General features: G+C 68.2%; 49 protein-coding genes and 1 tRNA gene (1 of these 50 running past the window's edge). 8 read left to right on the top strand and 42 right to left on the bottom strand.

What is annotated here, in order from left to right:
- The 7 genes from IEY58_RS30940 to IEY58_RS30910 all read right to left on the bottom strand — a co-directional run.
- Positions 1-12,282 carry the 5' portion of a filamentous haemagglutinin family protein gene (locus tag IEY58_RS30940; protein WP_189052039.1) on the bottom strand. Its footprint begins 81 nt before the window's first position, so the window shows 12,282 of its 12,363 coding nt (coding positions 1-12,282); its start codon is at positions 12,280-12,282; the stop codon falls past the left edge of the window.
- A gap of 255 nt (positions 12,283-12,537) precedes the next feature.
- Positions 12,538-13,533 carry a FecR family protein gene (locus IEY58_RS30935; RefSeq protein ID WP_189052038.1) on the bottom strand — a complete coding sequence of 332 codons (996 nt, stop codon included), beginning with the start codon at positions 13,531-13,533 and terminating at the stop codon, positions 12,538-12,540.
- Positions 13,530-14,279 carry an RNA polymerase sigma factor gene (locus IEY58_RS30930; RefSeq protein WP_229744087.1) on the bottom strand — a complete coding sequence of 250 codons (750 nt, stop codon included), beginning with the start codon at positions 14,277-14,279 and terminating at the stop codon, positions 13,530-13,532. Before IEY58_RS30930 ends, IEY58_RS30935 begins: the two co-directional genes overlap by 4 nt.
- A complete protein-coding gene (locus IEY58_RS30925; protein ID WP_189052037.1) occupies positions 14,257-14,883 on the bottom strand; it encodes an STN domain-containing protein in 627 nt (208 codons plus the stop codon). The genes IEY58_RS30930 and IEY58_RS30925 overlap by 23 nt, the downstream gene beginning before the upstream one ends.
- A gap of 352 nt (positions 14,884-15,235) precedes the next feature.
- Positions 15,236-15,556 carry a hypothetical protein gene (locus tag IEY58_RS30920; RefSeq protein ID WP_189052036.1) on the bottom strand — a complete coding sequence of 107 codons (321 nt, stop codon included), beginning with the start codon at positions 15,554-15,556 and terminating at the stop codon, positions 15,236-15,238.
- Between the two features lie 106 nt (positions 15,557-15,662).
- Positions 15,663-16,943 (bottom strand): cation:proton antiporter, encoded by a 1,281-nt coding sequence (locus tag IEY58_RS30915; protein WP_189052035.1) that lies wholly within the window; start codon positions 16,941-16,943, stop codon positions 15,663-15,665.
- 28 nt (positions 16,944-16,971) lie between these two features.
- A complete protein-coding gene (locus IEY58_RS30910) occupies positions 16,972-17,697 on the bottom strand; it encodes a class I SAM-dependent methyltransferase (protein ID WP_189052034.1) in 726 nt (241 codons plus the stop codon).
- Between the two features lie 191 nt (positions 17,698-17,888).
- On the opposite strand from IEY58_RS30910, the gene IEY58_RS30905 reads away from it, so the two are divergent.
- Positions 17,889-19,190, top strand: coding sequence for an NAD(P)/FAD-dependent oxidoreductase (locus tag IEY58_RS30905; RefSeq protein ID WP_229744086.1), 1,302 nt, complete (start codon positions 17,889-17,891; stop codon positions 19,188-19,190).
- A 9-nt stretch (positions 19,191-19,199) separates the two neighbouring features.
- Positions 19,200-20,030 carry a glycosyltransferase family 2 protein gene (locus tag IEY58_RS30900; RefSeq protein ID WP_229744085.1) on the top strand — a complete coding sequence of 277 codons (831 nt, stop codon included), beginning with the start codon at positions 19,200-19,202 and terminating at the stop codon, positions 20,028-20,030.
- On the opposite strand, the gene fabG is transcribed toward IEY58_RS30900, so the two are convergent.
- The 18 genes from fabG to ftsE form a co-directional block, all read right to left on the bottom strand.
- Positions 20,011-20,724 carry a 3-oxoacyl-ACP reductase FabG gene (gene fabG / locus IEY58_RS30895; RefSeq protein WP_189052033.1) on the bottom strand — a complete coding sequence of 238 codons (714 nt, stop codon included), beginning with the start codon at positions 20,722-20,724 and terminating at the stop codon, positions 20,011-20,013. The two genes, IEY58_RS30900 and fabG, sit on opposite strands and share 20 nt — an antisense overlap.
- Positions 20,721-21,155 carry a 3-hydroxylacyl-ACP dehydratase gene (locus IEY58_RS30890; RefSeq protein WP_189052032.1) on the bottom strand — a complete coding sequence of 145 codons (435 nt, stop codon included), beginning with the start codon at positions 21,153-21,155 and terminating at the stop codon, positions 20,721-20,723. Before IEY58_RS30890 ends, fabG begins: the two co-directional genes overlap by 4 nt.
- A complete protein-coding gene (locus IEY58_RS30885) occupies positions 21,152-21,940 on the bottom strand; it encodes a beta-ketoacyl synthase chain length factor (RefSeq protein ID WP_229744084.1) in 789 nt (262 codons plus the stop codon). The genes IEY58_RS30890 and IEY58_RS30885 overlap by 4 nt, the downstream gene beginning before the upstream one ends.
- Complete coding sequence (locus tag IEY58_RS30880) at positions 21,937-23,121, bottom strand: beta-ketoacyl-[acyl-carrier-protein] synthase family protein (protein WP_189052031.1); 1,185 nt, start codon at positions 23,119-23,121, stop codon at positions 21,937-21,939. The genes IEY58_RS30885 and IEY58_RS30880 overlap by 4 nt, the downstream gene beginning before the upstream one ends.
- Positions 23,118-24,446, bottom strand: a complete 1,329-nt coding sequence (locus IEY58_RS30875; RefSeq protein WP_189052030.1) for a hypothetical protein — start codon at positions 24,444-24,446, stop codon at positions 23,118-23,120. Before IEY58_RS30875 ends, IEY58_RS30880 begins: the two co-directional genes overlap by 4 nt.
- The gene (locus IEY58_RS30870; protein ID WP_189052029.1) at positions 24,443-25,066 is read right to left on the bottom strand and encodes an alpha/beta fold hydrolase; all 624 of its coding nucleotides are present in this window, start codon (positions 25,064-25,066) and stop codon (positions 24,443-24,445) included. Before IEY58_RS30870 ends, IEY58_RS30875 begins: the two co-directional genes overlap by 4 nt.
- Positions 25,066-27,378 carry an MMPL family transporter gene (locus IEY58_RS30865; protein ID WP_189052028.1) on the bottom strand — a complete coding sequence of 771 codons (2,313 nt, stop codon included), beginning with the start codon at positions 27,376-27,378 and terminating at the stop codon, positions 25,066-25,068. The genes IEY58_RS30870 and IEY58_RS30865 overlap by 1 nt, the downstream gene beginning before the upstream one ends.
- A complete protein-coding gene (locus IEY58_RS30860; protein WP_189052027.1) occupies positions 27,375-27,947 on the bottom strand; it encodes an outer membrane lipoprotein carrier protein LolA in 573 nt (190 codons plus the stop codon). Before IEY58_RS30860 ends, IEY58_RS30865 begins: the two co-directional genes overlap by 4 nt.
- A gap of 1 nt (position 27,948) precedes the next feature.
- On the bottom strand, positions 27,949-28,854 hold the full coding sequence (locus tag IEY58_RS30855) for an LpxL/LpxP family acyltransferase (RefSeq protein ID WP_189052026.1): 906 nt from the start codon (positions 28,852-28,854) through the stop codon (positions 27,949-27,951).
- On the bottom strand, positions 28,851-29,153 hold the full coding sequence (locus tag IEY58_RS30850) for a beta-hydroxyacyl-ACP dehydratase (RefSeq protein ID WP_189052025.1): 303 nt from the start codon (positions 29,151-29,153) through the stop codon (positions 28,851-28,853). Before IEY58_RS30850 ends, IEY58_RS30855 begins: the two co-directional genes overlap by 4 nt.
- Complete coding sequence (locus IEY58_RS30845) at positions 29,134-30,468, bottom strand: AMP-binding protein (RefSeq protein ID WP_189052024.1); 1,335 nt, start codon at positions 30,466-30,468, stop codon at positions 29,134-29,136. Before IEY58_RS30845 ends, IEY58_RS30850 begins: the two co-directional genes overlap by 20 nt.
- Positions 30,465-31,145: a COG4648 family protein gene (locus IEY58_RS30840; protein WP_189052023.1), complete on the bottom strand. Its 681-nt coding sequence runs from the start codon at positions 31,143-31,145 to the stop codon at positions 30,465-30,467. The genes IEY58_RS30845 and IEY58_RS30840 overlap by 4 nt, the downstream gene beginning before the upstream one ends.
- Positions 31,146-31,403, bottom strand: a complete 258-nt coding sequence (locus tag IEY58_RS30835; RefSeq protein WP_189052022.1) for a phosphopantetheine-binding protein — start codon at positions 31,401-31,403, stop codon at positions 31,146-31,148. It lies immediately after the preceding gene.
- A gap of 164 nt (positions 31,404-31,567) precedes the next feature.
- Positions 31,568-33,901: an adenosylcobalamin-dependent ribonucleoside-diphosphate reductase gene (locus IEY58_RS30830; RefSeq protein WP_189052021.1), complete on the bottom strand. Its 2,334-nt coding sequence runs from the start codon at positions 33,899-33,901 to the stop codon at positions 31,568-31,570.
- 226 nt (positions 33,902-34,127) lie between these two features.
- Complete coding sequence (locus tag IEY58_RS30825) at positions 34,128-34,889, bottom strand: lysophospholipid acyltransferase family protein (protein ID WP_189052020.1); 762 nt, start codon at positions 34,887-34,889, stop codon at positions 34,128-34,130.
- Positions 34,886-35,518 carry a YdcF family protein gene (locus tag IEY58_RS30820; protein WP_189052019.1) on the bottom strand — a complete coding sequence of 211 codons (633 nt, stop codon included), beginning with the start codon at positions 35,516-35,518 and terminating at the stop codon, positions 34,886-34,888. Before IEY58_RS30820 ends, IEY58_RS30825 begins: the two co-directional genes overlap by 4 nt.
- On the bottom strand, positions 35,515-36,408 hold the full coding sequence (locus IEY58_RS30815) for a cell division protein FtsX (protein ID WP_189052018.1): 894 nt from the start codon (positions 36,406-36,408) through the stop codon (positions 35,515-35,517). Before IEY58_RS30815 ends, IEY58_RS30820 begins: the two co-directional genes overlap by 4 nt.
- A complete protein-coding gene (ftsE, locus tag IEY58_RS30810; protein ID WP_189052017.1) occupies positions 36,408-37,085 on the bottom strand; it encodes a cell division ATP-binding protein FtsE in 678 nt (225 codons plus the stop codon). The genes IEY58_RS30815 and ftsE overlap by 1 nt, the downstream gene beginning before the upstream one ends.
- A gap of 266 nt (positions 37,086-37,351) precedes the next feature.
- Between ftsE and IEY58_RS30805 the strand changes: the two genes are divergently transcribed.
- The gene (locus tag IEY58_RS30805; protein ID WP_189052063.1) at positions 37,352-38,131 is read left to right on the top strand and encodes a DUF3426 domain-containing protein; all 780 of its coding nucleotides are present in this window, start codon (positions 37,352-37,354) and stop codon (positions 38,129-38,131) included.
- A gap of 138 nt (positions 38,132-38,269) precedes the next feature.
- Here the strand turns inward: IEY58_RS30805 and IEY58_RS30800 are convergent, their stop codons facing one another.
- Genes IEY58_RS30800 through argH form a run of 4 tightly spaced genes read right to left on the bottom strand, consistent with a single transcriptional unit; the run spans position 38,270 to position 43,728 of the window.
- Positions 38,270-40,744 (bottom strand): TIGR02302 family protein, encoded by a 2,475-nt coding sequence (locus IEY58_RS30800; RefSeq protein WP_189052016.1) that lies wholly within the window; start codon positions 40,742-40,744, stop codon positions 38,270-38,272.
- Positions 40,744-42,027, bottom strand: coding sequence for a diaminopimelate decarboxylase (gene lysA, locus IEY58_RS30795; protein WP_189052015.1), 1,284 nt, complete (start codon positions 42,025-42,027; stop codon positions 40,744-40,746). The genes IEY58_RS30800 and lysA overlap by 1 nt, the downstream gene beginning before the upstream one ends.
- A 4-nt stretch (positions 42,028-42,031) precedes the next feature.
- Entirely contained in the window at positions 42,032-42,241 is a 210-nt protein-coding gene (locus IEY58_RS30790) for a hypothetical protein (RefSeq protein ID WP_189052014.1), read from the bottom strand.
- A 47-nt stretch (positions 42,242-42,288) separates the two neighbouring features.
- Positions 42,289-43,728 (bottom strand): argininosuccinate lyase, encoded by a 1,440-nt coding sequence (gene argH, locus IEY58_RS30785; RefSeq protein WP_407648469.1) that lies wholly within the window; start codon positions 43,726-43,728, stop codon positions 42,289-42,291.
- 51 nt (positions 43,729-43,779) lie between these two features.
- On the opposite strand from argH, the gene IEY58_RS30780 reads away from it, so the two are divergent.
- Positions 43,780-44,400 carry a TlpA family protein disulfide reductase gene (locus IEY58_RS30780; RefSeq protein WP_189052013.1) on the top strand — a complete coding sequence of 207 codons (621 nt, stop codon included), beginning with the start codon at positions 43,780-43,782 and terminating at the stop codon, positions 44,398-44,400.
- Positions 44,401-44,474: 74 nt separating this feature from the next.
- On the opposite strand, the gene IEY58_RS30775 is transcribed toward IEY58_RS30780, so the two are convergent.
- Genes IEY58_RS30775 through infA form a run of 4 tightly spaced genes read right to left on the bottom strand, consistent with a single transcriptional unit; the run spans position 44,475 to position 46,936 of the window.
- The gene (locus IEY58_RS30775) at positions 44,475-44,654 is read right to left on the bottom strand and encodes a DNA gyrase inhibitor YacG (RefSeq protein WP_189052012.1); all 180 of its coding nucleotides are present in this window, start codon (positions 44,652-44,654) and stop codon (positions 44,475-44,477) included.
- 39 nt (positions 44,655-44,693) lie between these two features.
- Positions 44,694-46,064, bottom strand: coding sequence for a ribonuclease E/G (locus IEY58_RS30770; RefSeq protein WP_189052011.1), 1,371 nt, complete (start codon positions 46,062-46,064; stop codon positions 44,694-44,696).
- 12 nt (positions 46,065-46,076) lie between these two features.
- The gene (locus IEY58_RS30765) at positions 46,077-46,691 is read right to left on the bottom strand and encodes a Maf family protein (protein ID WP_229744083.1); all 615 of its coding nucleotides are present in this window, start codon (positions 46,689-46,691) and stop codon (positions 46,077-46,079) included.
- 26 nt (positions 46,692-46,717) lie between these two features.
- Entirely contained in the window at positions 46,718-46,936 is a 219-nt protein-coding gene (infA, locus tag IEY58_RS30760; RefSeq protein ID WP_189052010.1) for a translation initiation factor IF-1, read from the bottom strand.
- A 218-nt stretch (positions 46,937-47,154) separates the two neighbouring features.
- Here infA and IEY58_RS30755 point away from each other — a divergent pair, with 218 nt between their 5' ends.
- The 3 genes from IEY58_RS30755 to IEY58_RS30745 all read left to right on the top strand — a co-directional run bounded on the left by IEY58_RS30755 (position 47,155) and on the right by IEY58_RS30745 (position 48,510).
- Positions 47,155-47,385: a hypothetical protein gene (locus IEY58_RS30755; protein WP_189052009.1), complete on the top strand. Its 231-nt coding sequence runs from the start codon at positions 47,155-47,157 to the stop codon at positions 47,383-47,385.
- Positions 47,386-47,500: 115 nt separating this feature from the next.
- Entirely contained in the window at positions 47,501-48,208 is a 708-nt protein-coding gene (locus tag IEY58_RS30750) for a GNAT family N-acetyltransferase (RefSeq protein WP_189052008.1), read from the top strand.
- 95 nt (positions 48,209-48,303) lie between these two features.
- On the top strand, positions 48,304-48,510 hold the full coding sequence (locus IEY58_RS30745; protein WP_189052007.1) for an eL24 family ribosomal protein: 207 nt from the start codon (positions 48,304-48,306) through the stop codon (positions 48,508-48,510).
- Here the strand turns inward: IEY58_RS30745 and IEY58_RS30740 are convergent.
- The 8 genes from IEY58_RS30740 to IEY58_RS30705 form a co-directional block, all read right to left on the bottom strand.
- Complete coding sequence (locus IEY58_RS30740; protein ID WP_189052006.1) at positions 48,488-51,046, bottom strand: ATP-binding protein; 2,559 nt, start codon at positions 51,044-51,046, stop codon at positions 48,488-48,490. The genes IEY58_RS30745 and IEY58_RS30740 overlap by 23 nt on opposite strands.
- A gap of 121 nt (positions 51,047-51,167) precedes the next feature.
- Positions 51,168-51,611, bottom strand: a complete 444-nt coding sequence (locus IEY58_RS30735) for an arsenate-mycothiol transferase ArsC (protein WP_189052005.1) — start codon at positions 51,609-51,611, stop codon at positions 51,168-51,170.
- Positions 51,612-51,621: 10 nt separating this feature from the next.
- Entirely contained in the window at positions 51,622-52,125 is a 504-nt protein-coding gene (locus tag IEY58_RS30730) for a UPF0262 family protein (RefSeq protein ID WP_189052004.1), read from the bottom strand.
- A 5-nt stretch (positions 52,126-52,130) separates the two neighbouring features.
- Positions 52,131-53,459 (bottom strand): histidinol dehydrogenase, encoded by a 1,329-nt coding sequence (gene hisD / locus IEY58_RS30725; RefSeq protein WP_189052003.1) that lies wholly within the window; start codon positions 53,457-53,459, stop codon positions 52,131-52,133.
- Complete coding sequence (gene hisG / locus IEY58_RS30720; RefSeq protein ID WP_189052002.1) at positions 53,449-54,114, bottom strand: ATP phosphoribosyltransferase; 666 nt, start codon at positions 54,112-54,114, stop codon at positions 53,449-53,451. Before hisG ends, hisD begins: the two co-directional genes overlap by 11 nt.
- Positions 54,115-54,221: 107 nt before the next feature.
- Positions 54,222-54,632, bottom strand: coding sequence for a DUF2948 family protein (locus IEY58_RS30715; protein WP_189052001.1), 411 nt, complete (start codon positions 54,630-54,632; stop codon positions 54,222-54,224).
- Between the two features lie 17 nt (positions 54,633-54,649).
- Positions 54,650-55,951 carry a UDP-N-acetylglucosamine 1-carboxyvinyltransferase gene (gene murA / locus IEY58_RS30710; RefSeq protein WP_189052000.1) on the bottom strand — a complete coding sequence of 434 codons (1,302 nt, stop codon included), beginning with the start codon at positions 55,949-55,951 and terminating at the stop codon, positions 54,650-54,652.
- Positions 55,952-56,087: 136 nt separating this feature from the next.
- Positions 56,088-56,285 (bottom strand): hypothetical protein, encoded by a 198-nt coding sequence (locus IEY58_RS30705; protein ID WP_189052070.1) that lies wholly within the window; start codon positions 56,283-56,285, stop codon positions 56,088-56,090.
- A gap of 252 nt (positions 56,286-56,537) precedes the next feature.
- Here IEY58_RS30705 and IEY58_RS30700 point away from each other — a divergent pair.
- Positions 56,538-56,612 (top strand) — tRNA-Thr (locus IEY58_RS30700).
- A gap of 247 nt (positions 56,613-56,859) precedes the next feature.
- Here the strand turns inward: IEY58_RS30700 and IEY58_RS30695 are convergent.
- Positions 56,860-57,297, bottom strand: a complete 438-nt coding sequence (locus IEY58_RS30695) for a DUF2501 domain-containing protein (RefSeq protein ID WP_189051999.1) — start codon at positions 57,295-57,297, stop codon at positions 56,860-56,862.
- Between the last annotated feature and the right edge of the window lie 374 nt (positions 57,298-57,671).

Genomic DNA, 57,671 nt, shown 5'->3' with positions numbered 1-57,671 from the left:
CTTGATAGCGCTGTTGGGATTGTAGGTCTGCTGGTCGGGGTTCTTGCGGCGCTGACCTTCCGAAGGGATGCCGTTGTGGGAAGGCGCTCCATCGCCGCCACCGTAGCCGATGACCTCGACGGTGATGATGGAGGGCAGGTCCTGGACGGCCGGCCGGTTGCGCGCCTGGCCGGCCGCCTCGGCGGCGGCGGCCGCCGCACCCGCGGTGTTCGACGCCGTGGTAAGCGCCCCGATGTTCGGCGCCACCGACGCGGGCACGCCATAGGCCGTGCCCTGCACCTGGATATTGAACGCGTTCTCCACGTGCAGCGCCGCGATCGCCAGATCGCCCGAGACCCGGATGCCCGCCGCCCCGGCATCGACCGTGCCGCGCGGCGCAATCAGGTAGACGTTGCCTCGTGGGGCGTCCGGGATTGTCTGCAAGGTCGCGATGCCGGCGCCGGTCACCTCCGACTTGGCGTCGAGCTGGAAGTGGCCGTCCGGGTCCATCTTGTAGTCGGGCGGCGGCACGTCGGACGTGGTCTTGGCGCCCTCGCCCGCGTTGATGTCGCCGTTCGACGACCAGATGGTCATGCTGCCGCCCTGCTCGGTGAAGATGCGGCTCTGCGCGAGCAATAGGCTCTGGTCGCTGAAGATGCCGACGCCGCCGGTCTCGAGCGTCAAGATGCCCTGCTGGTTCGGGCCGACTACCGTCTGGCCCTGGGCGTTGACCACATAGGGCGGCGCGGACGAGCTGCCGACCAGGATGCGCCCGCCGGGCCCGAGGATATGGATGTCGCCACCCTCCTGGGTTTGCACCGTGGCGCCGCGCATGTCGAAAGTGCCGGTCGGCACGGGCGCGTTGGCGCCGTTGGTGCCGCCGTCGAGGGCGTTCCGGGTGTAGCCGTCGCTGGCCGGGAACAGCGTGTTGATCGCCTGGTAGCCGCGCGCATATTGGTGGAAATAGGGGCTCGCGGCATTGTTGTAGTCCGCCCCCACCCGGGTCAGGACATTGAAGAACGCCTGGTCGATGAAAGCCTGCTGCCGGTACGCCGGCAGGGTCCGGAAGATCGTCCAGGCCTCATCGGGCGTGAGGCCCACAGTGCCCGGCGCGATCCGCTCGACATAATCGACAAGTTGGGGCGCTACGCTCGCAACGCCCGGGATCGGCGGGGCCGCCGGATCGATATAGGCCGCGGCGAAGCCTGCATCGTTGATCCCGGGCGCCACGCCGAACAGCATCGTGATGCTGGCGCTCTCCGGCGGCAGCAGGGCGTTGAACTGATCGCCGATGGCCTGGAACCCCGTGACGACGTCCCCCTGACCGAGGCTGACGCTGCTGAGGGCGGAGCCATAGGTCAGATAGGCCTGGTTGGCCGAGGCAATCGGTCCGATGTTCCGGCCGGCCTCAACGTCCAGGTAGCCGGGACCGGCGAGCTCGACCGCCGGCACGATGTGATAGCTCCCCGGATATTGCAGGGCCACTCCCAGCGGCGTGTCGTAGATGTCGTGGCCGGCAACGATGCGCGTCACATCGCTGTCGGAGAAGTTCTGGCCGAGGAAGGTGAGGTTCACGATATCGTGCCCCGCCTGGATGAAGGCGGGCTTGTTCGGCTCCAGGATCAATTCGTCCTGGTAGAACCCGCTGCTGTTGAGCCGCCCCTCGACGATGTCGCCGTTCAAGGCATAGATCCGCACCGGATCCGTCCCGGCGCGCGCCACGACCTGGTTGTAGCGCGAGTTCGGTCCCAGGCCGCCAGCCTGCAGCCACTCGGGCAGGATGGCGTTGGTTGCCAAAGGATCGAGCGGCGTCGGAAATTGCGAGGGATCGAGGTCGACCAGGCCGAAGTAGCGGCCGGCCGGGCCCGAGCCCGAAGCGATCGTCTCTACCAGCGTAACCGACTGGTCGGCCAGCAGGCTGAACTGGCCGGTCGGCGACGGATAAAGCTCGCCGCTGCCGCCGATATAGATGTCGCCGCCGAGCGCTGTCATGGCGAGCGAGGCCGGCAGGACCCGACCATCGGTCGGACTGCCCCACAGCAGCACCGTCGGCAAGGTCATGGTGTCGAGCCGGGCATCGCCGTTGACCGACAGGATCGAGAGCGCGGAATTGCCGGTGGGGTTCTGCGAGTCACGCGACCCGACGAGGGTGACGAGCGGGTTCTGCAGATAGGACGGGTCGTAGATGCCGCCGATGTCGGCATCCTGCCGCGCCGTCACATTCCACCGGGTGTCCTGGTAGCCGAGCAGCGTCGAGACCGGCGTGGTCACCGCGGACGAGAACGGGGAATTCGCCCCCGAAGTGAGGTCGAAGGCGGAAGCGATCGCCCCGCCGGCCGTCAGGCTGCCCGTCCCCTTGGCGACGAAATAGCTGCCGCCCAGGATGTCGCCGCCGGCGATCACCGTCAGGTCGCCCCCGCCGACCGTGGTCACGGCGCCGCCGGTCGCATACCAGGTCGTGGGCAGCGAGACCGACAGCTCCCGGATGTCGCGGCCCGCCGTCACGGCGACATTGCCGCCGATCGACATCACCCCCTGATCGAAGGCGGCGAAGTTGATCGACGAAGCGGTCGCCGTGTTGCCACTCTCCATCCATTGCCACCAGGTCTGCCCGAGAAAAGTGCCCGCGGTGCCGGTGGCATTCCCTGTGGTGTCGTAGACCTGCTCGATACCGAGGACGTCCCGGCCGGCCGAAATCGTGATGTCGCCGCCGTTATAGGGGTTGACCTGGCCGGTCGTGAGCAGCTCCGCCGAATAGTTCCCCGTCGGACGGATCGCGGCGATACCGGTCAGGGCGCTGGTGCCGGGCATCGGCTCGCCCGCCGCGTAGACGGCGGCTGGCGCGGCATTGTCGAGCCACGCCACGTCGCCGGCTGCCGCGATGTCGATCGAGCCGGTGCCGGTCCGTACCGTCGTAGGCAGCAACAGGGTCCGCCCGATCCGATTGCTGAGCGGGTTGCCGTTCACGTCCTTCGTTGCCGTGTCGGCGACCGCGAAATGCCCGCCGAGATCGACGCTGCCGGCGGACCCGGCATCCACCGCGAGCGGATCGGCGCTGCCGGCATCGGCGCCCGCCACCAGCCGGTATGACGAGCTGGAGCCGCCGAGCAGCGTCGCCGAGACAAGCGAGGCCGGGCTGCCCGCGATCGGCATGTTGGAGGGACTGTTGTTCGCGGCACTCGGCGCCACAGGCACCGTGCCGAGGCTGCCTCTATCGGGATTGGGCAGCGGTGCGCCAGGAAGGTAGAACAGCTGCGAGCCGAAGAACTGGTTGCCGACCTTGTTCGCAACATATTGGAAATAGGAGGTGTGGCCGGCAATGTACTGGCCGTAATCGACCGTATATCCGCCATAGTTGGCATAGTCGACCGTCGCCGGTTGCAGGAGCGGTGGCGGCGTCGCCGCCCGATCCGCCACAGGGTTCGTCTTGAAGTTCGCCTGGAGCCAGGCGAGGTAGGCGCTCACATAGCTCTGGTAGGTCGGATAGAGCGACAAGTTTGATGGATTGGGCACCGCTTGCCCGGTGGCGGGGCCGACGGTCACCGGCTTGTAGACCAGGAAGCCCGTCGTGCTGTCGACGAAGAACTGGCGTGACCAGGAGTTGCCGGTCGTCAGCGGCCCGCCAGCCCCGATCTCACTGATATAGGCAATATAGTTCGTGTAATAATCGTTGGACTGGCCAGACAGTGGTGCCTTGAGGGTAAAGTAGTAAGGATCGCCATTAGTGGACAAATTGACGATTCCTCCGGCAGGCCCCACGTAGCCGGCGCTCGTGGCACCTGCCTTTTCCTTGATGGTCCCGTTCCATATGTTTTGGGCGTTGAAATAGGCCAAGGTGGCATTGTAGTCGTTCAAGGCTTGCACGGAGGGCGATGTCACCGGATCGGCCAGATGCGGGCCGTCGTTCTGCTGGTAGAAGCCGTCGGTGATCGAGGCCTCGATGTCGAGATCGTTCCCCGCCAGGATCGAGAGGATCGGCGCCAACCCGTTGTAGCGGTAGGCGAGCGCGGTCGGGCTGGCGCCGGCGGCGAGGTTCCAGTTGGTCAGGACCGAGATGTTCCCGCCGTTCACGCCGCTCGAGACCGGATTGTAGAGCTCGATGCCGGGACGGACTTGCAGGTTGGCGATGCCGCCGTAGTCGTTGGTGAAGGCGAAGCCGGGGGCCTCGACGAACCGCATCAGGGTGCCGGCGCTGCCGTCGGCATTATTGCCGTAGAACCCCGTGTGCTCGGCATTCGCCGTGTGGGGCGTGAAGTAGTCGTTCGCCAGATAGGTCTTGAGCGTGTCCGGATCCGTGGGCGTGGCGAGAATGTTGCCGGACGCATCGGTCCAGGTGCCGGGGACCAGCTTGCCGCTGCTGTCATACCAGCCCGCCGGATCGATGATCCCATCGAAATGCCGGGCGCCGGTCGAGGCGTCCGCGGGGCTCCAGACCGCATAGGGCTCGATGGTGACGACCCGGGCGCCGCGCAGCGAGGCGCCGCGGTCGATGATCCGGACGTCCTGGTTGTCGAGCAGCGGTGCGCGGAAGCTGATCGATCCGCCCGCGAGCGCATCGGCGGAGCCGCCCGAGACATCGATCACGGCGCCGGGGCCGAGATGGATCACGCCGCTGCCGGCGGGATCGACGTTCTCATAGCCATAGGTGCCGTTCACGCTGCCGTTCGCAACACCGCTGGTGCCGATCGCGACGGTGCCGCCCTGCTGGCCACCGACAAAGCTGCGCGCGAGCAGGCTGCCCTCGAGGTCGACACCGCTCTTGCCGTAGAGGTCGATCTCGCCGGCATAGGGACCGGAGACGTCGATCGTGCCGGCGATGACGACATTGCCGGCAGCGGCACCCGGCACGCTGCCGCCGTCGGCCGTGAGGGCGACATCCTGCGCCTTCAGCGTGCGGCCGGCCGAGAGCACGAGGTTGCCGTTGCGCGTATGGACGGAGATCAGCTTGTCGACGCCACTCGACGCCAGCGTCGCGGCGAGCGCGTCGAGATCGGCGGCGGCGCCGGTGTCGAGCGTGAAGGAGCCGCCTTGCACCCCCGCGGCTGCCCCGCCGCGGAGTGTGCCAAGCAGATCGACCCTGCCCTGCGGTGCCGACAGCGTGACCGCACCCGCGGCCCCGCCGCCGGCGGCGCCGGAGAAATCGAGCACGGCACCCGGTGCCACCCGGACGTTTCCGGCATCGGCAGTGAGGATGATCTTCCCGGCCGGCGCATAGGCGGCGGTGTCGAAGAACTGCTTGACGAAGCCCGCCACCTCCACCGCGGCACCGTCATCGACGGCGAGAGCGCCGGACGTCGCCTCGAGCGTGACATTGCCGGCGACGGCCTGGACGAGAGCATTGTCCCGAAGCGCCCCGCCGATGAGGGTGATGGCGCCGCCGAAGGCCGCGTCGGCCGAGGTGGCGCCGCCGGCGGCGGCGGGGTTCAGCACCAGCGCCCCGGCGGTCTTCACGGTGGCACTGCCGCCGGCGCCCGCGACGATCTTCGGCGCCGTCAGCGTCACCGGCAGGGTGCCGAAATCGAATGTGCCGCTGCCCTGCCCGACGATGCCGTCGGCGGCGGTCACGGTCACCGCCCCGAAGCCGGAGAACCCGGCCGTGCTGCGCACGGTGCTGCCCGGCGTGCCGAAGTCGATCTCGTTCCCCTTCAGCGACAGGGTGCCGCTGCCGGTCGTGAGCGCCGCAGGCGGAGCCGCCGCGAGGTCGTTGGCCAGGGTCACGGTGCCGGCATGGATCGCAACGCTGCCGGCCTCGCCTTGCGCCCCGCTGGTGAAGGCGCCGGCGCTCAGGACCAGGTCGTTGGCCACGTCCACCGTGATGTCGCCCTCGAAATCCATCGCGCCGTAGCTGCGCAGCAGGACCTGCCGGGCCGCGGCGAACTGGGCGAGCGTGCCGGCGCCGATCACCAGCCCCCCATTGGGCCGGGCCGCGTTGCCGGCCACGAAGGTGACGAGGCCGCTGTCGGCCGCGATCGCCTGGCCGGCGAGGACCGCGGTCGGATCGACCAGGACGGTCCCTGTGGCGTCGAGGGTCAGCCCCTGCCCGCCCGAGAGCGCGACGCCGCCCTGGACGGTGAGCAGCCCTTGCGGTGCAGCGGGCACGCCGTTGCGGGCGATCTGGAGGATGCCGGCATTGGAGACCGCCAGCAGCGCCCCGTCTCCACTGGTCGTCGAGCTTCCGATGGTGAGCGGCACGGGTGGGCCGGCGATGGCCCCTTGCGCCGCGATCACGCTGCCGCGCTCGACCAGGAGGCCGGTCGCGGCATTGGGATCGGTGCCGGTCGTATCGGTCTTGGTGACCAGGATGACCTCTGGACCGGTCAGCGGATGAGCCGCATCGGTCGAGACGACGATGCTGTTGGCCGCGACGGCGATGGTGTCGCCGTTGTCGCTCTGGGTCCGGGTGCCGCCGACCAGCAGGCTCTCGGCGCCGAGCGCGTCGAGCGCCGCGGCATCGAGCCTCAGGTAGCCGTCGCGCACCGCCTCGCCCGATCCCACAATCTGGATGTCCCGGGACGCGATGTCGACCTGGGCACCGCGGCCGCCCGGGCCTGCCGCGGTGTCGAGCGTGGCCCCCAAGGTGAGCGCCCGCGTGGCGGCGAGCGCCAGCTGGCCGGCGTCGACCGGCAACCGCGGCACGGCGGTGCCGCCGCTCCGGGCGAGCTCCGCGAAATAGCTGTCGGCGTCGGTGACGTTATATTGCGAATACTGGCCCCAGGCTGCACGCGGCTGGACCAGGAACGCCGTGGTCTCAGCCGCGCGGGCGCCGGTCAGCCCGTTGACGAACGTGCCGGCGACGATGCGGCTGCCGTCCGGCAGCACCGCGTTCTCCGCCGCCACCGCATTGACCGTGCCGGTCTGCTGCACGACGCGGAGGGCACCCGGCAGGGTCGCGTATTGCCCCGGCAGGAGCGTGTAGTAGCCGGCAGGCAGGCCCGCGGTGCCGGAGAGATAGACCTGCTGGCCGACGGCGCCCCCGGTCGGCGCGAACTCGGGATCGACCGGCGCCACGGCGCTGCCGTAGCCGGGCAGGATGGCGTAGATCTGGCGGCCGTCGGGATAGAGCGGCACCTGGGTCGGCGTGGCGCCGCTCGCGTAGCTGGTGTTGGTCGCGAGCAGCAGGTTGCGCGAGCCGCCGGTGCCGGCGACCCATTCCGAGGCCTGGATAGTGCCGCCGCCCGAGAGGTCGACCGTGGCGCCCGGCTCGAGCGCCAGGGCCGCCGCCCCCAGGCTGATCGTCTTCGCCGGCGGCGCCGTCATGTCGGGATAGGTCGCGTTGGTGATGCTCGGGGCATAGATCTGGAACTGCCAGTCGATGCCGTCGACCGTGGTGCCGTAGGGCACGGTGGCGCCGCCGAGGGAGACGGAGGTCGTACTGCCGGCGGCGAGCGTCACCGAATTGGTCGCGACCAGCGGCAGGTTGTTGAACGCGGCCGCCTGGCCGGTCACATCGCTGACGCCCAGGATGAGACCGCCGCCGGGCGCGCGCAGGGTCCCGGCTTGCACGATGTCGGTCGCGTCGAGCAGCAGGCTGCCGCCGGCCGAGAGCGGCGTGGCGGCGGTGCCGTTCGGCAGGATCGTGATCGTGGTGGGCAGCTGCGTGCCGCCGACGATCGGCCCCACGGCATCGATGATGAAGGTGTTGGCGGTGGCCGGATAGAGCTGCGCCGCCCGGAAGACGAGGTTGCCGCCGGTGACGAGCTCGCCCACGGCAAGGGTCGTCGACGAAGTCGGGTTGTAGAAGCGGATGTCGCCGGTGCTGGTGAAGTTGGCAGTGCCGAAGTTCTCGAGCGCGATGCGCCCGGTCAGGTCGAGCGTGCCGGCCGAGACCGCGAGCGTACCGTCGGCGACGGAGAGCGCCGGCAGGTTCGCGAAGGCGCCGTTGATGTTGACGTAAGGGGCGTTGATCGCGGCGGTGATGCCGCCGACCGAGGCCCGGCCGGCGGCGATGGCCGGCAGGCTCGTAGCGCCGGCCGGCAGGGCGACGAGGCTGGTCGCCCCCACTACGACCGAGCGCCCGACATCGAGCGAGACGTCGCCGGCGAAGCCGATCGAGAGCGCGCCGGTGGGCAGCAGGCTCGACGTGTTCTGCACAGTGAAGACCAGCCGCGGATCGGCGCCGATGCCGATGCTGTCGATGCCCGAGCCCGTGAGCCGGTCGACCGCGAAATGCTCGATACCCGCGGCACCGGGAATCGCCTGCCCGGGTTCCAGCCCCGGCGGGACGAAATCGCCCGATTGCTGCAGGATGATGCCGCTCGCCTTGAGCACGGTCGGGGTTCCAACGATCAATTTCTGCGCGTTGGACAGGACGAGCGTGCCGCCCTCAGCCTGCGCCGCGCCGGGATGGGCCGCGCCGGGATGGGCCGCGAGCGTGCCGTCGAACAGCAGGCCCTCCGCACCGCCCAGCGTAATCACGCCCGCGTCGCTCCAGACGGCGGTCGGCACGGCGATCGGGCCTGCGGCCCCTGCGATGTCGAAGACCGCAGCAGTCCCCGAAACGTCGATCCGCGCCCCGGCCTCGGCGACCACGGTTCCCGTGCCGTCGAGAACCGTGACCGAGCCGCCGTCGAGCACCTTGCCCGTGACCGGCTGAGCCAGTCCGGATGCCGTCCTGATGGGTGCCGCCAGCGGGTTGACCAGCGCGATGCCGGACGCGTCGAGCAGGCTGTTGCTCCCCAGCCAGATCGAGCCGGTTTGCGGGCTGCCGGGGAGCGCCGAGGCGGTCAGCGCGATTGAGCCGCCATGGGCGGTGATCGTGCCGAGGTCGGTGAGCTGGTCATAGGAGGCGAGCGAGACGGCCGCCCCCGGGTCGGCCAGGATCGCTGCCCCGGTGTCCAGCAGCAGCGTATTCGTGACCCCGGAGAAGGACGGCGGCAGATAGCTCATCGGCGAGGCGCTGCCGTTCCACGACAGATAGCTGTCGGACGTGAGCGAGAAGCCGGCCGCCTGGCGGTGATAGGGATCGAGGGCGCCAATCGTGACATAGGTCCCGTCGGGGGCCCCATCGGGCAGCACGCTCCCTGCCCCGTAGAGGCCGGTCCCGGTCGGGGCGGCGAGCAGGGCCGGCAGGTTCGGGATGAAGTTCCGCTCGCTCACCGTGACCGTCGTGCCGGCCGCGATCGTGGCGTCATAGACCGCCGACAGCGCATAGGCACCGAAGCCGCCGCGGGTGAAGAAATCGCCCGGCAGGACGAGATCGTAGGGATGCGCCGTCGCCGGATCGCCGCCAATCTCGATGCCCAGGGCCTGCAGCGTGAGCGTGCCGCCACCCGAGAAGCCGTAGCCGCGCAGCACGCCGTCGAGGACGATCCTGCCGCCGACCGGCTGGGTGTCCGGCTTGACCATCCCGCCGTAGGTGCCGAAGGCGCCGCCGGTGAAGACATACGTCTGGAGCGAGACGCTGCCGCCCTTGCCGGCCGGGATGCCGTCGCTCTGCTTGAGCTTGCCGTTCGTGTCGACATAGCCGCCGCCGGAGACGTCGAGCACGCTGCCCTTCGCAAGATTGATCGAGCCGGTCAGGTCGACGACGGGAGTGTTGGTGGCTGGCTGGGCCGCATTGGCCTGGGTGGTGATCGAGATGCTGCCGCCGTCGAGATCGGCCGTGCCTGCGATCTGGTCGGGGCCGAGACCGGTATCGTTGACCCAGCGCCCGGCGGCGCTCACCGTCACTCTGGATGCCACCGTCACGTCGCCGGTGAAGAGCCGGGACGGCAGGATGCCGCTCAGGCTCTGGGCTACCAAATAGCCTGTCCCCGTCACGGCGATGGCACCGCCCGGCGCCGTCAGGTCGGCATTGACCTGGACGGCACCGCCGGTCAGCGAGATCGAGCCGCCCGGCTGGACCGTAAGAGGCGCCTCGACCGCGAGGTTGGTGGACGCCCTGAAGCTCATCGAGGAAAAGCCGGCCGCATCGAGCAGCGGCGCCGAGAGCATCGAGGTGAAAAGTGGGTTGCCCGGGTCGAACTGGTCCTTGGCCAGGTTGCCGGCGGTCATGAGCGAGGTGTTCGCATTGAAGGCGGGATCGATCGCGCCGAGATCGGTCCCCTGGTCGGCGATGACGATGCCCTGTGTCGTCGTCGGCGGGCTGCCGTTCTCGGCCGCCGCCGGGAACAGGATCTTCGCGAGCGCCGCATCGCCAACCAGCAGCACGCCGCCCTTGGCGAGCGTACCGCCGGCGACCTGCTTGCGGCCGGACTCGGCCCAGGCCTCGATCGTGCCGTCGAGGATTGTGGCCCCGGTCGATCCGGTCGGGTTATAGGGCGCGTAGATTGCACCAGCCAGGATATCGAGCGTGCCGCCGCTGCCGCCCTGGATGAAGTCGGCCTGATTGATGCCGACGTCGAGCAGCGCACTGCCATAGACCTCTTTCACCCCCCACTTGGCGTGGTCGACCGTGAACTGGCCGGCGATGCCGACATAGGTATCGTTCGGGTCGGCCTTGGCGATGTCGGCCATATGGCCCGAGGCATCCATCAGCCGGGTCGTGCGCACCGTGCCGCCCAGGTAATGGATATAGCCGCCGGTCAGGTTCATGATCGAGCCGGGCGCCGCGATCACCTCGCCGCCGGCAAGCTTGAGCGTGCCGGCATTGACCAGCATCTGGTCGATGGTGCGCGGCATCTGGTCGACGTAGCCTTGGGCGTCGAGCAGCGGCGAGCCGACCCAGGCCTCGCCGTCCGCGCGGGTGCCGGAAACCGTGCTGTCGATCACCACCGTCTTGCCGAGCAGGAAGCCGTTGCGCTGCAGCGGCGAGTCCGCCAGATCGTTGGCGGTCAGCGGCCCGATCGTGACGAGCGTTGCCGAGGCCGGCCGCTCGACGTCGGCCAGGCCCGACACGTCGATCACGGCGCCGTTGTCTATATAGATCCGGCTCGCCACCGTCGGGTCGAGCGGGGACTGGGCGAGCTGCAGCGCGGTCACGCCGACCGAGGCGCCCGGCGCCTCGACGAGCGAGCCGCCCTGGAATATGACCGAACCGCCGGTCAGGTTCATGCTGCCGGGCACGAAGGTCTGGCTTGCCGACTGGGTCGAGGTCGTCGTCTCGCCGTTCTCCTGTGGCAAGACCGTCGTCACCGACTGCGGCCCGAAGACCAGGGGCCCGCCCCGAAAGGCGTAGGCCGCACCGCCGCCGTTTCCCTCGTCATAGGCGGTGAGCGTGATCGCGCCAGGACGGGTGATGCTGGTCGTGACTGCGACGACGCCGAGCTGATTGATCGTGGCGCCCAGCATGGTCACGTTGCCGGTCGCCGCCTCGATGAGCCCCGTGTTCGTCGCCGCGAACAGCGGGGTCGGATCGGGATTCCCGGTGGAGACCCGCCCGGTCAGATAGGGCGAAAGCCAGGAAGAGCCTGGGGCTCCCGATACCGTGAGGCCGACGCCGACACCGGCGGCCAGGATGGCCTGCCCGCCCGGCGCCAGGATCGTGCCCGCATTGCTGACGCTGGGCGCCGCCAGGAATGCCCAGCCCAGGCTTCCAACTTGAAGCTGGGCACCGGCCTCGACGCTGACGGCGCCGATGGATTGGAGATCGCTCGCCGTGTACGTGCCCATGCCCAGCGAGAGCTGATTCTGGTTCGCCGGGCCGGTGATGCCCGGCCCGAGGAACATCGCGTTGCTCGCCGCCACCGCGTTGTCATAGGCGGCACTGCCCGGCGTCATGGCGGCGAGATTGAGCGGTTCGCTGAGGAAAGGCAGCGAGGTGACCAGCAGCGAGTTCGTGTTGACCTGGCTGGACCCGCCGAAGATCACGCCGTTGCGGTTCAGGAGATAGACCGAGCCCTCGGCCTTGATTTGGCCCAGGATCTGGCTCGGCACGCCCGAGGGATCGACGATCCGGTTGAGCGCGATCCAGTTGTTGCCGGCCGAGCTGTTGCCGGCCGTCTGGTCGAAATGGACCGTCGTGTCCTTGCCGACGTTGAACTGAGCCCAGGTCAGGATCGCCTTCTGCGCGGTCTGCTTGACGGTGACGGTGGTCTGCCCGCCGCTCGTCGCCTGGGTCGGCAGGTTCGCATTCTGCCAGAGGCTCGGATCCGTCCCGACATTGGGCGCCACCTGCAGCCCGCCGGCGCCGAGCCCGTTCGGCACCGTGCTCGGCGCGCTCAAGGCCAGGTTGCGGGCAGCGCCCTGGGCCGCTTGCATGGCCTGGATCGCCTGGGTCGCGCGGGCGAGCGAGTTCATCGACTGCTGCGTCGCGGCCGCCGCCTGCTGCGCCGACATGACGGCGCCCGCCGCCGCGTTGGCCGCCGCCGAGGCCGCGCCATCCGCCGCGAGAATGTTCCGCGCCTCCGCCGGGGCACCGGTCATCAGTAATGTCAGCGCGCTGACACTGGCGAGAAGTGCGGCGTGGAAGGAGCGTGAAGCACGGGCGGCAGAACGAACGGGCATAGGGCTCTCTCGGCTATTACGAGGCCGGGCGACCGCCCTTGAGGCTGCCGCCTGGTCGTCGGATGCTCCGACGGCCTATAGACGTCCGGGCGTCAGCCGATAGGAAATGGACCGTGCAAAAATAATTTCTGAAAACCGGGAAATTGTCGGTCCGCTGTTCGTCCCGGCACGGCATCAGCCCAGCAGAACGAAGCCACCGGGCAACGATGTGACCTTGGCGCCGAACACCGCTTGGAATTGCGTCAGGACGGCGTCCAGCCGGGCAATCTTGAAGCGTCCGGAGATTCGCCGCCCGCCCAGCGCCGCATTCACCAGGATGATGTGGCCCGGACGGTAGCGATTGACCTCCTCGATCACCTGCGACAGCGTCTCGTTGTCGAAGACGAGGAGGCCGTCGCGCCATCCGGCGACAATCTCCGGATCGACCGGCGTCACTGAACCGAGACCGGACGCAGCGGCATAGGCCACCTGCTGCTTCGGCAGGATTCTCGCCGTGTCCCCGCGATAGGTGACCGCGACGCTGCCGGCGAGGCACGTCACCCGCACGACCGGGCCGTCGCACCTCACCGTGAACTGCGCCTCGATCGCAGAAGTTCGACCCTCCAGAGCGTGGACGGCGAGCGGCTTCGCTCCCGCAGCCAGGGCGGCTTCGCCCGCGATCAGCTCGATGCTGTCCGCTTCGACCGATTGCCGGATATCGAGACTGGTCCTGGTATTGAGCTCGACCGAGGAGCGGTCCCCGAGTGCGATCTGCCGCTGCTCGCCCGTCCCGGTGCGATACTGTGCCGTCAGTTCACCGAGCGAGGGCCAAAGGCCAAAGGGCGGATAGGCGACCGCGAGACCGGCCGCCGCCGAGGCGGCGAGCGCGCCGCCGACAAAGGCGCGGCGCCCAAGCGGCCGCCTGGCGTTTGCGGAACGGCCGACCGGATCTTGCCGCGGCACCCGTTCGGCGGCTTCGAGGGGCTCTCCCAACGCCTGCCACAGGCCGGCGGCCCGGGCATAGGCTTCGGCATGCTTCGGGCTCTGCGCCCGCCAGCGCGCCAGGGCCTTGAGATCGCCCTTGGTCACGGGCCCTGTCGCGACATGCACGACCCAGTCCTTGGCCTCGCGCCGCAGGGCGTCGTCCTCACTGTTGAGCTCGTCTGTTGTCGTCTCGTCCATGGCGGTCATCGTCGGGTCGCGGCTCCTGTCCGATCACCCCCAGCCGCGGGTGCCGGACGATCCGCCTTCTCTATAGACGACGGGGCCGGTCCGGATAGGAAATCCTCTCCGAGCTGCGCTTCGCAATGATCGAGGGCCCGCCGCAATTCGATGCGCACCATGCGGGTCGAAATACCGAACCGATCCGCGATCTCCTGCTGCGATTGTCCCTGGAGCCGCGCCGCCGTCAGGATCTCCCGGGCGCGGTCCGGCAGCGTGTCGATGGCGCGACGGAGGGCTTCGAGCTGAAGCCGCCCTTCGGCCTCGCGCTCCGGGCCGGGCGCCGGATCGGCGACATCGAGAGCGGCATCGACTTCCCGCCGGCGCGCCAGACGGTCCTCGGCCCGCCTGCGATCAGCCGCTATGTTGAGCGCAACGCGCATGACATAAGCCGCCGGGCTTTGCACCGGGCCGACCTCGTCATACCGATTGAGACGCAGCCAGGTTTCCTGGAGGCTTTCGCCGGCCAATTCCTCGGAACCGAGCCGGCGGGTCAGGCGGAACTTGAACTCTTCATATCGGCCGGCCAACAGGTCGCGCAGCACCGCCCATGTCGTTTTCCCCATTGGCCGGACCACTTCTCGCCGAGCTACCCGCACGTAACCGGAATGACAAGGCGCCTTGTAGTGCCCCTCGGTTACAATTCGGCGACGCCCTGTCGTCTCGCCATTGAGGACTGACCCGCTCGCCCCTTCATCGCCCTCCGCACTCGTCACCCTCTGCGGGCGAGCGGGGCGTGATGATCAGGGTGACAGGTTGCCCCATCCCCGGCGGCGGCAGGGCGCGGATCGCGATCGTCCCCAACGCGCCGGCGAGGGCTGCATCGCGGCGCGGCTCTCCGGTGGAGCCAAGCAACGCCGAGCGCTGGACGACGCCGTCGGGCGCGATCCAAAACTGCACGCCCACGTGATAAGCGCCCGGCCGCGTCTCGTCGCTGCGGCAGAGCGTATCAAGAAGACCGGCCTGCAAGGCACCGAGGAAGCGGGCGTCCGGCGGGACCTGGGGCATCGCGGCGGCGGTCTCCGCCCGCGGCGCCGGCAGAATAGCTACGGCGTCGACATCGGTATGGCGGCTGATCAGGCCGGAGCCGGCCAACAGCATCTGCAATGCGATATCGGGCGCCAGTTTTCCTTTCACCGCCGCCGACCGCTGGCCGTCCGTCAGCGCCGTCTCGTAGAGCACCTGCACGCCGCTGGCCTCGGCATAAGCCTTGAGTGCAGCGGCAAGGCTCTCAGCCGGGATGTCGTAGACGATCTGCTGCGTTTGCGAAGGGACGGTCGATTGTCCCCCCGCTACAGCCGGCAATGCCGCCGAAACCATCCCCCCATAGAAGAGAGCCCCGAAGAGACGGGGCGGGACAGCTTTCATCGGGAGCGCGGGCACGACCGAAGACCCGCCGTTATTCTTCGATCACCCGCATTTCTTCTAAATCGAGAAATAGCGTCAGATTCCGTAATGCATTGAAAAGCATGATGGTTTCTTTCCAGATCGCCATGACTGTCAGGGTATCACAGCGTCGGGTCGTGTCGGGATTCTCGCAGCGGTGCTGCTGTTGCCGATCGCCGGCTATGTGCTGGCGCTCATGGCCGGCCTGGTGCTGGTCGCAGCCGTGCCCTGGGTCTCGACCGGCTTCCTCTCCTGGCGGGCCGCCGGGCGAGCCTGTCAGGCCCGGCTACTTCGCCTTGTCGTCCTTGCCGACCAGAGAATTCCAGGCCGATTCGAAGCCGGCACCGACGGCGTGAGCCGCGTTCTCGACGCCGTGGCCGACCTCGATCGCGGTGTCACGGACGCCGTGACCGACTTTGTTGGCCGTGCTCTCGACGCCGTTGCCGACCTCGATCGCGGTGTCTCGCGTGCCTTGACCGACTGCCCGGCCGTCGCGCCGCGCCTGCTCGACGGCCGTACTGTCGTTGTCGTCGGCACGGGCTGCCGTGAAAGGTGTCGCGCCGGCCATCAAGACCGAAAGGGACAGGATCAGGATGCTTGCGCGCATGGCTTCGACTCCCGCAGCCAGGATACCGGGGCGGCCCGGCCGCCCACATCTCATATAGTATTTCGCCGGCGTCGGCGGAATGGTTCCGTCCCGCGTGGGGTGGAGATCAGGCCTCGATGCCGACCGGGACTGGGTGGCCGGCGCGCGGCAGCTGCAGCTTGAGCAGCGGCCCCGTCATCACCGTGGTCGTCACCGCCATGATCACCAGCATGGTGAAGACGTTCTGCGGAATGAAGCCCAAATCGAAGCCGATGTTCAGCGCGATCAGCTCCATGAGCGCGCGCGTGTTCATGAGCGAGCCGAGAATGGCCGATTCGTGATGGCTGTACCCGGCGAGCCGCCCACCAATATAGACCGGAACGATCTTGCCCAGGATGGCGGCGGCCAGCACGATCGCGAGCCATAGCATGTCGGTCGCCCCGGTCAGGCCCAGGATGTTGGTGCGGAGCCCGGTGAAGGTGAAGAAGATCGGCAGGAAAAACACCAGCACGAACTGGCCGACCTGTCGGCGCCAGGCATCGACGAAGCCCAGGTGGCGATGGAACAGCAACCCGGCCGCGAAACCGCCGAATATCGCGAAAATGCCGAGCTGGAACGTCCAGATCGCCATCGCGAAGACCAGGCACAGCACGATCGCCATCAGGTTGGGCGGCACCTCGCCGTCGCGGACCGGCAGGCGCTTCAACAGCCGGTCGCAAAGCGGGCGCAATACGACCCCAAGCACGACGATGAACACCGCCAAGCCGCCCAACTGCAGACTCATCTGGACGGCGGAGAACCTGGCGGTCGCATAAGCCGACACGCCGGCCAGCAGGACCCAGCCGACCACATCGTTGATCGCAGCGGCGGAAATCGCCACCACGCCGATTTCAGTCTGGTTGAGGCCGTATTCGCGCAGAATCCGTCCCAACACCGGCACGGCGGTGATCGCGACGGCGACGCCCAGGAACAGGCTATAGGTCAGCGCATCGGTGCCGGGTGCGAGCGTCGGGGCCGAGGCCTCGCCGATGGCGAAGCCGAGGGCGAACGGGACGCAGATGGAGGCGATCGCGACCGAGACGGTGGCAAGCCGGTTGCGCGCCGCCTTCAGATGGCCGAACTCGAAGTCCGTGCCGATCTGGAACATCAGCAGGATGAGGCCGATCTGGCTCAGAATGACGATCGGCGGCGATGCGGTCTTGCCGAACAGATCGGTCGAAGTTCCGGGAAAGAAATGACCGAACAGCGACGGTCCGAGCATCAGGCCCGCGACGATCTCGCCGACGACGCCCGGCTGACCCAACCGGCGGAATACCGTGTTCATCAGCCGTGCGGCGCCGATCATGATGATCAGCTGCAGCAGCACGAGAAACAGCAGATGCTCCGTCTGATGTACCGCGCTCGTCATCGAGGCTTTCCTCTCTCGAAGTTCGCGGTCAGCGCCGCTGGCCGGCATAGCTGCGGAACAGGTCGAACCAGCCCTCGCACACCACGTCGGAAAATCCGGCACGCACCATCGTCTGCTCGATCACCGCTGGCAGCACGCAATTCTCCATGGTTTCCCAGTGATACGCCATGAGCGCCCGGATCTTCGGCTGTCGCGTGATCCATCGGCTCAATACCGGCACGGCACGGCCAAGGTACTGGGCAAGCGTCGTGCGGTAAATCGGCTTGGTCGGGCTGCTGACCTCGAGCAGCAGCAGGATGCCGCCCGGCTTCAGCACCCGGCGGAACTCGCGGAAGCAGGCGTCCAGGTCGTCGATATGCCGGATGGCATAGCCCATGACGACAAGATCGACCGTCGCTGCGGCGAGCGGCAGTTGGTCGGCCAGGCCCTGTATCAGGGGAATATCGAGCTTGCGCCGAGCCTCTGCGAGCATCGCCTCGCTGAGGTCGAGGCCAATGATGTCGCCGTCCGGCCCGACGATGTCATGTGCCGCCGCAGCGATGAGGCCGGTGCCGATTGCGACGTCGAGCACCCTGTGCCCAGGCTTGAGCCCGGCACGGCGCAGGCAGCGCCGCCGGTACCAGCCGCCGGAACCGAGCGAGAAGATCGCGTTGATCGTATCGTAGTGCGGCGCCGTGTCGTTGAACAATGCACGCACGAATTGCGGCGTTGCCCGCGCGGCGAAAGCATCATTCTCGTCGCGGCTGGCATCCATAGGTTTTTCCACGATCCCCGTCGGACAAGTGCCGCGCGGCCGCGACCCGTTTCCCCATACCAGATGCTTCTGGTTGAGGGCAAATCCCTATGCTAAACGCTCGAACGAAGCCGATGCGGGAGACGTTGACCATGATCGCCGATCATGGCATCCGACAAGTGCGGGAGACAGGCGCAGGTCGGAGCATCGGAGTGGGACAGGTGACCGTCGGCATGGGTGACGAGATTTGCGACGTCCTGGTTATTGGCGGCGGTCCTGCCGGCTCGACCATTGCCGCCCTGCTCGCGGAAAGGGGTAAGAGCGTCATGCTGGTCGACAAGGACCAGCATCCCCGGTTCCACATCGGCGAATCGCTGCTGCCGTTCAATCTTCCCCTGTTCGACAAGCTCGGCGTCCGCGAGGCGGTCGAGCGGGTCGGCATGCCGAAGTTCGGCATCGAGTTCGTGTCGCCGCACCACCCGAAGCCGAGCCTTCTGGAATTCGCCGACGGCTGGCGCAAGGACATGGATTATTCCTTCCAGGTACGCCGTTCGGATTTTGACCATATCCTGCTGAAGAACGCGGCTGCCAAGGGCGCCACGGTGATCGAGGGCTGCCGGGTGACCGAGCTCGAATTCATCCGGGGCAGCGGCGCCCAGGTCGCCGGCACGATGGCGGACGGCAGCACCCGGCAATGGCGCGCGCGCTTCGTCGTCGATGCGACCGGCCGCGACACGTTCCTCGCCAACCGCTTGAAGCTGAAACAGCGCAACCGGCGGCACGAAAGCGCTGCCGTCTACGGCCATTTCGCCGGTGCCGAACGGCTCCCGGGCAAGGCCGAGGGCAACATCAGCATCTTCTGGTTCGCCAAGGGCTGGTTCTGGTTCATTCCGCTGTCGGACGGCACGACCAGCGTCGGCGCGGTCTGCCCGCCGGCCGTGTTCAAGGACCGCCAGGGCGACACCACGGCATTGTTCCGCGGCCTGATCGACCAGTGTCCCGCCCTTGCGGAGCGCCTTGCGGGGGCGACCCTGACCGGCCCCGCCACCGCGACCGGCAATTATTCCTACGGCACCGACCGCATGAGCGGCGACGGCTTCATCCTGATCGGCGACGCCTCGACCTTCATCGATCCGGTATTCTCGACGGGCGTCTATCTCGCCATGCGCAGCGCCTTCATCGGTGCCGACGCCGTCGTCCGGTGCCTCGACCGGCCGGCGGAGGCCAGAACCGCGCTCCGGCAGTTCGAGCGCGAAGTGATTACCGGCCGCGACCGCTTCACCTGGTTCATCTACCGCATCACCAGCCCGGTGATCCGCAATCTGTTCATGGCCCCGCGCAATCTGTTCCGCATGGAGGAAGCGGTGCTGTCGCTCCTGGCCGGCGACGTCGCCGAGGATTCGCCGATCCGCTCCCGACTGCTGCTGTTCAAAGGGCTCTATTACGTGAACACCGGCCTCATGAAGCTTGGTCGTCTGTTCGTCCGCCAAGCCGCAACGGCGCCGAGGACCTGATCCTCGGCCATGGGTCTCGATTTCGAAACGGCAATGCGCCCGGCCCCGCCGGCAGCACCGCGCGTTGCCGCCACTCCCTCGATCGCACGCACGCACCTGGTGCTGATCCCCAGCTACAATTCCGGTCCGAAGCTGGTCGAGACCGTGCGCGAGGCGCGGCGCTTCTGGGCACCGGTCTGGGTCGTGATCGACGGCAGCACCGACGGCAGCGACAAGAGCCTGGCGCGTCTCGCCGCGGAAGACCCCGCGATCCGCCTGCTGACGCTCGCCCGAAACGAAGGCAAGGGTGCGGCGATCCTGCACGGTATCCGCCTGGCCGAGGCGGCGGGCTTTACCCACGCGCTGACCATGGACGCCGACGGCCAGCATCCGGCGGCCCTCATTCCCGATTTCATCGCCGCCTCGCGCAACAATCCTCGAAGCCTGATCCTGGGGCGTCCGATCTTCGACGACACCGCGCCCCGCATTCGGGTACTGGGCCGCAAGCTCTCGAACTGGTGCACCGATGTCGAGACGCTCTGGAGCGGCGGTTTCGATTCGCTGTTCGGCTTCCGGGTCTATCCGGTCGCCGCTCTGCGCCGGGTGATGGAGGCGCATCGCTGGATGCGACGCTTCGATTTCGACGCGGAGGCTGCCGTGCGCCTGTGCTGGAGCGGCTTCAACCCGATCAGCCTGCCCGCCCCCGTGCGCTACTTCACGCCGGACGAGGGCGGTGTCTCGCACTTCCGCTATGGACGGGACAATGCCCTGCTGACCTGCATGCACCTGCGGCTGCTGGCGAGCCTTCTCGTCCGCCTGCCATTGCTGCTGGCCCACCGGCTCAAATCATCCCGCCGTTGATCGAGATGATCTGGCCGCTGATGTAGCTGGCCCGGTCCGACGCCAGGAAGGCCACCAGGTCCGCGACCTCGTCGGCCGTACCGGCCCGCTTCATCGGCACCAGCCGGCCGATCGCCTCCTTGTCGAAGCTGCCTTCGGTCATCTTGGACTGGATGATGCCGGGCGCCACCGCATTCACGGTGATGCCGCGGCTGGCCAGTTCCAGCGACAGCGACTTGGTGGCGCCGTGCAGGCCGCTCTTGGCGGCCGCATAGTTGGTCTGGCCGCGATTGCCGACCAGGGCCGAGACCGAGGACAGGTTGACGATGCGCCCCCAGCGCGTCGCCATCATCGCCATCAACAGCGGCTGCGTCACGTTGAAGAAGCCGTTGAGCGTGACGTCGATCACGCTCGACCATTGGTCGCGCCGCATGCCCGGCATCACCACGTCCTCGTGGATGCCGGCATTGTTGACCAGGATCTGGATCGGACCCGCCAAGCGCTCGAGCGCCGCAGCCGTCCTGTCGGCATCGGTCACGTCGAACTGCACGGCTTCGGCTGCCCCTCCGGCGGCCCGGATGGCTTCGGCGACCGCCTCGGCCTGGTCCAGGTTCCGGTTGGCATGGACGACGACATGCGCGCCGTCCGCGGCGAGCTTGCGGCAGATGGCGGACCCGATATCGCCGCTGCCGCCGGTGACGAGCGCCCGCTTCATGTCGCTTTTCCCTCCAGGATGACCGCGGCACGCCCGCTCAGCAGCACGATGCCGTCATGACTGACGCTGAAGCCGTAGGACACGCTCGCCCCTTCGCCCGCCAGCCGTTCGGCCTCGACGATGAGGTCGCCCGCGAGACCGTCGAGCCGCTCGACCTTGAGCGACAGCGCGCGCAGGCTGGCGAGATAGCCCGCGCGGGGACGGCCGCCCACCGCCCCGGTCAAGCCGCCGTGCAGCGCCATTGCCTGCGCGGCATATTCGACGCCGCACGCCGCTCCGAGCCGTCCGTTGACCGCCAGCGGATTGGCGGAATCGCGATGGCTCGTTGCCCGGCAGCGAATCGTGCGCGCGTCCCAAGCTTCGATCCGATCCAGCAGGCACATGCGGCCGGCATGGGGGATGAGCGCCTCGATCTGCGCCCGGCCGATCACGGTGCCACCTCGAGCGTCAAGCGGTTGCCGGCCATCAGCGCCAGGGTGACCCGGCGCGGAGCCCCGCCGGCCAGCGCCGCCAGCACCGGCAGCGCGCGGGCCGCGGGATTGCCGATGCGCAAGGCTTCGAGCGCCGGATCCGGCATGGTCGTCTCGGCGGCCTCGCGATCGAGCGACAGGGTGAGCGTCGCCAAGCTCCGGCTCTCTCGCGCCGGCGACAGCAGCAGGGCCGTGCCGAAGATCGACTGAATGGGCCGCGCCGCGTGCAGCGCCGCCGGATAAGGGAGGTCATAGGCGACCAGCAGGACCGGCTTGGTCTCGCTCGTCGCCAGGCTCGCCGCCTCGAGGAGGCCGGCGGCGAAGCTGAAATCATGGGCGCACAGGCTGGTCGAGGATTCGCGCGAATGGGTCGCGATGCTCCAATAGCCGGACGGCGCGTTATGGACCGAGTTGTGGAAGCGGGTCGGCGAGACCCCGCGCTCCTCCGACGCCAGAATCTCCAGGATGTCGGTGATGGTCGCTCCGTCGCCACCGGACGAGGTGAAGACCGAGGGCAGCGCCTCCGCCTGGCGTTCCGACCGGGCGACTGCCTCGCTGCCGACCGCCAGCGCCAGTTTCACCGTCTCGGTCATGCGCCGCCGCTCGGCCGGCGGCAGCAGCTCGCTCGGCACCAATGTCACGGGAGCGGGATGGTACATCGCGCTGCCGGCCAGGATCGGAGCCCCCTGGACCCAATCGGCGAGGCCAGGCCCGCACAGGCCGATGCCGTCGACGAACAGCTTCACGGTGCGGCCCCCAGGATCACGCTGCAATTGCTGCCGCCGAAGCCGAAGGAATTGCTCATGACCCGGCGAAGCGGCCGGTCGGTGCCTTGAATCAGATAACGGCAGCGTAAAGTCGGGTCGAGCCGCTCGGTCGTCGGGCTCGATGGAATGAAGCCCTCGTCGAGGCAGAGCGCCGCGATGATCGTCTCCAGGATGCCCGAGGCGCCCAGTGTATGGCCGGTCTGGCCCTTGGTCGAATTGCACGGCGTCCGGTCGCCGAAGAGGCCCCAGATCGCCTGGTCCTCGGCCGCGTCGCCGACGCGGGTCGCGGTGCCGTGCAGATTGATATAGTCGATGTCCTCCGGCGCCAGGCCCGCTGCGGCCAGCGCCCTTTCCATCGCCATCCGCGCGCCCAAGCCTTCCGGATGCGGACTCGACATGTGGTGGGCATCGCTGCTCTCGCCGATGCCCAGCAGGGAAATCGCCCCCGGAGCACGTTCGGCCCGCTCGAGGAGCGCGAAGCCGGCGGCCTCGCCGATCGAGATGCCGCTCCGCGACGCATCGAACGGCCGGCACGGCCCCTCGGCGGTCAGTTGCAAGGAATGGAAGCCATAGAGCGTGGTCAGGCACAGGCTGTCGGCGCCGCCAACGACCGCAGCATCGCACAGGCCGAGCGCGATCATGCGCGCGGCATTGCCGAACGCCTTCGCCGTCGAGGCGCAGGCGGCCGACACGACGAAGGCCGGTCCGGCGAGGCCCAGCACCCGCTGCGCGAAATCGGCGACCGAGTAGGTATTGTGGGTCTGGGCGTAATGGAAATCCGCCGGCAAGGCGCCGGTCACCGGGTCGCGGCGGCGGAACAGCAGTTCGGTTTCGAGGATGCCGGCTGTGCTGGTACCGGCGAACAGGCCGATCCGATGCGCGCCATAGCGCTTGCGGGCACCGGCCACGGCATCGATGAAGCCGTCTTGCTCCAGCGCCATCAGCGCCAGTCGGTTGTTGCGGCAATCATAATCCGCGAGCCCGCCGGCGACCGGCCGATCGAGCCCGTCGACCTCACCGATGTGAGTCGGGATCCGTACGGTCTCGAACGCGCAGGGGCTGAGACCGCCGCGTCCGTCGTGGAGTGCGGCGACGGTTTCGGCACGGCCGGCGCCCAAGGGCGAGGCGAGAGCAAAGTGGCTGAGAACAAAAGACGTCACGACTGTCCCGGCATTGGAGATTTGGCGTCGAGCGCCGCGAGATCCCGGGCGACGGTCTTCGACTCCCGATCGACATAGGTGAAATACGCCGCATAGAACTGGCGGAAGTCGGCCTGCCTGTCGGCGTCCCAATCGGGATGATCGGCAAGATAGGCCTCGACCGGCCGTCGTCCGGTCTCGATCTTGGCATAAAGCCCGGCGAAATAGGCGAGGTTGTCGCGCAGCCGGAAATAGCGAGGCTGGCTCAGGATCTCGCGAAAATGCTGTTCGTACCTGCCGGTGATCGGCTCGTCATAGAAGATGATGCGCGAATCCGGATCATAGACCTCGTTTTGCCGTGGGATGGTGCCCAGATCCAAGAGCGCGCCCGGCTCAGTCGGCAATCGCCCACGCTTCAGCAGCAGGCGGCGGGCGGCCTCATCGCGATAGAGCGCCACCAGGTCGTCGATCGGCAGGTCGTTGGTTCGCCGCATCAGATTGACGAACTCGTTCTTCGGCACCGGGAAATCGAACAGCGAGACCAGGATGAAGCGATCGGTCTCCCACTCGTCCCAGATGTCGGCGGCGGCAAGGGCATTGTGATTGAGATGGGCGCAGTTGTGCTCGAAGAGGTTCCAATCGAACACCTCGCCGGCGCGATAGGGCGCGTTCTGCTCGTTCAGATAGCCGACGATGATCTGCATCTGCGCCCGGTCTAGCGGAACGCGGGCGCAATAGCGGTTGCGGCCGAAGGTGATGGCATAGTCGGTCGCAACCGACATCTCGTATTGATACGTCGCCGGCGTGAAGCCCGGCGCCATGTCCTCATAGACTTCGTCGTGGAAGGTCACGCCCTTGAAGACGCCCTTGGCCAAGGCTTCGGACTGGGTCCGGCGATAGGCCGCCTTCGTCAGCGGCTCGCCCGGCCCGAGATCGCCGTCGAAGAAGAACTTCCGCCCCTCGACGGCGACCCATTCGGCATTCTGGTAATGGGCGTTGACGCTGAGGCCGACGCCGTCGGCCGGGTCGTTGGTCTCGTCGCACATGGCGAGGACCGGATAATCGACGTCCCGCTTGCGGCAGACACCGTTCAGATAGAGTACCGCATGGCCGCCGATGCCACTGCTGATCTCGGCGCCGAAACCGGATTTCTTGCCGAGCTGCGATACGGCGCAGATTTCCGCATAGGTAGGGTAGAGCCGGGTGTAGATCTGTTCCTCGCTCGCGGTCGCAGGCGGCGGTGCGAAGAGCGGCGCCGTGGCGCAGCCGGCCGTCGCCAACGCCAGGCCGGCGACGCCGGCACGCCGGATCGCACGGCGCACAAGAGGGCTGATCGTCTCGTTCACGCGAGCGCTCCGAACGCTGAAGTTGCGAGTATGTCCTGCCACAAGCGGGACCAGGTCGGCCAGTCGTGACCGCCGGGCGCCGTCAGCACGCGTTCCGGCGGCAGGATCTCGGCCAGCAGGCGATGGGCGGCGGCGAAGCGGTCCTCGGTGCCGTAGCCGAGATGGATGTCCGGCAAGGCTCCGGCGCCAAGCCACGCAAGCAGCCGGCGTTCGTCGGTCATGGCCTCGTCCGGCGGCGAACGCCAATGCCGCAGGCCCCCCGCCCGCTCGACCTGGGCGACGAGACCGCGCGTACCAATGAAGGGCGCCAGCACGACGACGCCGGCGACCCGCTCCGGATGGGCCCGGGCATAGAGCAGCGCGCCCATGCCACCCAGCGAAATCCCGATCAGCCAGACCGGCCGCGGCGGGACGAGCGCATGCAGCTGCGGGACGGTAACGCCGTCGAGATAGCATTCCATGCCGGTCTCGACCGCGATCATGTCGACCGGCCGGCCGGCCGCGCGCACGGCGTCGAAAAAGCCGTGGGTCCGGAAGTCCTCCGCACGCATGTCGGCACCGGGCAGCATGATCAGCAGCGGCCGCTGCCCGGTCGGAGGCCTGTCCGCGACCACCCGCATCACGACGCCGCCGGCCGGGTAAGGATCGCGGCGGCGACCAGGCTCAGCGCCGTGCCGATGGCAACGGTGCCGCCGATGCCGGTCAGCACCGGGATCCGCGACAGCGACAGGGCGCCGAAGCCCACGACGGTGCAGATATTGGCCAGCAGCAGCGATGCGACGGTCCGCCGGCCGGCAGCTCCGGTCAAATGGCCGCGCTGGAAGAACAGGCAATAGTTCGACCCGACCGCCACGACCAGCAGCAGACCGAACAGGTTGAAGATCGAGAGCCGGTGGCCGCCGAGCGTCAGGAGCGCCAGGGTCAGCACGACCGAGATGCCCAGCGGCGCCAGCACGGCCAAGGCGGGGCCGACGGCGCGGAAGCTCACCAGCAGCAAGGCCGCGATCACGCCGCAGCCGAACATCCCCAGCAGCAGCGCCTCCTGCCGGTAGCGGTGCAGCAACCGGTCCGATTCCGCCTTGAGGTCGAGCAGCTTCGCGCCGGGCACGCCCTCGAGCGCCGCCGCGATGCGACCAGGATCTGAGACGTCGCGCAGCGGCATGACGCCGACCCAATGTCCCGCGTGGTCGATCAGCAGCGCGTCGAGCTTCAGCGAAAGGAGGGTGCCGTCGAGCGCCGCGCGCGTGAGCGGCGGCGCCTCGCGCGCAGCGGCGGCATCCTCGAGGAACGGCGTGAACGTCTCCGGCCGGAACGGCACGCCGTCGAGCGCCGCCGCCAGGTTGGCGGACAACGTCGCCCGGTCGGGCACCGCCGCCTTGCGCCGGACTTGCGTCGCCGCGCTGGGCAGGTAGCGGTCGGGCGAATCATAGCCCGACAGGACGCCGGCCGGGATGAGCCGCTTCAGCCCCGCCGCCGCCCGTTCGCACGCCTCGAGCAGGCTTTCCTGATCATCGGCCTCGGCCACGACCATGTATCGCACGTCGGGCGCGCCGACGTCGCGGCGCAGGTCGCGGTCGATCGCCTGGTCGGCGGCGGAGACCGGACTCATGCTCGACAGCTCGTCCTGCCACAGGCCATTGCTGCGGAGGGCTACCAACCCCAGGGCGACCAGCGCCAAGGCTGCGAGCGGGAGCCGCAGTTTCGGTGCGCGCCCGACGAGCCGCAGCAGCGCCGGCGCAAACGCCGCCTCGCGCAGCCCCGTGTAACGGCGGGAGGCCAAGCTTGGCAGCACGAAGCGCGTGACCGCGAGGGCCACCGCCAGGCCGACGATGGTGAACACGCCCAGTTGAACGAAGCCGACGAAGCTCGAGAACAGCATGGCCGCAAAGCCGCAGATCGACACCAGCACGCCCAGGCGCAAGGTCGGCCAGATCCGGCGCAGCGTCCCTGACGGCCCCTCGGCCGGATCGGTCTGGGCGAACAGATAAATCGCGTAATCGACCGCCTCGCCGATCAGGGTCACGCCGAAGCCGACGGTGACGCCATGGACGAAGCCGAACCAGGCCCCGACCGCCGCAACGCCGGCAAGTGCGCCGGACACGACCGGCACCAGGGTCAGCAGCAGCATGCGCGGCGAGCGGTAGACCGCCAGCAGCAGCCCAACGATGGTCAATGTCGCAAGGGTCGAATAGAGCGACACGTCGTGCTTCATCTGGGCGCGCGTCTTGACGCCGAACACGCCCGGGCCCGTCGCAACCAGCCGCACCGCGGCACCGCCGTCGACTGACCGCTGGGCCGCGGCGAAAGCGTGCTGGATGGCGCCGAGCGCCTGCTCCTGGGCATCGATATCGAAACCGGGCGCCCTGGTCTGGGCTAACAGCAGCGCACGGGTGCCGTCCCGCGCCGTCCAGACGCCCTCGCGGATCTGCCGCTGCGCCTCGCCGGCCATCCGGCGCACCAGAGCCAGGGTCTCGCCGGTCGGATCGTGGCCGATGCTGCCTTTGAGAAGCGGCGCCATGCCGGACGACAGCAATTGCAGATCTTGCTGCAGCGCCTGATGCAGCCCCGCCGCGGTGAAGCGCTCGGGCGTGACGTCGTCGCTGAGCACATAGCGGTTGCGCCAGATATAGTCCTGGTCGGGGCGGCCAATGCCGCCCTCGCCATTGTCGATCAGACTGAAATCCGGCGCACGACGCAGCGTAGCCGCCACGGCCTTGCTGATGGCGGCGAGCGTCGCCGTCGGCGCCCCCTCGAAATCGACGAGGATCAGGCGCGAGGCAACGCCATCGCGCAGCTGGTCGACCAGGATCTGCTGGGTCGGTTCCGGCGAGCGCGGCAAGAAGGCCGACATGTCGGTGGTGAAGGGCGTGTGCAGGATGATGCCGACCGAGAGCGCCAACCCGGCCAGCCAGACGATCAAGGCGCGGTTCACGGTCCGTCCGGCATCACGGTCATTTCGGATTGGTCGCCGTCCGCCTCGTGGACCGAGATGGTCCTGAGCACGGCCCCCGCGCCATCGATGCGGATGGCGTCGACCTTGTCGCGCACGGACCGGTCGAGCGGCGTCAGCGTCAGATGCCATTCGGACGGGTGACCGACCAGATCGATCGCGTAATAGCGGCCGAGGGTTCGGAGATCGCCCGCCATGGTCGAGCGCACCCCCTCGACCAGCGCCGCGACCTCCTGGTGATCGCCGAGCGAGATCGAGAATTTGTCGCCGTTCGGCTGGACACCGGTCAGCGTGTCGCCCGCGAGCACGATGCTTTCCGGAGCCGGCGTCAGGGTGATCTTTTCGAGCCGGTCGGGGGCGACATAGCTCAAGGTCCCGGTGCTTTCGACTGGCGCGGTCAACATTGCCGCAGTCTTGCGCTCGACGAAGTGGGCCCGGGCCTGCTTCACCGCCTGAAGCTGCGCCATCAGCCGCACGAGGCCCCACGGCGCCTCCTCGGCCCAGGCACCATGGGCGAGCAGCAGCAGGGCAAGGCCGGCGAGCGCTCTCATGTCACTTCCAAATATCGAAGAAATTGAACCAGTTGTAGGGTGCCAGCCGGCAATAGTGCTCGAGCCGCGCCACATAGCGGCCGACGAGACCGTCAAGCGCTGATGCATCCGGCCGACGGGGGATTTCACCGGCTTCGGCGAACCGTTCGAAATGGATGTCGTAGCGCCGGCCTCCTCGATAGACCGCAATCATCAGCACGACCGGCTTCTGCAGGATCGCGATCATCCGGAACGGGCTGATCGGGAAGCGCGCCGGATCGCCCAAAAACGGCCGGGTGACCTGGTGCTCGTCGGTCAGGCTTCGGTCGGCCAGTACGCCGATGAAATGCCCCTCATCGAGGCAGCGCTGGACCGTGATGAAGGAATCCGGTCGGCCAAGGCTGATCACATCCCCGGTCAGCGCCGGATTGATCGCGTTCAGCACGGCGGTGACCTTCTGTGCGTTCTCCTCGTACATCACCATGTTGACGCGCAAGTTCGGCTGCCGGCGCCCGAGCGCGCGCAGCACCTCGAAGCTGCCGATATGGGCGCCCAAGAGGACGCAGCCGCTGCCGCTTGCCAGAATGCCGCTCACGATCTCTTCGCCCTCGATCCGGAGCTCGAGATCGTCCGTTCGGTTCTTCAAAAGGAACACGCGGTCGAGCACGCAGGATGCGAACGCGTGATAATGGCGGAAGATATCGAGCCAGCGCGGGCGGCGCCCGAGCGCGCGATTGAGATACAGCACCGAGGCACGCCGGGCCGCGACCGAGAAGATCATGAAATAGAGGCAGATCGCCGGCAGGAACAGGCGCGCCGCCGGCCGGCCGAGCCCGAGGGACAGCCAGACGAGCGCCTGGATGACCGGGATCGAGCCTCGTTCCTTCCGCCGCAGCCATTCCGGACGTCGGGCATCGACGAGGCTCATGGCGAGCGCACCACGCCGGTCAGCGCTCTTTCGTCCTCGACCCAGCATTCGACTTGCGTGAGCGCGCCGTCCCGGCGCCACCGGATCGACACGGCGTCACCCGGCCGGACCGGCCGCAAGAATTTCGCGACCTGGACCTCGGCGGCACCGCCGATGCCGATCGCGCGGAGCGCATGATCGAGCAGCAGGGCGCCGGGGATGATTGGATTGCCCGGGAAATGGCCCGCGGCCGTCGGGTGCGCGTCATCGAAGCGATGCAGGGTCGACGACCAGCCCGCCTCAGCGCTCGACGGCTTCAAGAACCAGATGCTCCAGGGCGCGGCGTGTGAGCTTGCCGAGCGCGTTGCGCGGCAGGACGTCGACGAAGACGAGCGGCCGCGGCAGGAACGCCGGGTCGATCTCGCGGCGGAGGGCCGCCAGCAGTTGCCGTGCGGTGAGGCGCGGCGCCACGACATAGGCGCTGAGCCGTTTGCCGTTCCCTTCCGGCAGCAAGAACACGCCGTCCTCGACCCCATCGATCGCATTCAGGCGATAATTGAGGTAGGCGAGCGAGCTGCGCTTGCCGGCGATGTTGACCATGTCGGACTTGCGGCCACGCAGCACGAAGCGCTTGGGGCCGTTGAGCTCGATGATGTCGTTGAGCGGGGCCGCGACCGCCGCAGCGGGTCCCGCGGCCCAGACGTCGTCATCCCGTTGCGTCAGCGCGATATCGTCGATGCAGGACCATTCCTCCGTCTCGACCGTGCGCCGAGCGGCGATCTGGCCCACTTCGGAACAGCCGTAGATCTCGTAGAGCGGCGCCGCGAACCGCGCTTCCGCCTGCTGCGCCAGGTCGAGCGCCAGGGGCGCCGTCGCGCTGACGATGCAATGGACCGGCGGCAATGCGCCCTCGTGCGCGGCCAGGCTGCGCAGGTGGACCGGCGTGGTGATCAGGATGCGCGGCGCCGGCATGGCCGCCAGCTGCGCCATGATGTCGGCCGGCAGCAGCGGCCGCGCGCCATGGAACGCCAGCCCATGCTGCAGCGCCAGCATCACGATCGATTCGATGCCATAGCTGTGCTGGTGCGGCACGGTCCCGAGCAGAGACGCGCCGGCGAGCTCGGCCACGTCCAACGCACGCGCGGCCGCCCGGGTGCTGCGCACGAGAGCGCCCCAGCTGCGCGGATTCGGCACCGGATCGCCGGTCGAACCGGAGGTGAACAGGATCGCCGCCGTTCGATCCGCCGGAAACGACGGCACGGGCGAGCCCGGAACGCTCCCCAGATTGCGTGGGAACGAGAGTGTCGGCACCCGCCCGATCAGGACGAAATCCGTATCGTGCAGGAAATAGACGCTCTCGTAGTTCCGGGCGAGCTGCTCGAGCGGCGCCTCGGCATCGCTCGACGGCAGCAAGGTGATCTGCTCGCGGACGAGGGCTGCCGCGAAGCCGACGGTGAAGCGGTAGCGATCGACGCAGAGATTGACCACATGGCGCGCGTCCGGCATGCGGGCCGCCAGTGCGGCGACGTCGCCGAGGAAGCGCTCGACCGAAATCGGGCCTTCGGCGTCATGGACCAGGATGTCCGACCGGTTGGCGTGTCTCAGGAACGGATAGGAAAGGGGTTGCATCGTCATGTTTCCCGAGGCCGCGGGCATCCGCGATCGCGCCTTGCCATTTGAGCTTTCACCATCACGATCATCCGCACGATATCCCGCAAATGCTCGCGTGGGGGATTTGTGACCCAGAAGGATCGCGTCATTTTTTCGCCCAGGAACATAGCGGTAAGCAAGGGTGCATTGAGGATGTTCACGAAAGCCGACCACCAGGCGATCGGCGCCAGCCAAAGCAGCAGGGCCGAGCCCAGCAGCTGCCCCAGGAAGAACAGGCACCAGGCCCAGGTCACGCGCCGGGTATAGCGATCGATCGCCGGCGGCAGCGTGCCGTGAATCTGATGGGACAGCCGCGTCACCAGCGGCACTTGGCCCGGGCGGAGCGACATGCCGAAGAACATCAGCAGGCCGAGATAGATCAGCGCGTGCGGCAGGCCGGTCAGCAGAACAAAGCCGCCCCGCGGGTGCAGCACACCCAGGGCGAGGCCGCCGGCCAGGATCAACGCGCCGGCGAGGCGGGCCCAGGCGCGCCGCGTCGCCATCCCAATCGCCCAAAGCGCCAGCAGCGCCTGACCCGCGATCAGCAGATAAGTGGCCATGCCCCAATCACCCGTCGCCAAGATGAAATGCGTGACGAATGGCGCGGCAATGGCGAAGAGGATCAGCAGCGCCTTGAACAGGAGCCAGGCGCGAGCGGGCATCTATTTCTGTTTGTTTTCTTGGATGTAATTGCTCAAGGCACGCAAAGACTTGAAAATCTCGACGTTGTTTTCGTCATCGGAGCGCAGCTTGACGCCGTAGCGCTGCGACACCGCGAGCGCGACCTCCAAGATATCGATCGAATCGAGACCAAAGCCCTCGCCATATAACGGCGTATTGGCATCGGCTGTCTCGATGTCGAAGTCCAGATTCAAGGTCTCCACGATCAACCGTGCCAGGTCGATTTCATTCTCATTCATCAGATTCGAGCCAAACATCCGAAGAACTCAACTCACGCTTGAATACCGACCTGAGGTGCCGGCGATAGCACCGTCCCTTCCGGCCGGCATAGCAGATTCCATTTCGACCTGCATTCTTTTGCTGAGGGGTCGGAGCCGATCAAAGACCCGACGTTATTCTTGGACTAGCCACATTTCGAATAGCCACAGTTGGTGCATTGCGCGCAGCCCTCCTGCCGGACGAGGGCCGCGACGCCGCATTTCGGGCATTGCCCGAGCCGAGGGGCGGCACCCTCGCCCGGGATTGCGACCTGACGCTGGGCGGCTGGGCGCTGCGCCGCCGGCACCAGGTCGGCCTCGCCCGAGATGAAGCCGATCTCGACCAGGTGGCGCGCGATCACGTCGCCGATGGCGGCCAGAAGCGAGGGCACGTAGCGCCCGTCCATCCAGGCGCCGCCGCGCGGGTCGAACACGGCCTTCAACTCCTCGACCACGAAGCTCACGTCGCCGCCGCGGCGGAACACGGCCGAGATCATGCGCGTCAGACCGACCGACCAGGCGTAATGGTCCATGTTCTTGGAGTTGATGAACACCTCGAACGGCCGCCGGCGGCCATCCTGGATCACGTCGTTGATCGTGATGTAGATCGCATGGTCGCTCTCGGGCCAGCGCAGCTTGTAGGTCCTGCCTTGGAGCGCGTCCGGCCGCGACAGCGGCTGCATCAGATGGATGACGTCGCCGCCCTCGGCCCGGCGTGCCGCGAGCTCGGCGCCGCCGGCACCGGGCTGAACCGCCTCGATCGGCTGGGCCGCGGGCACGCCCGGCCCGCCGACCGACAGGACGGCACCCGTCACCTCGTTCGGCCGATAGGTCGTGCAGCCCTTGCAGCCGAGATCGTAGGCCTTGAGATAGACGTCCTTGAACGCGGTGAACGGGATGTCGGCGGGCACGTTGATCGTCTTGGAGATCGAGCTGTCGATGTATTTCTGCACCGCCGCCTGCATGACGACGTGATCGTCGGGCGCGAGGCCCTGCGCGTCGACGAACGCCGGCGGCAGCGGCGCGTCCGGCCCCTTGATCGCGCGGAACAGCCGGTAGGCGTGGTCGCTCACCTCCTCGTCGCGGCGCGTGCCGTCCGGCATCAGCACCGTGCGCGTGTAGCGGAAGCTGAACACCGGCTCGAGGCCCGAGGAGATGTTGTCGGCCAGGAGCGAGATCGTCCCGGTCGGCGCGATCGAGGTCAGCAGTGCGTTGCGGATGCCGTGCTGGGCGATGCCTTGGCGCAGGTCCTCGTCGAGCTCGCGGATCGATTCGCCGGCGAGATAGGCATCCCGGTTGAACAGCGGGAAGGCACCCTTCTCCCTCGCAAGCTCGATCGAGGCACCATAGGCGGCGCGCCGGAGGGCGGCCATCCAGCGCTCGGTCAGCTGGATCGCCTCGCCCGAGCCGTAGCGCACGCCGCACATGATGAGCGCGTCGGCGAGGCCCGTGACACCGAGCCCGATCCGCCGCTTGGCCTGGGCCTCGCCCGCCTGCGCCGGCAGCGGGAAGCGCGAGACGTCGACGACATTGTCCATCATCCTGACGGCGACCGGCACGAGCTCGCCGAGGCGATCGAGGTCGAGTGCCGCCGACGCCTCGAATGGGTTGCGCACGAGGGCGGCGAGATTGATCGAGCCCAGGAGGCAGGCGCCATAGGGCGGCAGCGGCTGCTCGCCGCACGGGTTGGTTGCCGAGATCGTCTCGCAATAGGCGAGATTGTTCCGGCGGTTGATGCGGTCGATGAAGATCACGCCTGGCTCGGCGTAGTCGTAGGTCGCCTGCATGATGCGGTCCCACAGCGCACGCGCCCGGACCGTGCGATAGACCATGCCGCCGAACACGAGATCCCACGGCTCGTCCGCCTTGACCGCCGCCATGAAGGCGTCTGTCGCCAACACCGATAGGTTGAACATCCGGAGCCGTCCCGGCTCGCGCTTCGCGTCGATGAAAGCCTCGACGTCGGGATGATCGCAGCGGAGCGTCGCCATCATGGCGCCGCGCCGATAGCCGGCGCTCATGATGGTCCGGCACATGGCGTCCCACACGTCCATGAACGACAGCGGCCCCGAGGCGTCGGCGCCGACGCCCGTGACCCGCGCGCCCTTGGGGCGAATGGTCGAGAAATCGTAACCGATGCCGCCGCCCTGCTGCATGGTGAGGGCGGCCTCGCGCAGCTGGTCGAAGATGCCGCCCATGTCGTCGGGGATCGTACCCATGACGAAGCAGTTGAACAGCGTCACCGTCCGCTCGGTACCGGCGCCGGCGACGATCCGGCCGGCCGGCAGGAACTGGAAGTCCTCGAGCGCCCGATAGAAGACCGGCTCCCACTTTTCCGAGTCTTTTTCAACCACCGCGACAGCGCGGGCGATGCGCCGCCACGTGTCTTCGATGGTTTTATCCACAGGCTCGCCTTCCGGCGACTTGAACCGGTACTTCATGTCCCAGATCTGCTGGGAGATGGCGGCGATGCTGGTCATTCCTCGAACCCTCCGGCGGCGCGCGGCAAGCAGCCGCCAAATCAGCAGTCTTACACAAACCCGACCAATCCTGCGCCATTGCCGTCGGATCAACCCTGCCGGGTGAGCCGTTCGCGCAATTTCCCGATGCGGCGCCGCCGATTCGTCGTCAATCCTTTAGTAGGATGAAACCACGAACCGAAATTGGCAAATTGGCCAGACCGATTCCATAATCTTCCCAGGCCGCTCAGGGGCTCGGCGCGAAGAGATCCACAGAGTTTTCCACAGGCTTCTCCCACCCGCCCTCCTTGAGCAAGGCCGCAGTCGCCGTCTCGAGCCGCTCTTCGAGCAGCGCCATCACGCGGCGCCGGTCGAGGCCGGCCTCGATCGGCGGCAGGATCTCCACCAGCACCGTGCCCTTACGCTTCAAGAACGCTCGCCGGCTCCAATAGAGCCCGGAATTGAGCGCGATCGGCACCATCGGGATCTTGAGCTGGGTATAAAGCGCGGCCACCCCCGGCTGATAGGGCAGCTTGCCGCCGACCGGCCCGCGCGTCCCTTCGGGGAAGATCGCGATCTGCCGGCCCTGGGCCGCCACCGCCCCCGCATCGGCCAGCATGCGCTTCAAGGCCGCGGCCTTGCCGCTGCGGTCGATCGCGATCGTGCCTTGCTTGCGCAGGTACCAGCCGAACAGGGGGATCGACCAGAGCTCGCGCTTCAGCACGACGGCCGGGTCGTCGAACAGCACGAAGAGCGCCAGCGTCTCCCAGGCGGACTGGTGCTTGACCGCAAGGATGGCCGGTCCGGCCGGCAGGTTCTCGCGTCCCCGCAGCTCGTAGCCGAGACCGATCGTCAGCTTGAGCCAGGCAAAGGTGAGGCGCGCCCAGAAGCGGGCGAGCGCGCTCGTCCAGTGCCGTGGCCCCGCCAGGAGCGGCAGCGCCAGGATCAAGAGCACGGCCGTCCCGCCGAAGAAACCGATGTTGTAGACGAGAGCCCGAAACATTTTCATGGGGAGGACGAGCCTGCCGAATGAGGAAACAGGTGGGGCCGCGCGAGCGCTCCCAGATACTTTATATATTCAATGACAATCACGCCGGCACCGGCCCGTGAAAACCACCAGGTGCCCGGACGCACCGCCTCGGGGAAGACCGGATGGGCGATGATCGTGACCTCCGGCGGCAGCAGGCGGCGGAACTCGAGCAGGCTGCGGCGCATGTGATAGCCGGCGGTGACCAGGCGGATGGAGTGGAAATGCTCCGCCTCGAGCCAGGCGCGCGTCTCGAGCGCGTTGCCGACCGTATTGTCGGCCGAATGGCCCAGCACGACGCAGCACTCGACCCAATGGGGCGTCTGCGGCGAGGTCTTCAGCACCTCGGACATGTCGACGCCCTCGTGCACGCCCGAGACGAACAGCTTCTTCGCCTTGCCCTCGACCAGCAGGCGGAAGCCCACGTCGATGCGCTGGCTGCCGCCGGTCAGCACGACGATGGCGTCGGTCGGGCTCGTGGGATCGTCGGTCGGCGTATCAATGCCGGCGGCGAACCAGATGAGCCCGCCCAGAAAGGCGAGCGCCAGCAGGAACAGGACCGCGAAGGTCGGACCGAAGGCGCCGAGGAGGTGCCGGCCGAGCCGGTTCACGGCATCCGCCCAAGCGTGCGGAGCACGGTGCGGCGCGCGGTCACCAAGGCCACCAGCCCCATGAGCGGCGGCAGCGCCAGAACCGCGACCCAACCGAGGAGCGGCAGGCGGAACGTCGGCAGCAACGCCGCCTCGCCCGGCAGCAGGCCCTGGTCCGCGGTCCAGCGCAGCGCGCCGTAGCTGACGAGCGCCATGACGAGGCCGATGCCGCCGCCGCCGAGGCCAAGCCGGAACGCATGCCACTGGAACTGGCGGGCGACATAGGTGTCGCTGGCGCCGATCAGATGGACGAGCTCAACCACCGGCGCGTGGATCGCAAGCCCGGTGCGTGTGGTGAAGATGACCGTCAGCACCGCGACCGCGCCGATCAGCACGACGATGAGCGCCGCACCGAACTCGATCAGCCCGGCGATGCGGAACAGGCGCGCAAGCCAGGAGCCGTGGCTCTCGACCCGCGTGCCCGGCGCCGTGATCGCCAGGCGCTGGGCCAGCGTGTCCGGGTCGATGAGCGCGCCCGGCTTGGTCTGCACGTCGATCAGGACCGGCAGCGGCAGGACCGAGACGTCGACGTCCTGGCCCAGCCACGGCGCCAGGAGGCGCGTCTCCGCCGCGGCGTCGAGCGGCACCGCCCGGGCGATGCCCGGGTCCTGGGCCAGCTGCTTCAAGGTCGCCTCCAGCCGCGCCGGCGGCACCGGCGTCCCGTCGGCCCCGCGCGGCAGCTCGATCGTAAGCGTGCCGGCAAGACCGGCGTTCCAGCTGTCGACGGCACTGTGCAGTGCCGCGCCGGCGGCGATGGTGAGCGCCGCCAGATAGACCATGAGCGCCACCAGCCACGGCAGGAACCGGGTCGAACCGTCGGTCGAGAGCGGCAGTGCCGGCGCCCGGGCCATCAGGCGAGCTCCCGGCTGCCCGGCCGCCGCTCGAGCCTGCCATCCTCGATATGGAGGACCGGATGGCCGAAGCGTTCGATCAGGGCCTGGTTGTGCGTCGCGATCACCACGGTCGTGCCGCGGCGATTCAGCTCCTCGAACAGATAGAGCAGGCGGAGCGCGATCGCGTCGTCGACATTGCCGGTCGGCTCGTCGGCGATAAGCAGGCTCGGCTGGCTGATGACCGCGCGGGCGATGGCGAGGCGCTGCTGCTGTCCGCCCGAGAGCTCCCGCGGCAGCGCGTGGACATGGTCGGCGAGCCCGACCCAGTGGAGCAGATCGACCACATGGTCCTTGACGCGCGCCTCGTCCCGCCCGGCGATCCGGAGCGGCAGCGCCACGTTGTCGAGCGCCGACAGATGCTCGATCAGCCGGAACTCCTGGAACACGACGCCGATGCGCCGGCGCAGCGCCGGCAGCTGCGCTCGCGTGAGCCCGGCGATGTCGCGGTCGAACAGCGAGATCCGGCCGCGAGTCGGCCGCTCCGCCAGATACATGAGCTTGAGCAGGGTCGACTTGCCGGCGCCGCTCGGACCGGTCAGGAAGAAGAAGCCGCCCGGCTCGAGGTCGAGGTCGATGTCGTGGAGCACCTCGGGGCCTGCCGCATAGCGCATGCCGACATTTTCGAAACGGACCAAGGCTGAAGGAACTCCGTGGGGGTCGCGGACTCGGCTGGCGCACCGGTCATCGGCCGCCCCTTTCCGAGGATGTAGCCGTCCCCGGCGCCGCCCGCAACCCGGCCCATGGAGCCGTGCGCGACGCGCGGCGTTTTGCGCTGGACGCGGTCGCACGGCGCGTGGACAATCGCGCTCGCTTCAGCCCCCCCGCCGTCGCATCCCGCGTCCCGACCCGCACAAACTGCCCCGGCACAAACCGCCACCGCTCTGATCGATCCAGCGACCGCATGATCCTTACCTGCCCGGCCTGCTCCACCCGTTACCTCGTCGATCCGGCCGCCATCGGGGCGAGTGGCCGCACCGTGCGTTGCGCGCGCTGCCAGCACAGCTGGCATCAGGATCTGCCGGCCGACCAGGCCATACCGAAGGTGACCCGGCCGGCCGAGATGTCGACCCCGCCGGTCATGCCGACCGTGTCGTCGGCCTTCGAGGACCGGCCTGCGGCCGAGGCCCCGGCCAAGCCTGCCGAGCCGGTATCCACACCGGAATCGATGCCGAGCTTCATGGGCCGGCCGGAGCCGATTGGCACCGAGCGCAACCTGCCGGCGCTGCCGCGGCGCCAGCGCCGGATCAGCCCCTTCCTCGTCGGCTGGGCGGCGCTCGTGCTGATTGTCGTCCTGCTGGTGGCCGGCCTGTGGTTCGCGCGCGAGCCGCTGGTCGCCGCCTGGCCGCCGCTTGGGCGGCTCTATGCGCTGGCTGGGATTCCGGTCGACGCCCAGACCTTCGGGCTCGAGGTGCGCAACCTGACGCCCGCCTTCGCGAAGACGGACAATACGCCGACGCTGGTCGTGACCGGCGAGGTGGTCAACACGGCGGGTGGGGTGCGCAAGGTCCCGCCGCTCCGCGTCTCGCTGCGCAACAGCCAGAACCAGACGCTCAAGACCTGGGACTTCACCCTCGGCCGCGACCAGCTGCTCGCCGGTGAGAGCGCGCCGTTCCAGACCTCGATCGCCAACCCGCCGCCCGACGCCTCCTCGGCGGTCGTTATCTTCGCTGAATCGCCCTAAACGAACGCTGCCGCTTAGAGCGATATGAAATCAGGCTGAGCCGGGGTGGCAGGAGAAGTCCTTCCCCGCCCAATTGGGGCAGAGAAGGAGATAAAGGAGCGGCGGCGTCACTGCGGGCAACCCTGATCCGATCACGCTCTAAAACCGCTGCAGCAGCCGGTCGATGTAGTCGCGTTCCTCGGTCGGCCGGCTGCGCTCGCCGGCGCGGCGGCGCAGTTCGTCCAGGATCTCGCGGCTCTTCTGCATCTCCGACTGCTCGGGGATCTGCACGTCGCCCCGATCGATGCCGCCCTGGCCCGGCGACATGCGCCCGAACGGGTCCGCGCCGGTCCGCATCGGCGGGCCTTCGCCGCCCTCCTCGCCTTGCTGCCGCATCTGCTCGGCCAGCGACCGCGCCGCCTCATGCAGCTGGTCGAGCGCGTCGCTCTGCCGGCCGACCGCATCGTCGCCGCGGCCTTGGCCGAGCGCGTCGACAGCGTCCTTCATCGCCCGCTCGGCACGCTCGAGCGATTGCCCGGTGTCGCCGCCCTGCCCCATCTGCTGGCGCAACCGGTCAAGCTGCTGGCGCAGCGCCTCCTGCGCCGCGGACAGATCGCCCGACGACTCGCCGTTGGCGCCCGGCTGCCGGCCCTGGCCGCGCTGCCCCGAAGCGCCCGGCTGGCCCTGCGCCCCGCGCTGGTTCTGCCGGTAGGATCGATCGAGCAGCTGCTGTTGCTTGCGCGCCAGATCCTGCATCTGCCGCATCGCCTGCTCGCCCGGGTTCGCCCCGCTCTGGCCGAGCCGCCCCGCCTTCAGCGCCTCCAGCATGTCCTGCAGCTGGGCCAGCGCCTGGCGCGCCGCGTCCTTGGCGCCGGAGCGTGCCATCTGCTCGGCCTGGTTCAGCATCCGGTCGATGTCCTGCGGCGTCAGCGTGCGCGACGGATCCATCGGCTGCTGGTTCTGCGCCTCGCCGTTCTTCAGCGCATTTTCCAGCATGGCCTGGAGATATTGCTGGATCGCCTGACGCAGGTCGCGCATCAGCTTCTGGATCTCGGCATCGGACGCGTCTCGGGCGAGCGCGTCCTGCAGTGCTTGCTGGGCCTGGCGCAGGGCCTTCTGCGCGTCGGGCACGTTGCCGTCCTCGATCTTGAGCGCGATCTCCCACAGCAATTGCTCGATGTTGGCGAGGTCCTCGCCCGCCGGCTGCCGCGCCAGGGCTTGCACCGCGGCGCGCAGACCCATGAAGACCGCGAAATCGTTGCGGAAGAAGCTCGGCTGCATCGACAGGTCCGACAGCGTCTCGGCCGCGACGTCGGCCTGGTCCGGGTGGGTCACCAGCAGCTTGCGCTGCTCGATGATCGCCTTGGCGACCGGATGGTGGAACTGCCGCTCGGGCAGCGTCATGCGCAACGGCTTCGAACTGCCGGTCTGCCCGGTCGCGTCGGTCGCGACCAGGCGCAGCTCGACCGGCAGGCCGGCCCAGGGATGCGCCGTCAGGTCCTGGAAGCTGGTGCCGCGCAACTCCTTGCGGTTGCTGCCGCCGGCCGGCAGCTCGACCACGAGCGGCGCTTCGCCGGGTGCGTCGACGCGATGCGCCTCGAGCCGGAGGCCGGTCACGCCGTAATCGTCGGTCGCATGATATTCAAGCCGCAGCGCGCCCGACGGCATCACGACCGGCGGGGCGGCGAATTCCGCGCTCGGCGGCAGGTCGGGCACGACGGTGATGTCGAGCCGGGCGAGCGCCGTACCGGACTGGGTCACGGTCAGGCGATGGCCGCCGGCGATTGTCGCCGTAGCGCTATAGTCGCCGCCGGCGATCTTGCCGAGCGGTGTCGCAATCCGGTCGACCATGAGCTCGGGCGTGCGCCGGCCGCCATGAACCTGCACCAGCAGGGTCGAGCCCGTCGGCACCGCCACCGGCTTCTCGGGCGCCACGGACGCGTGCGTTGCATCGGTGCCGAAATAGATCGGCGGCAGGCCCGTGTATTCCGGCGGCGTGATCCAGAGGTCGAGCCCGGTCAGCGCGGTCGGAGCGCCGCGGTCGAAGATCGGCACGAAGGCACGGCCGAGCCGGGCCATGGTATCGGGACCGGCACCGATCACGCCGACCAGGATGAGAAGCCCGAGCGCCGCGCGCAGGCCGCGCGGATCGCGCGCCAGGAGCCCGGCCCGCGGCAGCTTGAGCTTGAGCCCGCGGATCGAAGCGGCGACGCGGGCGCGGTGGATGTCCCAGACCGCCTGTGTGATCGCATCGCCGTCGACCGGACGGTCGCCGAGCGTTGCGAGCGGCCGATGAGCGAGGCCGCTGTCCCGCTCGAGCCGCCGGCTCGCAGCACCCGGCGCCGGCAGATCGACGCCACGCGCCGCCTCAAGCAGACCCCAGCCGATGACGCCGGCAAAGGCCAGGAGCACCAGCGCATGGAGCCAACCCGGCAAATAGGCCGGCAGGTCGAACAGCGCGAAAACCGCAAAGGCGAGTGCTGCGGCCGTCGCCGGCCAGAGCGCCGGCCAGAGCCGCTCCCACACGAGCGCTCCCCAGGCGAGCAGATGAAGGCCACGGCCCGACCGTTCGTCCGGGCGCCGCCCGGCCGCCCCAGACGCCGCCGACGACGGCGATGCCGGGACCGTCGCCATCAGCGCGTTCCGCTGTCGCCGGCGAGCCAGTCCGGCATCCGGTCGAGCCCGATGAGCTCGTCATAGGTAGGCCGCGGGCGCACGACCGCCCAGCGGGCGCCGGTCACCAGCACCTCGGGCACCGTCGGTCGGGTGTTGTAGGTCGAGCTCATGACCGCTCCATAGGCACCGGCATGGGTCACCGCCAACAAGTCCCCCGGCGCCACGGGCGGCAGAGCCCGATCCCGCGCCAGGAAGTCCCCAGTCTCGCAGATCGGGCCGACCACATCCACCACGGAGGTTGTCGCACCCAATAAAGGCTCGATGACGGGCAGGATCGGGTGGTAGGCCTCGTAGAGCGTAGGCCGGATCAGGTCGTTCATGGCGAAGTCGGCGACCACGAAGCGGCGCGTGGCGCCCTGCTTCACGTCGATGACCGTGCCGACCAGCACGCCCGCCTCGGCAACGAGATAGCGGCCGGGCTCGAACAGGAGCGCACAGTCGAGGTCGCCGACCGTGCGCTGCACGATCTCCGCATAGGCCGCGACGTCGGGCGCGGGGCCGCCGTGATAGGACACGCCGATGCCGCCGCCCAGGTCGAGGTGGCGGATCGGGATGCCATCGGCCCTGAGCGCCCGGACCAGTTCGGCGACGCGGCTGAACGCTTGCTCATAGGGCGTGAAGTCGGTGAGCTGCGAGCCGATATGGAGCGCGACCGCAACCGGCTCGACGCCCGGCAGCGCCGCCGCGCGGGCAAAGACACGCGGCGCCGCATCGATATCGATGCCGAACTTGTTCTCGGCCTTGCCGGTCGCGATCTTGGCGTGCGTCAGCGCGTCGACGTCGGGATTGACCCGGATTGCGATCGGCATGTGCCGGCCGTGCGCCACGGCGAGCCGGCTCAGGAGCTCGAGATCGCGCTCGCTCTCGATATTGACCTGGCCGATGCCGGTCTCGAGCGCATAGACGAGCTCCGCCTCGGTCTTGCCGACCCCGGAGAACACGATACGCTCGGGCGGCACGCCGGCCGCAACCGCACGGCGGGCCTCGCCCTCGGACACCACGTCGGCGCCGGCGCCGAGCCCGGCCAGGGTCGCCAGCACCGCCTGATTGGAGTTGGCTTTGACCGCGTAGCAGATCCGGCCGCCGAGCGGCGCCACCGCCGCCTCGAACCGGCGATAGCGCTGGGCGATCGCCGCCGTCGAATAGCAATAGAACGGTGTGCCGACCGTCTCGGCGATCCGGGCCAGATCGACTTCCTCGGCATGAAGCCTGCCGTTCACATAGGCGAAAGTTTCGGACATGACGTTATTCGGTGCTCCGGGGCCTGGTCGGGTCGATATTCGTGTTCGGCCGGTCGAGCGACGGGAAGACATCCTGGTCGGCCGGCTTGGCCGGCGTGCCCGTGCTGTCCGGACTGGTGTCGGTTGGATAAGCGCGCGGGTAGGTGTTTGGTTCATCCTTGGGCGCCATGGGCGCGCCCTTCTTGCCGCAGGCGGCGAGTGAGAGGACAACCATCAACACACCGGCGAGGCGAAGGATCCGCCCGTTCACGGGAAATGCTTTCACAGGAAACGCTCCCGCGCCGCGGCGACCTGGGCGCGGACCTGGGCGGGCGACGTGCCGCCAAAGCTCGTGCGGCTTTCGACGGCGCGGTCGACCGACAGGACCTCGAACACTTCGCCCGTGACAGCAGGCTCGACCGTCTGCATGTCGGCGAGCGAGAGATCCTCGAGCCCGCAGCCGCGGTCCTCGGCCAGCTTCACGATCGAGCCGGTAATGTGGTGGGCCTGACGGAACGGCAAGCCCAGGCGCCGCACCAGCCAATCGGCGAGGTCGGTCGCAGTGATGAAGCCGCGGGCCGTGCCGGCGCGCATCGCCGCCTCGTTGACCTTGAGATCCGCGATCATGCCGGTCATGGCGGCGAGGCTGAGGTCGAGCGTGTCCGAAACCTCGAAGGTCGGCTCCTTGTCCTCCTGCATGTCCTTGCCGTAGGCGAGCGGCAGGCCCTTCATCATGACGAGCAGGCCCACGAGCGCACCGATCACCCGGCCCGACTTGGCCCGCACCAGTTCGGCCGCGTCCGGATTGCGCTTCTGCGGCATGATCGAGCTGCCGGTGGTAAACGCGTCGCTCAGGGATACGAACTTGAACGCGTCGGTCGTCCAGATGACCAGCTCCTCGGCCAGACGCGAGAGATGCATGGAGAGCACCGAGGCGGCCGCCATGAATTCGATCGCGAAGTCACGGTCGGACACGGCATCGAGCGAGTTCGCGGTCGGCCGGTCGAAGCCGAGCGTCGCCGCGGTCGCGTGCCGGTCGATCGGGAAGGACGTGCCGGCGAGTGCCGCCGAGCCCAGCGAATTCTCGTTCAGGCGCTTGCGGCAATCGGCGAGGCGCCCGCGGTCGCGGCCCAACATCTCGACATAGGCCAAGAGATGATGGCCGAAGGTCACCGGCTGGGCGACCTGCAGATGGGTGAAGCCCGGCATCACGGTCGCGGCATGGCGCTCGGCCTGGTCGATCAGGGCCGCCTGCAGCGCCTGGACTTGGGCAGAGTGCCGGTCGATCGCGTCGCGCACCCACAGGCGGAAGTCGGTCGCGACCTGGTCGTTGCGCGAGCGGGCGGTATGGAGGCGGCCGGCGGACGGGCCGATCAGCTGGGCGAGCCGCGCCTCGACGTTCATGTGGATGTCTTCGAGCGCCTCGTCGAACCGGAACTCGCCGGCTTCGATCTCGGCCAGCACCTGGTCGAGCCCGCGACGAATTGCAGCACCATCCTCCGCACCGATGATCCCTTGAGCGACCAGCATGGCCGCATGCGCCTGAGACGCGCGGATATCCTGGGCGTAGAGCCGTTTATCGAAGCTGATCGACTGGTTGATCTTGGCCATGACCGCGGCCGGACCGGCGGCAAATCGGCCGCCCCACATCTCGTTGGCGGTGTTTGTCGTCGCCACCCGCCCTGCAGCTGGGGCTTGATCCGCCGCCGCATCGCGGGCCATATCCGCCTTTGTCAAAATCCTCTCTCCCGGAAAGTCGCTAGGCACGAAGTCATGGGGCTCAAGGTCAAGCTGTTCGTTCTGACGCTGCTCGTCGTCACCGGCGGAGCCATCGCGACCGCGCTCGCCGACAAGGGCGACACGCCGCCGCTCGCCGGTGCCATGCACGAGTTTATCCTCCAGACTCCGCCCGCACCAGCGCCCGAGGTCGCCTTTTCCGATGGCGAGAACGCGACCCTGAGCTTCAAGGATTTCAAGGGCAAGGTGGCGCTGGTCAACCTTTGGGCGACCTGGTGTGCGCCGTGCGTCAAGGAGATGCCGTCGCTGGATGCGCTGATGAAGGCGCGCGGCGGCAAGGATTTCGCCGTCGTCACCATCTCGGAGGACCGCACCGGCCGCAAGGTCGTTGACCCGTTCTTCGAGAAGAACGGCATTTCCGCTCTGCCCCGCTACACCGACACGGACAGCGCCGTCGGCCGGGCGTTCCACGTGCGCGGCCTGCCGACGACCGTGCTGCTCGACCGCGACGGCAACGAGATCGGTCGGTTCGAGGGCGGCGCCGACTGGGCCGGCTCGAACGCACTGGCGCTCATCGACTGGGCGATCAAGAACGACGGCACCAAGACCGACGGTGCCAGCCCGGACAATCTGGCGCCGGCCCAAAAGACGCCGTAGGGCCAAACCCGCAGCCGGTTCACCGCTTTCAGGGCAGACCCGCCCCGGGCGCCCCGCGCCTGGGGCGGGTCTGCCTATTCCTCGTCCCGGTTCGGTGGCGCCGGGTCGTCGGGCGCCTCCCCCGTCTCGATCCGGTAGTTCTCGCCGAACCAGCGGTGCAGGTCGATCTGGGTGCAGCGCTTCGAGCAGAACGGCTTGAACAGCACGTCGGCGGGCTCGCCACAGATGGGACAAGGCTTGGCTGCGCCATTCATGGGTCAACTCCTCGTCGTGCGCTGATTCGGGTCGCGCGCTCAGGCAGACGCGATATCGAAACTCTCAAGGGCGCGGGATGCGTCGAGCTTGAGCGAGATCGGCCGCCCCGCACCGAGCGCCGCCGTCTCGAGCGCCTTGGCAAGCGGCCCCTTGAGCTCGGCAGCGACTGTCGGATGCAAGGTAAGCTCGATGCGGCCCGCGGCATAGGGCGTGACCGCAAGCGCCGCCAGCAGTTCGAGCGCCACGGTGCGCGCCGTCTTCGGCTGGCGCCCACCGGCCGGCGCCAGCAGCACGTCGGCGAGCGAGGCCGCGGCACGCCGCCGCGTCGTCTCCAGATGACCGAGCCGCGTCCAGCCGTGGATTTCGAGCCGGATCGGATCACCAGCCGCCGCGCCCGCCAGCGCCTGCTCGACCTCGCGGCGATGATCCCGGCTCTGCATGGTCACGAAGTCGATGACGATCGTGCCCGCGATGTTGCGCAGGCGGAGCGCACGGACAATCGCCGTCGCCGCCTCGAGATTGAGCCGGCGCACCGCGTCGGCGGCCTTGCCGCGCCCGCTGCCTGCCCGGCCCATGTTGACATCGACGAAGGTGCCGGCAAGGCCGGTCTCGATCACCACCTCGCCGCCGCCCGGCAGCGCGATGCTGGGTGCCAGCGCATCGTCGAACACATCGGCCAGGCCATGGCGGGCGAAGGCGCCCGGCGCCTCGAGCAGCAGCCGGTCGCCGAACTCCGCCCGGGCCGCGGCGAAGGCGGCACGGTCGTCGACCACGATTTCGTCCAGGCGAGCCGCATCGATGCTCGCCAGAATGCGCTCGACCGGCCCTGGCGCCGGATCGAGCCGCTGCGGCGGCTTCGCCGTCTCGGCTGCCGCCCGCAACGCGGCATAGCCGGCACGGAGCCGTTCGATGTCGGCCGAGAGCTCCTCGCGCCGGGCGCCGACGGCATGGCTGCGCAGCACGATGCCCTCGTCGAGGGCCATCAGTTCCGCGAGCAGTCCTGAAAGGCGCGCCCGCTCCGCCGGCGCGATCTGGCGCGAGACCGACAGGCCGGGCCGCATCGGGGTCCAGACCGCAAGCCGGCCGGGGAGCGAGGGGGCGGCCGTCACCTCGGGCGCCTTGTCCTCGCGCGCGTCCTTGGCGACCTGGACCAGGAGTGCCGCACCCTCGACAAGCGCGCCGCCGCCGGGCAGCCGCTCGCCCGGCAGGAATGCCGGCCGGTCGAGCCCGAGTTCGACGAAGGCGCCGGGCAGGCTCGGCACGACGCGGACGATGCGCGCCCAGAACAGCGCGCCGACCAGGCTGCCGTCGACATCGCGCTCGACGCGCAGTTCGACCGGAAACTCGTCCTCGAGCAGGATGGCGCGCGCCTCGCCCGGGCGGCGCTCGATGATCAGCCGGCGCTCCATGGACGCCTCCGCTCAGGCCCCGAGGCGGACGCCGCGGCCGACCAGGAGCTGCGTCGTCTCGAACAGCGGCAGTCCGACGATGTTGGAATAAGAACCGATGATCTCGCGCACGAAGCGCGCGGCCAGCCCCTGGATGGCGTAGCCGCCGGCCTTGCCGTGCCATTCGCCGCTGGCCAGGTACCAGTCGATCTCACGGGCGTCGAGGCGCTTGAAGACGACTACACTCTGCACGCGCCGGAGCGCCGGCTTGCCGTCCGGCCCGACGAGCGCCACGCCGCCGAACACCCGGTGCCGGCGGCCGGACAGGAGCTTCAGGCACTTCTCGGCCGTGGCCGGATCCTCAGCCTTGGGCAGGATGCGGTTGCCGCAGGCGACGACCGTGTCGGCGCCGAGCACAAAACATCCAGGATGTTGGATTGCGACCTTGCGCGCCTTTTCCACCGCGAGCCGCTCCGCATGGCGGGCCGGCGTCTCGTCCTTGAGCGGCGTTTCGTCGATATCGGCGGGGGCAACGAGGTCGGGTGCAAAGCCGATCTGGTTCAGGAGATCGACCCGGCGCGGCGACGCGGAGGCCAGCACCAGCATCGGGATCGGCGTGCCGCCGGTCGGCATGGAGGTTTCGCCCATGCGTGCGCTCCGCACGCCCGACCGGCCTACTTGAACCGGAACGTGATGCGACCCTTGGTGAGGTCGTACGGAGTCATCTCGACATTGACGCGGTCGCCGGCCAGGACGCGGATGCGGTTCTTGCGCATCTTGCCCGAGGTGTGGGCCAGAACCTCGTGATTGTTGTCCAGCTTGACGCGGAACATGGCATTGGGCAGCAGCTCGCTGACCGTACCCGAGAACTCGATCAGATCTTCCTTCGCCATACCGACCTTGGGATAGATTGCATGAGAGTGAGCGGCGCCAGTCGCGCCTATACAAGCCGCGCTGGGGCAGCCCGCTTCGCGCGGCGTTTTATCACAGAACGGATTGAAAACGGAGATCGGAACGCGCGCGTTCCACGCATGGGCTGGGTTGCAGTCGCCGCCCGGCTCGTGGGACGCTTGGCTTCCCGCGGGATCGACGGCCTAGACGGAGCCGTAGCATGAGCAGCCATTCGCCGGAAACCGAGGAGCTACGCCAGACGATCGATCACCTGGAGCAGCGACTCGGCCTGTGCAACAGCAACCGCACGAACGAACTCATGGGACATTACTGGGCCCTGGTCGCGCGGCTCGAGGTCGACTTCCGGAACGAACGGGACCGGCTGCTCGCCCGCAGCGGCGCGCTCGCCCTGATCCAGATGGCCGATCCGGGCGAGGCACCCGACGATTGATCCCACGAGCCGTTGCGCCAGCTGAGTGGTCGGGCCGGCAGACGCAGACTGGTGCTGGGCTGGATTGACACGATGGCGGTAGCTGTCATCGTCCCTGTTTCCTGCGAGCGGCCAGATGACCGAGCTTCTGAACGACCACGACCAACCCATCGGCCGGCCCGTCCCCGGCTGGACGCCCAGGCTGCAGCCGCCCCGAAGCCCCATGACCGGGCGCTTCTGCCGGGTCGAGCCGCTCGATCCGGCGCACCATGCCGCCGACCTGTTCGAGGCGAACCGCGCGGATGCCGCCGGGCGCAACTGGACTTATCTCGGCGCCGACGGTTTCGAGGAACTGGCCCCGTACCGCGCCTGGCTCGACCGGATGGCGGCCGGCACCGATCCGATGTTCCACGCCATCATCGATCTTACGACCGGCCGGGCCGTCGGCGTCGCGAGCTATCTGCGGATCGACCCGGCGAACGGCGTGATCGAGGTCGGGCACATCAATTATTCGCCGCGGCTGCAGCGGCGGCCGGCCGCGACCGAGGCCATGTATCTGATGATGGCCCGGGTGTTCGACGAGCTGGGATACCGCCGCTACGAATGGAAATGCGACGATCTGAACCAGCCGTCGCGCGCCGCGGCCGCGCGTTTGGGCTTCACCTATGAGGGCACGTTCCGCCAAGCGATCGTCTACAAGGGCCGCAACCGCGACACGGCCTGGTTCTCGATCCTCGACGGCGAATGGCCGGCCCTCAAGGCGGCGTTCGAGCGCTGGCTGGCACCCGAGAACTTCGACGCAGCGGGGCGGCAGAAGCAAAGCCTGGCGGCGATTCGCGGCTGAGCTCCCATGCTTTGGCGCAAAACGAGGCTTGCCTGACCTTCAAGACGACGACACGGGCGGCGACAATCGGCCGTCATCCGCGACGGAGGCTGCCCATGCTGGATATCGCCGACTGCATCAACGAGACCTGCCCCTGGTCCGGCAAGCCGGTCAGCGCGGATGCGCTGACGCTCTACCAGGGCCGGGTCGTTGGCTTCTGCAATCCTGGCTGCCGCGACAAGTTCGAGCTGGCGGTCGGCCATTTCGAGGCCGCCGCGGCGCGGGTCACGACGGCGCAGGTTACGACGGGCGCCCGGACCTGAAGGCGGCGGCCCAGCGGTCGACCGCCGCCAGCAGTGCTTCCTGGTCGACCGGCTTCGTCAGATGGTCGTTCATGCCCGCGGCCCGGCAGCGCGCGACTTCGACCGGCATGGCGTTTGCGGTCAGAGCGACGACCGGGATGCTCGAAAGCGGCGCCGGCAGGCGGCGGATCGCCTTGGTCGCGGTGATCCCGTCCATGATCGGCATTTCCATGTCCATCAGCACGAGGTCGAACGGCTGAGCCTGCACCGCCTCGACCGCGGCGGCACCATTGTCCACGGTGACCGCGTCGTGCCCGGCCATGGTCAGGAGGCCTTCGACGACGAGCTGGTTCATGAGGAGATCGTCGACGACGAGGACGCGGGCATGCGAGCCCGCCGGTGCCGGCGTCTGCGAGATGAAGGCCGGCGCGTCGGCAACGACGAGCGGGATCGTGAACCAGAAGGTGCTGCCCCTGCCCTCCTCGCTCTCGACGCCGATCGACCCGCCCATCGCCTCGACCAGGCGCTTGCAGATGGCAAGCCCGAGCCCGGTGCCCCCGAACCGCCGGGTGACCGAGCGGTCGATCTGGGAGAAGTTCTGGAACAGCACATGCTGCCGGTCCGCCGGAATGCCGATGCCGGTGTCGGTGACCGCGAAGCGGAGCCCCGTGCGCGGGGCCGTGTCATCGAGCATCACCGACACGGTAATGCCGCCGCTCGGCGTGAACTTCACGGCATTGCTCAGCAAATTGAGCAGGATCTGCCTGAGCCGCGTCGGATCGCCCATGATCCAGTCCGGCAGATCCCCCTCGATTTCGGTGTGCAGATCGAGGCCGTTTGCCGTCGCCTCGGTCCGCACGATCGACGCGGCGCCATCGACCACGCCCGGCAGGCTGACCGCGATGGTTTCGAGTTCGAGCCGGCCGGCCTCGATCTTCGAGAGATCGAGGATGTCGTTGAGGATGGCGAGCAGCGACTTCGCGGAATCCTTGATGAGCGTCGCGCGGCGCTGCTGCTCGCCCTCGAGCCCGCCGGCAAGCAGCAGGTCGGCGAAACCGATGATGCCGTTCATCGGCGTGCGGATTTCATGGCTCATGCTGGCGAGGAAATCCGACTTGGCGCGGTTCGCCTCCTCGGCGGCCTCCTTCGCCGCCCGCAGCGCTTCCGCCGCGTGATGGCGCTCCGAGATGTCGATATTCACCGTGCCGAGGCCGATGATCGTCCCATCGGGATCCCGAACCGGGAATTTGGTGACCAGGAACCAGCGCGGCGGCTGGCCCGGGTTCTCTTCGTAGATTTCGGAGGTCCGCGGGAGCCCGGTCGTCAGCACCTGCTCGTCGATCTCTTCGATCAAACGCACGAACGCCGGGTCCGAATGGGATTCGGCAAGCGTCCGGCCGACCTGCTGGGCCCGCGTGATCGCGAACCACGCCTCGTACTGCCGGTTCACCAGGAGATAGCGATGCTGCCGGTCCTTGAGGCTGATCGCGACCGGCGCATTGTCGAGGATCGCCTGCAGCCGCGCCTGGGTCTCCGACAGCGCGGTGGTTGCGACTGCCGCCGCCGCGGTCGCCTGCTGGGCCGCCTGCTGCATCGTCATGCGCAGCGCGATCTGGCGCGACAGGCGGAATCCCAGTGCCGCCAGCGCCGTCACCAGCATCCCGACGCCGATCGCGTGGCTCGCCGTGTCCTCGCGCCAGACCGCGAGCACGTCTTCCTTGGCGAGCGCCACCGACGCGACCAGCGGATACGCGTCGAGCCGGCGATAGCTGGCGAGCCGCTTGGTCCCGTCGGTCGACGAGCGTATCTCGGCAGAGGCCGCGGCACCCGAGGGCAAGAGGTCATGGAAGAGCACGCCGTGCCTCATGTCCTTACCGACGTTCGCCGGATCGAACGGCCGGCGGACCAGTTGGAAGCCGTCGGCCGAGGCCAGCAGGATCACGCCGTGCTCACCGATCTGGAACCTGTCGTAGAAGCGCTGGAAATACGCCATGTCGACGGTAGCCAGCACGACGCCGGCGAAGCTGCCGTCGGCATGGTCGAACCGGCGTGTGACCGGTATGACCCATTCCCCCTTGGTCTTGCTTTGGACCGGCTTGCCGATGCGCAGCGCGCGATCGGGATGGGTGCGATGGAAAATGAAATAGTCCCGGTCGGCATAGTTGGCCGCGACGGGCTCGGGCAGCGAGGTCACGACCGCCTTGCCGTCCGCATCGAGCACGCCCAGTGCCTTCAGCTGCGGCATCATCGCGACCCGGACGCCGATGATGCGCCCCAGACCGAGGAGGGCCTCGGGCCCCGTTCCGGTCGACTCGATGCGATCGATCAGGCCGACCATCGCGCCGTCGGTATTGCGGAATGTGTCCTCGGCATGCTGGGCGATGGCGCCCGCGAGATTGCGCGTGTTCTCGAGCCCGTGGTCGAGCGTTACCCGCCGCGCGCTCCAGATGTCAGCCCCCTCTATGCCGATGAGGCACAGGCAGACGACGATGACAAGGATCGCCACGCCCAATTGCAGCGAAAGCCGTTCGGCAAGATTTCGCAGGCGTGGCTTCACGGGAAGAGTCCCATCGATGGCGGCAGCGCCCGAGAAGTCCGGGGCTTCCGTCGAACCTGGGCCGAACCGCTTAACGAAGCGGTAAGAATGATTCAGTCGAAGAGGTCAAATCCGACGCCGCTCAGACGTCGGCAACCGGTGGGCGGCTGAACCGTTCCGAAATGCGCCTGAGAAGTGTATCGCGCACCGCGCGATAGGCATCGAGCCGGGCATCCCGGCTGCCGTCGACCGCCGTCGCGTCGAGCGTCGGCCAGAATTCGACGTCGCACGCCATGGTGCGGGTCATCTCCAGCGCCTTGTGGTGCGCCTCCGGCGAGAGCGTCACGATGATGTCGAAATAGTCATCGTCGAGCTGGTCGAACGTCTTCACCCGGTGCTTGCTCATGTCGATGCCGATCTCGTCCATGACGATATCGACGAACGGGTCATGGTCGCCGGGACGCGCGCCGACCGAATCGACATAGACCCGATGGCCGTGCAGATGCTTCATGATCGCCTCCGCCATGGGTGAGCGGACCGAGTTCATCGAGCAGGCGAAGAGAACGGCAGAGGGCAGCGCGGCCATGGTGCGCGGCCTACCCGCGGATATGCAGGACGCAGATGAGCGTGAAGAGCCGTCGGGCGGTCGGCAGATCGATCTCGACCTTGTCGGCAAGCCGCTCGCGCAGCACCTCCGACCCCTCGTTGTGCAGGCCGCGGCGCCCCATGTCGATCGCCTCGATCTGCGACGGCGTCGAGTGCTTGATCGCGGCGTAGTAGCTCTCGCAGACCAGGAAATAATCCTTCACGATCCGGCGGAGGCTCGCGAGCGGCAGGGTCACGCGATCAATGGGCTCGCGGCCCGCCGTCTCGATATCGAACAGCAGGCGGTTTTCCTCGAGCGAAAGGCGGAGGTGAAACGGCCCGACATCCGGCTGATTGACCAGGCAGAAATGGTTCTCCTCGAGCAGGTCGAAGATTGCGACCGCGCGCTCATGCTCGATGTCGGCATTGCGGCGGATGACCGTGCGCTCGTCGAGCGTGAGATCGACGATGGTCGCCGTGGACGGCGAAGCGGAGGATGATGCTTCGCCGTTCATCGCCGTCAATCCTTGCCTTTGAGTCGAATCGCGACCGACAGGGCGTGGGCGCCCAGGCCCTCCGCCTCGGCCAGCACGCAGGCCGCCGGCCCGATCGCAGCAAGGCTCGCCGGATCGCAGCCGACATAGGTCGTCCGCTTCACGAAGTCGTTGACGCCGAGACCCGAGGCGAAGCGCGCCGCACGCGAGGTCGGCAGGACATGGTTCGGCCCGGCGACATAATCGCCGATCGCCTCGGGCGTATGGCGGCCGAGGAACACGGCGCCCGCATTGCGCACATGGGCCATCAGGCTGTCGGGATCGGCGACGGCCAGCTCCAGATGCTCGGGTGCGATCCGGTCGACCAGCGGCACGGCATCGCCCAGCGACGGCACGATGATGATGGCGCCGTGGTGCTCCCAGCTCTCGGCCGCGATGGCGCGCCGCGGCAGGCGCGACAGATGATCGGCGGCGGCAGCCACGACAGCATCGGCGAAGGCCGTATCGTCGGTGATGAGAATGCTCTGGGCGACCCGATCGTGCTCGGCCTGGGACAGGAGGTCGGCCGCGATCCAGGCCGGATCGTTCTGGCCGTCGGCCACGACCAGGATCTCGGACGGACCCGCGATCGTGTCGATGCCGACCGTGCCGAACACCTGGCGCTTGGCGGCCGCGACATAGGCGTTGCCGGGCCCGACGATCTTGTCGACCGGCCGGATCGTCTCGGTGCCGTAGGCGAGCGCCGCCACCGCCTGGGCGCCGCCGATACGATAGAGCTCGTCAACGCCGGCGAGCCGCGCCGCCGCCAGCACCAGCGGATTGACGATGCCGTCCGGCGTCGGCACGACCATGACCAGGCGATCGACGCCCGCGACCTTGGCCGGCAACGCGTTCATCAGCACGGAGCTCGGATAGGATGCCGTGCCGCCCGGCACATAAAGCCCGACCGCCTCGATCGGCCGCCAGCGCCAGCCAAGCCGGACACCGGCGGCATCGCGCGTATCGTGGTCGTCCGGCATCTGGCTGCGATGGAACGCGGAGATGCGTTCGGCCGCGAGTTCCAAGGCCTCGCGCGTTGACGCCGGGATCGACGCCACGGCCTCGTCGATCTCGGCGGCGCTGATCCGCAGGCTCTCGATCGTCGCCGGAAAGCGGTCGAGGCGGCGCGTATAGTCGACGAGTGCCACGTCGCCTTCGCGGCGCACCGTCGCCAGGATCTCGGCCACAGTCTGGTCGACCTCGGCCGCAGTCTCTCGGCTCTCCTCGACCAGGCGTGCGAAGGCTGACGCGAAACCGGGGTCGGTTGCGACCAGGCGGCGCGGCGCGCTCTGCTTCAACTCTTCCTCAAGCGGCATGGTTCACCGCCTCCTCGAACCGCCGGATCCAGTCGCCGACCTCGTCCGGCCGCGTCTTCAGGGCCGGGCGGTTGACGATGAGGCGCGACGAAATCTCGGCGATCCGCTCGATCTCGACCAGCCCGTTCGCCTTCAAGGTCGAGCCGGTCTGCACGAGATCGACGATACGTCTGCAAAGACCGAGGAGCGGCGCCAGTTCCATGGCACCGTTCAGCTTGATGCATTCCGCCTGAACGCCGCGCTGGGCGAAATAGCGCTTGGTGATCTCGGGATATTTGGTCGCGACGCGCACATGGCTCCAGCGCGTCGGCTCGTCGGCTGCCAGCAGGCCTGGCGGCCCGGCCACCGCCATGTGACAATGGCCGACCTTGAGATCGAGCGGCGCGTAGATCTCGGGGTAGGAGAATTCCATCAGCACGTCGTTACCGGCGATGCCGAGATGGGCCGCACCGAACGCGACGAAGGTCGCAACGTCGAAGTTGCGCACCCGGATGACGTCGAGGTTGGGGATGTTCGTCTTGAAGCGGAGCTGGCGCGAATGCTCGTTGTCGAATTCCGGCTCGATCTCGATGCCGGTCCGGGCGAGCAATGGCACTACCTGCTGCAGGATGCGTCCCTTGGGCAGCGCCAGGACCAGCGCCTCGTTACCTCGCACGAATTACCTCTCCTCCTACACGTCCCAGCCCTACACGCCGCGACCCGGGCATTTCGGCGCGACGCGCTCCAGCGCCCGGCACACCTACCTTGCGCAAACGCCCCACCTTACGCAGAAGCGTGGTCGGGTCGCCACCGGGTCGGCCAGGGCTCGCCGACATCCTGTAGATGACACAGGATCCCCGACACTTCCAGACGGATGGCCGCACCCCCGGAAAACGTCAGCTGCAAGGCTCCGGGCAGGACTTCGATGGTGAGCAGCGACAGCATGCCGTCGCCGTCGCGCCGATCGACGCCCTTGCGCCGGACCGCCGTGACCTTGGAAAAGGTGACGCCGGTCGTGGTGCGGGCATGTTCTTTGGCACCCGCTTTGTCGGTCTCCCACTGATACCGATTGGCGACGAACACGAACTGCTCGTCCTCGGGGAAATAGGCGATGTCGTCGATCAGCACGAGCGCGTCCTGCAGGCTCGCGGCGATGACCGTCATGTCTTCCTTGTCGACCGCCTTCAGCTTCATCGAAACGTCCCTGCCTCCTAGCTTGTCCGGATGCGCTCGATCTGGGCGCCGCAGGCGGCCAGCTTCGATTCGAGCCGCTCATAGCCCCGATCCAGATGATAGACGCGATTGACGATGGTTTCGCCCTCGGCCGCAAGCCCCGCCAGCACGAGCGAGACCGAGGCGCGCAGATCCGTCGCCATGACCGGGGCGCCGGTCAGGCGCTTGACGCCGCGCACCATGGCGGAGGCGCCGTGGATGTTGATGTTGGCGCCCATGCGGCACAGTTCCGGCACGTGCATGAAGCGGTTCTCGAAGATCGTCTCGGTGATCATGGCCGCCCCGTCCGCGATGCACATGAGCGCCATCATCTGCGCCTGCAGATCGGTCGGGAAACCCGGGAACGGCTCGGTCATGACGTCGACCCCTTGGATCACGGGCCGGCCGTCGCCGTTGGCGCCCTTGACCCGGATGCCGTTCTCGACCTCGCTCACCTCGATACCGGCCGCCCCCAGCACCTGGCCTACGGCGGCGAGCAGCTTGAGGCTCGTCCCGGTCAGCAGCACCTCCCCGCCGGTAATGGCGGCCGCCATCATATAGGTGCCCGTCTCGATCCGGTCGGCGATCACCCGATGGGTCGCCCCGTTGAGCCGCTCGCGACCCTTGATCGTGATCCGGTCGGTGCCGGCACCCGCGACCTCGGCGCCCATGGCGACGAGGCATTGCGCGAGATCGACGATCTCGGGCTCGCGCGCGACATTGACCAGCACGGTCTCGCCCTCGGCGAGGCTCGCCGCCATCAGCAGGTTTTCCGTGGCGCCGACCGAGGGGATGGGCAGCACGACCTCGGCGCCCTTCAAGCCCCGGGGTGCGGTCGCATGGATATAGCCCTGCTCGATCTCGATCTCGGCGCCCAGTTGCTGCAGGCCCTTGATATGGAGATCGACCGGCCGCGCCCCGATGGCGCAGCCGCCGGGCAGGGAGACCCGCGCCTCGCCGCAGCGTGCCAGGAGCGGCCCCAGCACCAGCACCGACGCGCGCATCTTGCGCACCAGGTCGTAGGGCGCCTCGGTCGAGGTGATGCGGCTGGCGTCGAGCCTCAAGCAATGGCCGCCGTTGGCGCCGCGCCCCAGGTCCTCGGCCAGGCTCATCTCCACGCCATGCTGGTTCAGGAGATTCGCCATCGAGGTGACGTCGGCCAGATGCGGCAGATTGCAGAGCACCAGCGGTTCGGCGGACAGCAGGCTCGCCGCCATCAGCGGCAGGGCGGCATTTTTCGAACCGCCGATCGGAATGACCCCGTGAAGTGCGACACCACCCCGAATCCGAATCTTGTCCATTCACCACTCGCCAAAGAGCCCGCACGCCGCCAGGACCTGCGCCAGCCGATACCGTTCCGGCTCCCGGAATCAGGCATCGCGCGTTTGCGTGTGCGTTGCAAAGGGAAAATCGCGCCCGCGCGGGTGGGCAGCGCGGCTATTCCTGACCACTCCCGCCATCGTTGTCGCCTTCTTGATCCGGGGCCTCATCCGCGGCGCGGGCGCGCGTCTGCTGCTTGCGCCGCGCGAGATTGGCCCGGAGCGCTGCCGCCAACCGTTCTTCTTCCGCTGCACGCCGCGCCTTGCCGGCCTCGCTCAACTCGGTTTCCGGCTTCGCTTGTTCCTTGTCCGCCATGCCCCATCCTCGCCGTCGCCATCTGATTCTACCAGCAGGCTGCGAGAAATGAATACTTGGGTCACGGCCGGCCGTCCCGGCCTGCTGCCGAATCGCCCGCTCCTAGCGCTTTTTTCAGCGGCCGACACATGCCGAGCCTGCATGGCGCTCCAGAGTCGCGCGGCTTGCAAGGGGATCGCCCCTGTGGCATGGTCCGCGCCGCTTCGAACGGGCGATCCCGCCCCGGCCCTTCGCGCGGCCCTCGAACGGCATGCTGTTGTAGCTCAGTGGTAGAGCACTCCCTTGGTAAGGGAGAGGTCGAGAGTTCAATCCTCTCCAACAGCACCATCCTCTCCCTTATATTTCAACGAGTTAGGCTGCGGACGTTTTTGCCGCAGAGCTATCGACATGCAGAACAGCGCAGGAACACGCTGGCAGATTGGCAGAAATCCGACAGCGAGCGTTCCCGCGTTGTTCGCACGTGAGCGGACATAAAAGCGTTTGCCAAATATGTCCCCCGCAATACGGCGCGCTTCCCGGCCTCATCGGCGGCGACGGAAGCGCGGGCGGACGAGGCGCGGCAAGACGACCATACTCACAGCATCGATTGCGCGTGCTGCAGGACCATGTTGCACAGCTTCGACTTGGCCTGATCCTGCAGTCCGCTCATCGAGAACGTGTTACCGTTGCCAGTGTCGAGCTGGCCTTGCTGCCCGGCCGTAAACGCGCTCGAAGACTGGACCCCGCTCTTGCCGCTGAGGCTACTCAGGATGGAACTCGCGGAGTTGCCCTGCAGGTAGTTGTTCTGCACGCAGTAGCTCAAGACGCCGGTCGTATTGGCCGTGCCGGCTGAGGACACATTGGGCAATACCTGCCCAAGGAGTCCCGACGCGCCGCCCGGCAGCTGGTTCCCTATGCCGGGCACTGACGAAGTGCCGCCACTAATGCCCGGAATGCCCTGCGCCGGGGCTGCGGCCGTGATCATGAGACCGGCGGCGGTCAGGAAAGCGAGACGGAAATATTGCCGCATCATAGCGTCCTCCACATGGGTGCGCGCCGACCCGAGGCCGACCTCGACAAGACAATGTGGCTTCATCACGCGAGCCGACGGCGGCAAATGAGTGCACCGCCCGAAGACTCACCTGAGGTTTAAACGACTGGGCTCGTCCCTAAGAGTCCAAATTTTGCAGGGCCAGATATCGCATTGGCTCTCGCGGCCATGGCTCTGGTGCGCGAGCACGCGCGGCCGACGGCAGCACCCGACCTCCTAGCCTTATCGCCCCCTGTACCTTTCATCGCGTCGATTGGTTGGTCGTAACGATAGACTGATCGGTACGGGCCGGCCTGCCGGGAGTTACCCTTCGCCCCCTGTGCCTCGAGTACCTTGGGGGGGACATGTGCCCCGGC

The organism is Aliidongia dinghuensis (assembly GCF_014643535.1).
GTDB lineage: Bacteria > Pseudomonadota > Alphaproteobacteria > ATCC43930 > CGMCC-115725 > Aliidongia > Aliidongia dinghuensis.
This window is presented reverse-complemented; position numbering and strand designations above follow the sequence as displayed.

Excerpts from the sequence above, each read along its gene's own strand:
- IEY58_RS30935 (WP_189052038.1), bottom strand. The coding sequence starts at position 13,533 with ATGACCGCCATGGACGAGACGACAACAGACGAGCTCAACAGTGAGGAC.
- IEY58_RS30925 (WP_189052037.1), bottom strand. The coding sequence starts at position 14,883 with ATGGTTTCGGCGGCATTGCCGGCTGTAGCGGGGGGACAATCGACCGTC.
- IEY58_RS30920 (WP_189052036.1), bottom strand. The coding sequence starts at position 15,556 with ATGCGCGCAAGCATCCTGATCCTGTCCCTTTCGGTCTTGATGGCCGGC.
- IEY58_RS30915 (WP_189052035.1), bottom strand. The coding sequence starts at position 16,943 with ATGACGAGCGCGGTACATCAGACGGAGCATCTGCTGTTTCTCGTGCTG.
- IEY58_RS30910 (WP_189052034.1), bottom strand. The coding sequence starts at position 17,697 with ATGGATGCCAGCCGCGACGAGAATGATGCTTTCGCCGCGCGGGCAACG.
- IEY58_RS30900 (WP_229744085.1), top strand. The coding sequence starts at position 19,200 with ATGGGTCTCGATTTCGAAACGGCAATGCGCCCGGCCCCGCCGGCAGCA.
- fabG (WP_189052033.1), bottom strand. The coding sequence starts at position 20,724 with ATGAAGCGGGCGCTCGTCACCGGCGGCAGCGGCGATATCGGGTCCGCC.
- IEY58_RS30870 (WP_189052029.1), bottom strand. The coding sequence starts at position 25,066 with ATGCGGGTGGTCGCGGACAGGCCTCCGACCGGGCAGCGGCCGCTGCTG.
- IEY58_RS30860 (WP_189052027.1), bottom strand. The coding sequence starts at position 27,947 with ATGAGAGCGCTCGCCGGCCTTGCCCTGCTGCTGCTCGCCCATGGTGCC.
- IEY58_RS30855 (WP_189052026.1), bottom strand. The coding sequence starts at position 28,854 with ATGAGCCTCGTCGATGCCCGACGTCCGGAATGGCTGCGGCGGAAGGAA.
- IEY58_RS30845 (WP_189052024.1), bottom strand. The coding sequence starts at position 30,468 with ATGACGATGCAACCCCTTTCCTATCCGTTCCTGAGACACGCCAACCGG.
- IEY58_RS30840 (WP_189052023.1), bottom strand. The coding sequence starts at position 31,145 with ATGCCCGCTCGCGCCTGGCTCCTGTTCAAGGCGCTGCTGATCCTCTTC.
- IEY58_RS30835 (WP_189052022.1), bottom strand. The coding sequence starts at position 31,403 with ATGAATGAGAATGAAATCGACCTGGCACGGTTGATCGTGGAGACCTTG.
- IEY58_RS30830 (WP_189052021.1), bottom strand. The coding sequence starts at position 33,901 with ATGACCAGCATCGCCGCCATCTCCCAGCAGATCTGGGACATGAAGTAC.
- IEY58_RS30825 (WP_189052020.1), bottom strand. The coding sequence starts at position 34,889 with ATGAAAATGTTTCGGGCTCTCGTCTACAACATCGGTTTCTTCGGCGGG.
- IEY58_RS30815 (WP_189052018.1), bottom strand. The coding sequence starts at position 36,408 with ATGGCCCGGGCGCCGGCACTGCCGCTCTCGACCGACGGTTCGACCCGG.
- IEY58_RS30805 (WP_189052063.1), top strand. The coding sequence starts at position 37,352 with ATGATCCTTACCTGCCCGGCCTGCTCCACCCGTTACCTCGTCGATCCG.
- IEY58_RS30800 (WP_189052016.1), bottom strand. The coding sequence starts at position 40,744 with ATGGCGACGGTCCCGGCATCGCCGTCGTCGGCGGCGTCTGGGGCGGCC.
- lysA (WP_189052015.1), bottom strand. The coding sequence starts at position 42,027 with ATGTCCGAAACTTTCGCCTATGTGAACGGCAGGCTTCATGCCGAGGAA.
- IEY58_RS30790 (WP_189052014.1), bottom strand. The coding sequence starts at position 42,241 with ATGGTTGTCCTCTCACTCGCCGCCTGCGGCAAGAAGGGCGCGCCCATG.
- argH (WP_407648469.1), bottom strand. The coding sequence starts at position 43,728 with ATGGCCCGCGATGCGGCGGCGGATCAAGCCCCAGCTGCAGGGCGGGTG.
- IEY58_RS30780 (WP_189052013.1), top strand. The coding sequence starts at position 43,780 with ATGGGGCTCAAGGTCAAGCTGTTCGTTCTGACGCTGCTCGTCGTCACC.
- IEY58_RS30775 (WP_189052012.1), bottom strand. The coding sequence starts at position 44,654 with ATGAATGGCGCAGCCAAGCCTTGTCCCATCTGTGGCGAGCCCGCCGAC.
- IEY58_RS30770 (WP_189052011.1), bottom strand. The coding sequence starts at position 46,064 with ATGGAGCGCCGGCTGATCATCGAGCGCCGCCCGGGCGAGGCGCGCGCC.
- IEY58_RS30765 (WP_229744083.1), bottom strand. The coding sequence starts at position 46,691 with ATGGGCGAAACCTCCATGCCGACCGGCGGCACGCCGATCCCGATGCTG.
- infA (WP_189052010.1), bottom strand. The coding sequence starts at position 46,936 with ATGGCGAAGGAAGATCTGATCGAGTTCTCGGGTACGGTCAGCGAGCTG.
- IEY58_RS30755 (WP_189052009.1), top strand. The coding sequence starts at position 47,155 with ATGAGCAGCCATTCGCCGGAAACCGAGGAGCTACGCCAGACGATCGAT.
- IEY58_RS30750 (WP_189052008.1), top strand. The coding sequence starts at position 47,501 with ATGACCGAGCTTCTGAACGACCACGACCAACCCATCGGCCGGCCCGTC.
- IEY58_RS30745 (WP_189052007.1), top strand. The coding sequence starts at position 48,304 with ATGCTGGATATCGCCGACTGCATCAACGAGACCTGCCCCTGGTCCGGC.
- IEY58_RS30735 (WP_189052005.1), bottom strand. The coding sequence starts at position 51,611 with ATGGCCGCGCTGCCCTCTGCCGTTCTCTTCGCCTGCTCGATGAACTCG.
- IEY58_RS30730 (WP_189052004.1), bottom strand. The coding sequence starts at position 52,125 with ATGAACGGCGAAGCATCATCCTCCGCTTCGCCGTCCACGGCGACCATC.
- hisD (WP_189052003.1), bottom strand. The coding sequence starts at position 53,459 with ATGCCGCTTGAGGAAGAGTTGAAGCAGAGCGCGCCGCGCCGCCTGGTC.
- IEY58_RS30715 (WP_189052001.1), bottom strand. The coding sequence starts at position 54,632 with ATGAAGCTGAAGGCGGTCGACAAGGAAGACATGACGGTCATCGCCGCG.
- murA (WP_189052000.1), bottom strand. The coding sequence starts at position 55,951 with ATGGACAAGATTCGGATTCGGGGTGGTGTCGCACTTCACGGGGTCATT.
- IEY58_RS30705 (WP_189052070.1), bottom strand. The coding sequence starts at position 56,285 with ATGGCGGACAAGGAACAAGCGAAGCCGGAAACCGAGTTGAGCGAGGCC.
- IEY58_RS30695 (WP_189051999.1), bottom strand. The coding sequence starts at position 57,297 with ATGATGCGGCAATATTTCCGTCTCGCTTTCCTGACCGCCGCCGGTCTC.